The 56,445-nt window shown below is 71.1% G+C and carries 49 protein-coding genes and 1 pseudogene (2 of these 50 only partly in view); 22 read left to right on the top strand and 28 right to left on the bottom strand.

Features of this window, described 5'->3' with window-relative positions; translation table 11 throughout:
- From ACHFIV_RS31535 to ACHFIV_RS31515, 5 genes are all read right to left on the bottom strand, one after another.
- Positions 1-1,308 carry the start of an FtsX-like permease family protein gene (locus tag ACHFIV_RS31535; protein WP_398976071.1) on the bottom strand. Its footprint begins 1,605 nt before the window's first position, so only the first 1,308 of its 2,913 coding nucleotides appear in the window; it begins with the start codon at positions 1,306-1,308; its stop codon lies off the left edge, out of view.
- Positions 1,305-2,069: an ABC transporter ATP-binding protein gene (locus ACHFIV_RS31530; RefSeq protein WP_398976069.1), complete on the bottom strand. Its 765-nt coding sequence runs from the start codon at positions 2,067-2,069 to the stop codon at positions 1,305-1,307. The genes ACHFIV_RS31535 and ACHFIV_RS31530 overlap by 4 nt, the downstream gene beginning before the upstream one ends.
- A gap of 243 nt (positions 2,070-2,312) precedes the next feature.
- Positions 2,313-2,942, bottom strand: a complete 630-nt coding sequence (locus ACHFIV_RS31525; RefSeq protein WP_398976068.1) for a PadR family transcriptional regulator — start codon at positions 2,940-2,942, stop codon at positions 2,313-2,315.
- Positions 2,943-3,085: 143 nt separating this feature from the next.
- Positions 3,086-3,538, bottom strand: a complete 453-nt coding sequence (locus ACHFIV_RS31520) for a hypothetical protein (protein WP_398976066.1) — start codon at positions 3,536-3,538, stop codon at positions 3,086-3,088.
- Between the two features lie 190 nt (positions 3,539-3,728).
- Positions 3,729-5,369, bottom strand: a complete 1,641-nt coding sequence (locus tag ACHFIV_RS31515; protein ID WP_398976064.1) for a protein kinase domain-containing protein — start codon at positions 5,367-5,369, stop codon at positions 3,729-3,731.
- Positions 5,370-5,661: 292 nt separating this feature from the next.
- Here ACHFIV_RS31515 and ACHFIV_RS31510 point away from each other — a divergent pair, with 292 nt between their 5' ends.
- Positions 5,662-7,269 carry a protein kinase domain-containing protein gene (locus ACHFIV_RS31510; RefSeq protein WP_398976062.1) on the top strand — a complete coding sequence of 536 codons (1,608 nt, stop codon included), beginning with the start codon at positions 5,662-5,664 and terminating at the stop codon, positions 7,267-7,269.
- 30 nt (positions 7,270-7,299) lie between these two features.
- On the opposite strand, the gene ACHFIV_RS31505 is transcribed toward ACHFIV_RS31510, so the two are convergent.
- The 3 genes from ACHFIV_RS31505 to ACHFIV_RS31495 all read right to left on the bottom strand — a co-directional run bounded on the left by ACHFIV_RS31505 (position 7,300) and on the right by ACHFIV_RS31495 (position 9,725).
- Positions 7,300-8,298 (bottom strand): phosphotransferase, encoded by a 999-nt coding sequence (locus ACHFIV_RS31505; protein ID WP_398976601.1) that lies wholly within the window; start codon positions 8,296-8,298, stop codon positions 7,300-7,302.
- 82 nt (positions 8,299-8,380) lie between these two features.
- The gene (locus tag ACHFIV_RS31500) at positions 8,381-8,980 is read right to left on the bottom strand and encodes a pyridoxamine 5'-phosphate oxidase family protein (protein ID WP_398976060.1); all 600 of its coding nucleotides are present in this window, start codon (positions 8,978-8,980) and stop codon (positions 8,381-8,383) included.
- 85 nt (positions 8,981-9,065) lie between these two features.
- Positions 9,066-9,725: a response regulator gene (locus tag ACHFIV_RS31495; RefSeq protein WP_398976058.1), complete on the bottom strand. Its 660-nt coding sequence runs from the start codon at positions 9,723-9,725 to the stop codon at positions 9,066-9,068.
- 348 nt (positions 9,726-10,073) lie between these two features.
- Here ACHFIV_RS31495 and pdhA point away from each other — a divergent pair, with 348 nt between their 5' ends.
- The 3 genes from pdhA to ACHFIV_RS31480 are packed head-to-tail and all read left to right on the top strand — an operon-like array spanning position 10,074 to position 13,637.
- Positions 10,074-11,234 (top strand): pyruvate dehydrogenase (acetyl-transferring) E1 component subunit alpha, encoded by a 1,161-nt coding sequence (gene pdhA / locus ACHFIV_RS31490; RefSeq protein WP_398976056.1) that lies wholly within the window; start codon positions 10,074-10,076, stop codon positions 11,232-11,234.
- A 2-nt stretch (positions 11,235-11,236) separates the two neighbouring features.
- Positions 11,237-12,217, top strand: coding sequence for an alpha-ketoacid dehydrogenase subunit beta (locus ACHFIV_RS31485; RefSeq protein WP_398976054.1), 981 nt, complete (start codon positions 11,237-11,239; stop codon positions 12,215-12,217).
- 10 nt (positions 12,218-12,227) lie between these two features.
- Entirely contained in the window at positions 12,228-13,637 is a 1,410-nt protein-coding gene (locus tag ACHFIV_RS31480) for a dihydrolipoamide acetyltransferase family protein (RefSeq protein WP_398976052.1), read from the top strand.
- Between the two features lie 66 nt (positions 13,638-13,703).
- Here the strand turns inward: ACHFIV_RS31480 and ACHFIV_RS31475 are convergent, their stop codons facing one another.
- Positions 13,704-14,603, bottom strand: coding sequence for a D-alanyl-D-alanine carboxypeptidase family protein (locus ACHFIV_RS31475; protein ID WP_398976050.1), 900 nt, complete (start codon positions 14,601-14,603; stop codon positions 13,704-13,706).
- 276 nt (positions 14,604-14,879) lie between these two features.
- Here ACHFIV_RS31475 and ACHFIV_RS31470 point away from each other — a divergent pair, with 276 nt between their 5' ends.
- Both ACHFIV_RS31470 and ACHFIV_RS31465 read left to right on the top strand, forming a co-directional pair.
- The gene (locus ACHFIV_RS31470) at positions 14,880-15,563 is read left to right on the top strand and encodes a GntR family transcriptional regulator (RefSeq protein WP_398976049.1); all 684 of its coding nucleotides are present in this window, start codon (positions 14,880-14,882) and stop codon (positions 15,561-15,563) included.
- Complete coding sequence (locus tag ACHFIV_RS31465; RefSeq protein WP_398976047.1) at positions 15,560-16,867, top strand: nitrate/nitrite transporter; 1,308 nt, start codon at positions 15,560-15,562, stop codon at positions 16,865-16,867. Before ACHFIV_RS31470 ends, ACHFIV_RS31465 begins: the two co-directional genes overlap by 4 nt.
- Positions 16,868-16,926: 59 nt before the next feature.
- Here the strand turns inward: ACHFIV_RS31465 and ACHFIV_RS31460 are convergent, their stop codons facing one another.
- Positions 16,927-17,751: a maleylpyruvate isomerase family mycothiol-dependent enzyme gene (locus ACHFIV_RS31460; RefSeq protein WP_398976046.1), complete on the bottom strand. Its 825-nt coding sequence runs from the start codon at positions 17,749-17,751 to the stop codon at positions 16,927-16,929.
- Positions 17,752-17,949: 198 nt separating this feature from the next.
- On the opposite strand from ACHFIV_RS31460, the gene ACHFIV_RS31455 reads away from it, so the two are divergent.
- Positions 17,950-18,747 carry a carbon-nitrogen family hydrolase gene (locus ACHFIV_RS31455; RefSeq protein WP_398976044.1) on the top strand — a complete coding sequence of 266 codons (798 nt, stop codon included), beginning with the start codon at positions 17,950-17,952 and terminating at the stop codon, positions 18,745-18,747.
- 111 nt (positions 18,748-18,858) lie between these two features.
- On the opposite strand, the gene ACHFIV_RS31450 is transcribed toward ACHFIV_RS31455, so the two are convergent.
- Entirely contained in the window at positions 18,859-19,362 is a 504-nt protein-coding gene (locus ACHFIV_RS31450; protein WP_398976042.1) for an LURP-one-related/scramblase family protein, read from the bottom strand.
- A gap of 64 nt (positions 19,363-19,426) precedes the next feature.
- Between ACHFIV_RS31450 and ACHFIV_RS31445 the strand changes: the two genes are divergently transcribed.
- On the top strand, positions 19,427-21,238 hold the full coding sequence (locus ACHFIV_RS31445; RefSeq protein WP_398976040.1) for an NHL domain-containing thioredoxin family protein: 1,812 nt from the start codon (positions 19,427-19,429) through the stop codon (positions 21,236-21,238).
- Positions 21,239-21,405: 167 nt separating this feature from the next.
- Here the strand turns inward: ACHFIV_RS31445 and ACHFIV_RS31440 are convergent, their stop codons facing one another.
- From ACHFIV_RS31440 to ACHFIV_RS31430, 3 genes are all read right to left on the bottom strand, one after another.
- Positions 21,406-21,627: a DUF6458 family protein gene (locus tag ACHFIV_RS31440; RefSeq protein WP_398976038.1), complete on the bottom strand. Its 222-nt coding sequence runs from the start codon at positions 21,625-21,627 to the stop codon at positions 21,406-21,408.
- A gap of 103 nt (positions 21,628-21,730) precedes the next feature.
- Positions 21,731-23,029 (bottom strand): M18 family aminopeptidase, encoded by a 1,299-nt coding sequence (locus tag ACHFIV_RS31435; protein ID WP_398976036.1) that lies wholly within the window; start codon positions 23,027-23,029, stop codon positions 21,731-21,733.
- Between the two features lie 196 nt (positions 23,030-23,225).
- Positions 23,226-25,052 (bottom strand): acyl-CoA dehydrogenase, encoded by a 1,827-nt coding sequence (locus tag ACHFIV_RS31430; protein ID WP_398976035.1) that lies wholly within the window; start codon positions 25,050-25,052, stop codon positions 23,226-23,228.
- Between the two features lie 171 nt (positions 25,053-25,223).
- On the opposite strand from ACHFIV_RS31430, the gene ACHFIV_RS31425 reads away from it, so the two are divergent.
- From ACHFIV_RS31425 to ACHFIV_RS31415, 3 genes are all read left to right on the top strand, one after another.
- Positions 25,224-25,661, top strand: coding sequence for an SseB family protein (locus tag ACHFIV_RS31425; RefSeq protein ID WP_033296699.1), 438 nt, complete (start codon positions 25,224-25,226; stop codon positions 25,659-25,661).
- A gap of 178 nt (positions 25,662-25,839) precedes the next feature.
- Positions 25,840-26,796, top strand: a complete 957-nt coding sequence (locus ACHFIV_RS31420; RefSeq protein WP_398976032.1) for a pirin family protein — start codon at positions 25,840-25,842, stop codon at positions 26,794-26,796.
- Between the two features lie 127 nt (positions 26,797-26,923).
- Positions 26,924-28,000: an AI-2E family transporter gene (locus ACHFIV_RS31415; protein WP_398976030.1), complete on the top strand. Its 1,077-nt coding sequence runs from the start codon at positions 26,924-26,926 to the stop codon at positions 27,998-28,000.
- Here ACHFIV_RS31415 and ACHFIV_RS31410 read toward each other — a convergent pair.
- Positions 27,995-30,118 carry an ATP-binding SpoIIE family protein phosphatase gene (locus ACHFIV_RS31410; protein ID WP_398976028.1) on the bottom strand — a complete coding sequence of 708 codons (2,124 nt, stop codon included), beginning with the start codon at positions 30,116-30,118 and terminating at the stop codon, positions 27,995-27,997. The two genes, ACHFIV_RS31415 and ACHFIV_RS31410, sit on opposite strands and share 6 nt — an antisense overlap.
- 187 nt (positions 30,119-30,305) lie before the next feature.
- Between ACHFIV_RS31410 and aspS the strand changes: the two genes are divergently transcribed.
- Together aspS and ACHFIV_RS31400 are read left to right on the top strand one after the other, a co-directional pair.
- Positions 30,306-32,123, top strand: coding sequence for an aspartate--tRNA ligase (gene aspS, locus ACHFIV_RS31405; RefSeq protein WP_398976027.1), 1,818 nt, complete (start codon positions 30,306-30,308; stop codon positions 32,121-32,123).
- Between the two features lie 363 nt (positions 32,124-32,486).
- A complete protein-coding gene (locus tag ACHFIV_RS31400; RefSeq protein WP_398976024.1) occupies positions 32,487-33,248 on the top strand; it encodes a hypothetical protein in 762 nt (253 codons plus the stop codon).
- Between the two features lie 77 nt (positions 33,249-33,325).
- Here the strand turns inward: ACHFIV_RS31400 and metG are convergent, their stop codons facing one another.
- Entirely contained in the window at positions 33,326-34,930 is a 1,605-nt protein-coding gene (gene metG / locus ACHFIV_RS31395) for a methionine--tRNA ligase (protein WP_398976023.1), read from the bottom strand.
- A 141-nt stretch (positions 34,931-35,071) separates the two neighbouring features.
- Positions 35,072-36,757: a VWA domain-containing protein gene (locus ACHFIV_RS31390; RefSeq protein WP_398976021.1), complete on the bottom strand. Its 1,686-nt coding sequence runs from the start codon at positions 36,755-36,757 to the stop codon at positions 35,072-35,074.
- Between the two features lie 311 nt (positions 36,758-37,068).
- Here ACHFIV_RS31390 and ACHFIV_RS31385 point away from each other — a divergent pair, with 311 nt between their 5' ends.
- Together ACHFIV_RS31385 and ACHFIV_RS31380 are read left to right on the top strand one after the other, a co-directional pair.
- Positions 37,069-39,117, top strand: a complete 2,049-nt coding sequence (locus ACHFIV_RS31385; RefSeq protein ID WP_398976019.1) for a PhoX family protein — start codon at positions 37,069-37,071, stop codon at positions 39,115-39,117.
- 267 nt (positions 39,118-39,384) lie between these two features.
- Positions 39,385-39,789, top strand: a complete 405-nt coding sequence (locus ACHFIV_RS31380; protein ID WP_398976017.1) for an RNA-binding S4 domain-containing protein — start codon at positions 39,385-39,387, stop codon at positions 39,787-39,789.
- 94 nt (positions 39,790-39,883) lie between these two features.
- Here the strand turns inward: ACHFIV_RS31380 and ACHFIV_RS31375 are convergent, their stop codons facing one another.
- The 3 genes from ACHFIV_RS31375 to ACHFIV_RS31365 form a co-directional block, all read right to left on the bottom strand.
- Positions 39,884-40,129 (bottom strand): DUF2630 family protein, encoded by a 246-nt coding sequence (locus ACHFIV_RS31375; RefSeq protein WP_398976014.1) that lies wholly within the window; start codon positions 40,127-40,129, stop codon positions 39,884-39,886.
- A gap of 23 nt (positions 40,130-40,152) precedes the next feature.
- Positions 40,153-41,094 (bottom strand): NADP-dependent oxidoreductase, encoded by a 942-nt coding sequence (locus ACHFIV_RS31370; RefSeq protein WP_398976013.1) that lies wholly within the window; start codon positions 41,092-41,094, stop codon positions 40,153-40,155.
- Between the two features lie 207 nt (positions 41,095-41,301).
- Positions 41,302-42,177 (bottom strand): hypothetical protein, encoded by an 876-nt coding sequence (locus tag ACHFIV_RS31365; protein ID WP_398976011.1) that lies wholly within the window; start codon positions 42,175-42,177, stop codon positions 41,302-41,304.
- Between the two features lie 129 nt (positions 42,178-42,306).
- On the opposite strand from ACHFIV_RS31365, the gene ACHFIV_RS31360 reads away from it, so the two are divergent.
- The 3 genes from ACHFIV_RS31360 (at position 42,307) to ACHFIV_RS31350 (ending at position 44,710) form a co-directional block, all read left to right on the top strand.
- Positions 42,307-42,717: a hypothetical protein gene (locus tag ACHFIV_RS31360; protein ID WP_398976009.1), complete on the top strand. Its 411-nt coding sequence runs from the start codon at positions 42,307-42,309 to the stop codon at positions 42,715-42,717.
- A 167-nt stretch (positions 42,718-42,884) separates the two neighbouring features.
- The gene (locus ACHFIV_RS31355) at positions 42,885-43,856 is read left to right on the top strand and encodes an ATP-binding cassette domain-containing protein (RefSeq protein WP_398976007.1); all 972 of its coding nucleotides are present in this window, start codon (positions 42,885-42,887) and stop codon (positions 43,854-43,856) included.
- Positions 43,853-44,710 (top strand): ABC transporter permease, encoded by an 858-nt coding sequence (locus tag ACHFIV_RS31350; RefSeq protein ID WP_398976005.1) that lies wholly within the window; start codon positions 43,853-43,855, stop codon positions 44,708-44,710. The genes ACHFIV_RS31355 and ACHFIV_RS31350 overlap by 4 nt, the downstream gene beginning before the upstream one ends.
- Positions 44,711-44,845: 135 nt before the next feature.
- Here ACHFIV_RS31350 and ACHFIV_RS31345 read toward each other — a convergent pair whose 3' ends face one another.
- The 3 genes from ACHFIV_RS31345 to ACHFIV_RS31335 form a co-directional block, all read right to left on the bottom strand.
- Positions 44,846-45,268, bottom strand: coding sequence for a universal stress protein (locus ACHFIV_RS31345; RefSeq protein ID WP_398976003.1), 423 nt, complete (start codon positions 45,266-45,268; stop codon positions 44,846-44,848).
- A 94-nt stretch (positions 45,269-45,362) separates the two neighbouring features.
- Positions 45,363-46,025, bottom strand: coding sequence for an FMN reductase (locus tag ACHFIV_RS31340; protein ID WP_398976001.1), 663 nt, complete (start codon positions 46,023-46,025; stop codon positions 45,363-45,365).
- Positions 46,022-47,125: an LLM class flavin-dependent oxidoreductase gene (locus ACHFIV_RS31335; RefSeq protein WP_398975999.1), complete on the bottom strand. Its 1,104-nt coding sequence runs from the start codon at positions 47,123-47,125 to the stop codon at positions 46,022-46,024. The genes ACHFIV_RS31340 and ACHFIV_RS31335 overlap by 4 nt, the downstream gene beginning before the upstream one ends.
- A 324-nt stretch (positions 47,126-47,449) precedes the next feature.
- Here ACHFIV_RS31335 and trpS point away from each other — a divergent pair, with 324 nt between their 5' ends.
- Positions 47,450-48,511 carry a tryptophan--tRNA ligase gene (gene trpS, locus ACHFIV_RS31330; RefSeq protein WP_398975997.1) on the top strand — a complete coding sequence of 354 codons (1,062 nt, stop codon included), beginning with the start codon at positions 47,450-47,452 and terminating at the stop codon, positions 48,509-48,511.
- 55 nt (positions 48,512-48,566) lie between these two features.
- On the opposite strand, the gene ACHFIV_RS31325 is transcribed toward trpS, so the two are convergent.
- Complete coding sequence (locus tag ACHFIV_RS31325) at positions 48,567-50,576, bottom strand: NAD-binding protein (protein ID WP_398975995.1); 2,010 nt, start codon at positions 50,574-50,576, stop codon at positions 48,567-48,569.
- 183 nt (positions 50,577-50,759) lie between these two features.
- A pseudogene (locus tag ACHFIV_RS31320) lies at positions 50,760-51,158 on the bottom strand (hypothetical protein); the annotation flags it as partial.
- A 292-nt stretch (positions 51,159-51,450) separates the two neighbouring features.
- On the opposite strand from ACHFIV_RS31320, the gene ACHFIV_RS31315 reads away from it, so the two are divergent.
- A complete protein-coding gene (locus tag ACHFIV_RS31315; protein WP_398975994.1) occupies positions 51,451-52,518 on the top strand; it encodes a PucR family transcriptional regulator in 1,068 nt (355 codons plus the stop codon).
- Between the two features lie 133 nt (positions 52,519-52,651).
- On the opposite strand, the gene ACHFIV_RS31310 is transcribed toward ACHFIV_RS31315, so the two are convergent.
- The 3 genes from ACHFIV_RS31310 to ACHFIV_RS31300 form a co-directional block, all read right to left on the bottom strand.
- Complete coding sequence (locus ACHFIV_RS31310) at positions 52,652-53,899, bottom strand: cation:proton antiporter (RefSeq protein ID WP_398975992.1); 1,248 nt, start codon at positions 53,897-53,899, stop codon at positions 52,652-52,654.
- Between the two features lie 2 nt (positions 53,900-53,901).
- Positions 53,902-54,372 (bottom strand): cation:proton antiporter regulatory subunit, encoded by a 471-nt coding sequence (locus ACHFIV_RS31305; protein WP_398975990.1) that lies wholly within the window; start codon positions 54,370-54,372, stop codon positions 53,902-53,904.
- Between the two features lie 216 nt (positions 54,373-54,588).
- Positions 54,589-55,005 carry an ATP-binding protein gene (locus tag ACHFIV_RS31300; protein WP_398975988.1) on the bottom strand — a complete coding sequence of 139 codons (417 nt, stop codon included), beginning with the start codon at positions 55,003-55,005 and terminating at the stop codon, positions 54,589-54,591.
- A gap of 644 nt (positions 55,006-55,649) precedes the next feature.
- Between ACHFIV_RS31300 and ACHFIV_RS31295 the strand changes: the two genes are divergently transcribed.
- Together ACHFIV_RS31295 and ACHFIV_RS31290 are read left to right on the top strand one after the other, a co-directional pair.
- Positions 55,650-55,988: a MerR family transcriptional regulator gene (locus ACHFIV_RS31295; protein WP_398975986.1), complete on the top strand. Its 339-nt coding sequence runs from the start codon at positions 55,650-55,652 to the stop codon at positions 55,986-55,988.
- A gap of 64 nt (positions 55,989-56,052) precedes the next feature.
- Positions 56,053-56,445, top strand: partial view of a DUF6892 domain-containing protein gene (locus ACHFIV_RS31290; RefSeq protein WP_398975984.1) — the 5' portion only. 39 nt of this gene lie beyond the right edge of the window; 393 of the gene's 432 nt are visible here — the first part of the coding sequence; it begins with the start codon at positions 56,053-56,055; its stop codon lies off the right edge, out of view.

Genomic DNA, 56,445 nt, shown 5'->3' with positions numbered 1-56,445 from the left:
CCGGCCGGCCACGATCGCCGGGGCCAGGGCAGCGAGGACGCCGGTGATCAGGCCGGTCGCGGCGATCGCCAGCAGTTCCCAGGGCCGGATCTCGAAGGCGCCGAAGCGGCTCCCGGTCCAGCCCTCGATCAGTGGACGGAACAGGACGGTGAGTCCCAGGCCCGCCACCACACCGGCCACGGCGCCCGCCGAGCCGAGTACGGCCCCGCCTGCCAGGACCACCGCCCTGACCTGACTGCGGTCGCCGCCACAGGCGCCGACGAGGCCGAGTTGCCGGCGTGAGCGGCGCGCGCCGACCGCGAACGCGGGGCCCGCCAGCAGAACGATCTCCAGGACCGCCATGGAGACGACCGTGACGACGGCGGTGCTGAGCTCCGACGAGCCGCCACCGAAGGTCATGCCGTCGTGTGCCAGGTAGGGGACCTCCGAGTCCGGTGGCGGGTCCAGGGCGACCTGACGCGACAGGACCAGGACGCCTTGCCGGTTGGCGGCGAGCACATCCGTCCACCGGATGCCCGTCCCGGCCGGGCCGTCGACCAGCCATGTGCGGTCATCCGCGTGGGGCGGCGTGATCCTCTCGTCGCGCTCGGCCGCCGCCTTCCAGGGAGCGATCACCGTGCCGGGGTCGGCGTACAGCGCCTTCTTGCCGAGATCGGCGGGCAGCTCGACACTGCCGGTGATCGTGTACGTCAGGTCCGGACCACGCAGTGTCGTACGCGACCCGATGTGCAGTCCGGTCGATTCCAGGAAGCGCTCCGTGGCGACGACCTCGTTCCTCCCGGCCGGGTAGGCGCCGTCGATCAGGTCGACCTTGCCGCGGACCGCCGGGTCGGCGGTCCGCAGCTCGACGATCTCGGTGGCGGTGATGCCGTGCCGGGTGGTGACCATGGCGGGCACGGGCTGCTCGGTGAGGTAGCGAGAGCCCTGGGGTACGACTGCTCCTATGTCGACGGGGTCCGGCGCGTCGTTCCCCGACGAGCCCGACGAGCCCGACGAGCCCGACGAGCCCGAGGACTCCGACGACTCCGATGAATCCGGCGGTATCCCCCAGAGCGTGCTGTCGGGCAGCTGCTCGACGGGGACCGCCCCGATGCCGGCCGAGCTGAACACGGCGTCCGCCGACCCCATGCCGGCCGTGAGCTTCTCAGCGGTGGTGGGCGTCGAACTGCGGTACGTGACGTCCGCCGCGGTCACGCCGAGGACGGGCAGGGCGATCATCGCGACGACGAGCGCACTGCGTCCCCTGGCCCGCAGGGCGTCCCGCCTGGCGATCCGGAGGGCGGCTCTCCACCCCGTCAGCACGCTCACTTGGCACCCTCGGTGGTCAGCAGCGAGTCGGCGCCTGACGACAGCGTCTGGTCGACGACGGACCCGTCCCGGAGAAAGACGACCCGGTCGGCCCAGGCCGCGTAACGGGGCTCGTGCGTCACCATGACCCCTGCCGCGCCCTGGTCGCAGCGGTTGCGCAGCAGGGCGAGGACGGCCTCTCCGGTCTCGGAGTCGAGTGCTCCGGTCGGCTCGTCAGCGAGCACGAGCCGACGGTCACCCACGAGCGCCCGTGCGATGGCGACCCGCTGCTGCTGTCCGCCGGACATCTCGTCCGGGAAGCGGTCGGCGATCTCGGAGAGGCGCATCTCCTCCAGTGCGGCGAGGGCCTCCTTGCGGGCCTTGCGTACGGCGACGCCGTCCAGCTCGCGGGGGAGGGCGATGTTCTCCACGGCGGTCAGCGCCGGGATCAGGTTGTAGTCCTGGAACACATAGCCGACGCTGCGCCGGCGCAGGGCGGCGATGCCCCTCCGGCCGAGTGCGGAGATGTCCTGGCCCTCGACGAAGACCTGGCCGCCGGTCGCCGTGTCGAGGCCCCCGGCGAGGCTGAGGAGGGTGGACTTGCCGGATCCTGAGGGCCCCATCACGGCGACGAGTTCTCCCGCGTGCACGGAAAGGCTGATGCCGCGCAGGGCGTGCACCTCGGCGATGCCGGAACCATGGGTACGGGTGAGCCCCCGCAGTTCGAGGACGGGTGTGTCCCCGGGCGGGCCGGCGGGTGTGGAGGAGGCGGACGAGGACATGGGTGGTTGTTCCCCCTGGGGAGACGGGACGGCAAGTGGGAGAGAGATTCGGCGAGCAGGAAACGGAGACAGGCACGGGTGTGGCACGACGCGCGCACGTCGCCGGCAGGACACAGCGACGGACGAGGCACGACGTACGCGCTTCGGCGAGCGGGAAGCGGCGGCCGGAGCTCATCGCCGGCCGGCTGGTCGCCGTCGGCAGGAGCCGTGGCGGTGGTCGGACCGGTGGAGGTGCGCCCGGTGTCAGCGCCTGATCCGGGGCCGGGCGCCCGTCGCGTGCGCGGCCCCCGAGCGCTTGGCCGTACCGGAGGCGGAGCCGGAAGCAGGTTCCGTGGCCGCCGCCGCCGCGAGACGGACGAGGCGGGACTCGCAGTGGTCCAGCCAGCGGGCCTCCGCTTCGGCCTGGAAGATCAGCTGCTCCACCACGAGCAGCCAGGCGACCTCGTCACGGTCGGCGGGTACCTCGGCGAGCGCTCGGGCCTTCAGCCGGGTGTAGTCCTGCATGGCCTTCAAGGTGTGGCTGCGCTGTGACTGGATGACCGCACGGATGTCGACACCGGGCGCTCCCACCGCCATCGCGAGCTTGATCGCCAGTTCGTCGCGGGGCGGGTTGCTGCGGTCGACGGGGGTCTCGAACCAGCTGCTCAGTTCGGCCCGTCCGTCCTCGGTGATGGAGTAGAGCGTGTGCCCCGCATCGTCCTCACCGTCCTGGGTGACCATGCCGTCGCGCTCCAGACGACTGAGCGTCGTATAGACCTGCCCGACGTTCAGCGGCCAGGTGGACCCCGTGCGGGACTCGAATTCGGTACGGAGCTGGGAGCCGTACCGAGGCCCCCGCTCCAGGAGGGCCAGCAGCCCGTGACGGATCGACATACTGAGTATGTATACCCAGTATGCAGACGAGTGCAAGCCCTCCGGCGGCTCGGACGGTGCCTGAGGGGCGGTCCGTGGAAGGCGGAGCGAGAGGCAGGGCCGGTCGGCCGCAGTCACGCCGCAGGCCGGTTCGGGCGGCCGGCTCAGTCGGCGCGGCGCATGCGGATCGCGAAGAACGCCAGCCCCAGTCCGACCAGCGCGATTCCGCTGCCCAGGGACACGTCCCGCACCTCCCGCGCCGCGGGGTCGTCCCACGCCTGCCGTTGCCGCGCTGCCTCGCCGGGCTCGGGGAACGCCTCGGGCGGCGGTGTGAAAGCGGGCACCACGGCGGGGTCCGGGGCCACGGCGGGATCCGGGTCCGGCGGGACCTCGTCCGCCGCGGCCTCGGAGTCCGCCACCTCCAGGGGAGAAAGCGGCCGTCCGGGCCGCGCCCGTCCCTCCCCGGCCTGCCGTCCGGCCAGGGACGACTCCTCGGCCGAGGGACTCACCGCAGGTGAGGGAGTGGTCGAGGGGCGCGCCGGCCCCAGGTGCCCGGGCCGCGCGGACGCCACGGCACGGTCCTCCCCGTGTGCCCAGGCGGCGGGTCCGATCGCCACGCATACCGCTGTCATCAGACAGGCGACGCACCGTGACGACCGTGAAGCCGGGAGTCCTGATGGCATGAGATCAGCGTCACACGCTCTGGTACGTCCGGCATCCCGAAGAATGCCGGCACACCCGCAGCCCGGCCGCGCGCGGGTTCAGCCCCTGCGACAGGCGGGCGGCGGACCGCTGAGGGGCAGCCGGTCAGGCGGGGTCGCCCGTCGCGATGCGCAGCTCGAAGTGGGCGCCCCGCTCCGCCACGGCCGCGCCCGAGGTCGGGAACTGGTCGATGACCTGGTCCTCGGCGTAGGTGTTGCCCTCCACCTCGATGACCTTGACCGTCCAGCCGGCCGCGGCGGCGCAGGACTTCGCGGAGATGATGTCCTTGTAGACGAAGTTCGGTGCCTGCACCTTCGCCGGGTCGTCCGTGTCCTCGGTGGCGTCGGTGCAGTCCTCCTCGTCCATGGTGCGGTTCCGCTCCGGAGGCTTGTGCTCACCCGCCACCGTGGACTCGCCGGTGGTGGGGTCGCCGCCCTTACCGTTCTCCGAGTCGCCGTTCATGCTGAGAAAGGTGATCAGGCCACCGATCGCGACCAGGGCGACGACGATCGAGCCGACGACGACCGGCATGTTGCGCTTGGCGGGACCGCTGCCGCCGGAGCCCGTCGGCGTGTGCGGCGACATCGTGTAGGGCGGCGGCGTCTGCTGCCCCGGGTGCGCCGTGGTCCCGTAGGGCTGAGCCGCCTGCGGGTAGCCGTAGCCAGGCGTGGGGGCGGGCGTCGGTGCGCCGTAGGGCCCGGGCAGGTGCTGCTGGTGGAGGTGCGGCTGGTACGGCGTCTGCACGCCCTGCGGTGCGGGCGTGGCCTGGTCGACGGGCGGGAAGACCGCCGAGCCGACGCCCGAGCCGCTGTTCGCCGGGGCGCCGCCGCCGACGATGACCGGTGCGCCCGCCGGGCCGCTCGCGTTGAGTACGCGCGCGATCTCGTCCTGCATCGCCGCGGCGCTCGGGAAGCGCTCGTTCGGGTTCTTTTTCAGAGCGCGGGCGACGAGGGCGTCCATCGCGGGCGTGACCGACCGGTTGATGCTCGACGGGGCGACCGGCTCCTCCTGCACATGCGCGTAGGCGATGGCGAGCGGCGAGTCCGCGTCGAACGGGATGCGGCCCGTGAGCAGCTGGAAGAGCATGATGCCGACCGAGTACAGGTCGGAGCGAGCGTCGACGCCGCGGCCGAGTGCCTGCTCGGGGGAGAGGTACTGCGGAGTGCCCACGACCATGCCGGTCTGGGTCATGGAGGTGACGCCCGACTGCATGGCGCGGGCGATGCCGAAGTCCATCACCTTGACGACGCCGCGCTTGGTCATCATCACGTTGCCGGGCTTGATGTCGCGGTGGACCAGGCCCATCTCGTGGCTGGTCTCCAGGGCGGCGAGCACGTCGGCCGTCACCTTGAGGGCCTTGTCGGCCGGCATCGCGCCGTACTGCTGGATGTCCGCCTGGAGCACGGAGCCGAGCGGCTGCCCCTCGACGTACTCCATGACGATGTACGGCATCAGCGCGCCGCCGAGCTCGTCCTCGCCCGTGTCGAACACCGAGACGATGTTGGTGTGCTGCAGCTTCGCGACCGCCTGCGCCTCGCGCCGGAACCGCTCGCGGAACGACTGCTCGCGCCCGAGCTCCGTGTGCAGCGTCTTGATCGCGACCTGGCGGTCCAGGGCGGAGTCGTACGCGAGGTAGACGGAAGCCATGCCGCCCTCGCCGAGCAGGTCGCGCAGCTGGTAGCGGCCTCCGGCCACGGAACCGCCCGCGTAGCGCCCCTGTGCGCCGTGTGCGCCGTCGTGGCTCATGACTTGCTCCCCCTCGGCGCCCGGCGGACGCGATCATCCCTATTACGGGCCAAGTCTGCCCGAGGGGTACGACACGTCAAGCCGGGTGCCCGTTCCGTGACCCTACGCACAAGAAGCGTCTCGGAAGCGTTACAGGAAGCGCATGGAATTTGCGCGGACGGCGCGCGAGCCGATTGGATGGCCCGTCACTCCGGAACCGGTGTGTCGGACAGAGGCTGTAGCGTGGCGTGGCAATGCAGCAAGGCACCGTGAGAACCCGCGGACGCGCGGACAGAAACGACGGCGAGGACTGATGGCACCCGAATCCGAAGCAAACGGCGGCGGAGTTTCGGATGGCACCGACTCCTGGGGTGTCGGCGGTGTGGTCGGGGACGGCCGTTACCGCATGACCCACCGGCTCGGCCGCGGCGGCATGGCCGAGGTCTACGCCGCGGAGGACGTCCGCCTGGGACGCACGGTGGCGGTGAAGCTGCTCCGTTCCGATCTGGCCGAGGATCCGGTCTCCAAGGCCCGCTTCACGCGTGAGGCGCAGTCGGTCGCGGGGCTCAACCACCACGCGATCGTCGCCGTGTACGACTCCGGCGAGGACATCGTGGGCGGGTCGACCGTGCCGTACATCGTCATGGAGCTCGTCGAGGGCAACACCATCCGTGACCTGCTGCTCGAGGCCGAGGCTCCGCCGCCCGAGCAGGCGCTGATCATCGTCTCGGGCGTCCTGGAAGCCCTGGCGTACTCCCACCAGCACGGCATCGTGCACCGTGACATCAAGCCGGCGAACGTGATCATCACGCACTCCGGCGCGGTCAAGGTCATGGACTTCGGCATCGCCCGCGCGCTGCACGGCGCCCAGTCGACGATGACCCAGACCGGCATGGTCATGGGCACGCCCCAGTACCTCTCCCCCGAGCAGGCGCTCGGCAAGGCGGTCGACCACCGCTCCGACCTGTACGCCACCGGCTGCCTGCTCTACGAACTGCTCGCACTGCGCCCCCCGTTCACGGGTGAGACGCCGCTCTCCGTCGTCTACCAGCACGTCCAGGACATGCCGGTCCCGCCGTCCCAGGTCGCCGGGGCCGTCCCGCCGGAGCTGGACGGGCTCGTCATGCGTTCCCTGGCGAAGGACCCGGACGACCGGTTCCAGAGTGCCGAGGAGATGCGCGGCCTCGTCCAGTACAGCCTGCAGATGCTGCAGGTCCAGGGCGGGCACACGGGTACGTGGAACACCGGTCCGGTCAACACGCACGACGGTGGTCACACGGCGGCGATGAACATCGGCGGTGGCACGGCCGCGATGGGGCACCCCATGCACGGGGAGACCTCGCAGGGCCCCATCCTCCCGCCCATGAACCCGGACGACGGGGCGTACGCGGGCGGGCACGGCAACGGCGGCGGTCGCGGCAAGATGTGGCTGTTCGTCCTGCTCGCGATCATCGCGATCGGAGCGGGCGTCGCGTTCGCCATGCAGGCGGCGAACGGCGGCGGCGGCGAGAAGAAGACGCCGACCACGCCCTCCACCTCGGCCACCCCCTCCCCGACACCCTCCTCACCGGAGCCGACGGACGAGAAGACGCAGGAGACCGAGGAGCCGGACACCTCCACGGGCGGCCAGAACTGGCCCACCAAGGAGCCCACGTGGGAGCCGACGAACGACCCGACGGAGCCGACCGAGGAGCCGTCGGAGACGCCCTCGTCGCCGGACCCGGGTACGAGCGACGGCAGCACGACGACGGACGGCGGGACCGGTGACGACGGGGGGACCGGTGACGACGGCGGGACCGGTGACGACGGCGGGACCGGTGACGACTCGGGAGGGACGACGGAGGGAACGACGACGGGCACCGCGGCCGGTACCGCGGCGGGAGCCGCCGCCGGATCCACCGGGACCACCACCGGCGAGTGACCGCCGGCACCACCGGGGCTCATGAGGCGCTCACCCCGTGAAGGCCTCACCGACCGCCTCGTACTCGCGCGTCCACCACACCGCCAGGGCCGACACCGCAGGGAACTGCGGGTCGGCCCTGCGGTCGTTCAGGCGGTAGCGCCAGCTCAGTATCCAGAAGTCGTTGAGTCGCTCCCACCACACCCGGTGCACCGCGGCCGCCAGCTCGGCCGCCCCGGCGCCCGCCGACCTCCGGTAGGCGCGGGCGTACGCCCGCACCTTCTCCAGCGCCAGCTTCCCGTCGGGGCGTACGAAGAAGATCGCAGCCGCCCGCACGGCCTCCTCCGCGCGCGGCTGCACACCGAGCCGGTCCCAGTCCACGATGGCCACGGGGTCGGCGCCCCGGTAGAGCAGGTTCAGCGGGTGGAAGTCGCCGTGCACCCAGCCTCTGGCGGAGCCCTCGGGGGTGGGCGGACGCCGGTGCGCGTGCTGCTCCAGCAGGGCACGGCGTTCGACGAGACGGTGCACGGCGAGCTCGTCGAACGCGTCCCGGGGGCCCAGGTGCCGTGCGGCCGCCAGCAGGTCGTCGATCAGCGCGAACGTGTCGGCGGGATCGGGGCTCTGCCCCCGTACCGGAGGCGGCGGATCCGCCTCCATCACCTTCTCCAGACCCATGTGCACGGCTCCGAGGAGCGCTCCGAGCCTGCGCGACTGGGCGGTCGTCAGCTGGGCACCGTCCCGGTGGAGACCGTCGACCCACCGGTGGAGGGCGTAGCGCTGCCCGTCGATCACCGTGACCGTGTCACCCTGTGTGTCCGCGAGCGGCGGGGCCACCGGCACGCCGAGGGAGTGCAGCTGCTGGGTGGCCCGGTGCTGCCTGACGATCGTGGCGTGATCGCCGCTGGCGTCGTCGAGATGGTGCTTGTCGAGGTGATGCTTGAGGAAGTACGAACCGCGCGTCGTGGACACGCGGTAACCGTGGTTGAGCAGGCCCTTGCTGAGGGGTTCACAGGCGAGGGGCCGACCGGCGTCAGGGTAGCGGCGCAGCACCGCGTCGACCGGAGGGACAGGCGGAGGGGTCACATATGAGCGCGGCACGTGCCACATGTTAGGTGACGCTACGTGTCCGGCTTTACGGACTTGCGTCGAAGGTCAGAGTGTGCATGTAGGCGAGGTGCGGATCGAGCCGGAGATACACGGGGTCGAAGTGTTCGCCGTTCACCTCGTCCGGACCGGTTCCGAAGCGTTCGCGCTGCTCAGGGACCGGTTGCACGATCTGGACGGGGCCCGTGAACTGCACCGACCAGCAGTCCCCCGCATCGCCCGGCCGGGAGGAGCCGAAGTTGTCCGCCCCGTAGGCGACGACGCTTCCGTCGCAGGCCTCGTGGAAGCCGAACCCTTTGTGCATCCGCAGGAGGACCCCGCCCTCGACCACCAGGTGCCGGGCGACCGCCAGGAAGGGCAGGGCCCGCATGCTCATGGCCAGCCGGCCGTAGCGGACGCTGCCGAGCAGCTCGACGGCGCGCAGCCTGTCCGCCGCCGAGGAGCGCGGGGGCTCGCCGGAACCGGCAGGGCCGAAGGTGCCGCAGGCGGTCACCACTCCGGCGGCGTCCGTGGGACGGGAAGGGGTCAGTGCTCCGGCGTCCGTGCGGAGGGGAGCGGCCGGGGCTCCGGCGTCCGAGCGGCTGGGAGCGGCCACGACTCCGGTGTCCGGGGGGCGGGGGGAAAGCATGGCTCCCACTCTCCGGTACGGGTAGGGGCCGTGTAAGGGTCCGCCGCCCCCGGCGGTCCGGGACCAAAGACCCTGCCCCGGCGACTCAGCGCTTCTCGGCCTGGAGCCGCGCGACGTACGCCGCCGCCTGGGAACGCCGCTCCATGCCCAGCTTGGAGAGCAGGCTGGAGACGTAGTTCTTGATGGTCTTCTCGGCGAGGTGCAGCCGTTCGCCGATCACCCGGTTCGTCAGTCCTTCGCCGATCAGGTCGAGGATCCTGCGCTCCTGTTCGGTCAGCCCGGCCAGGCGGTCGTCGCTCCTGCCGTCCTTGCCCTCGCGCAGCCGTTCCAGGACGCGTGCGGTGGCCGCCGGGTCGAGCAGCGACTTGCCGGCCGCCACGTCCCGGACGGCGCTGAGCAGCTCGTTGCCCCGGATGGCCTTCAGTACGTATCCGGAGGCCCCCGCCATGATCGCGTCGAAGAGGGCCTCGTCGTCGGCGTACGACGTCAGCATGAGGCATTTGACGGTCTCGTCCCTGGAGCGCACCTCGCGGCAGACCTCGACCCCGCTGCCGTCCGGCAGCCGCACGTCCAGAACGGCGACATCGGGCCGGGTCGCCGGGATCCGCGCGAGCGCGTCCGCCGCCGTGCCGGCCTCGCCGACGACCTCGATGTCCTCCTCGGCGGTCAGGAGCTCATGAACTCCGCGCCGGACGACTTCGTGATCATCGAGCAGGAATACCGTGATTTTTCCTTCTTCGCGCACATTCGCAGTCTCACACACTCCCTTGCCCTCCGCCCTTCCCTGGGGCTGCCCGCCGGGATAACGTGCCGTTTGTTCCGGCCGCCTGCCAGGCTCTTACCAGTGCTGTGACCAGCGGGAGTTCGCGATTTTCGCGATTTACTTGGAAATCCAAGCAAAATCGCAGGTCACAAGGTGTTTCGCAGTTATGCGATGCACTGGGTAACGTGCTTATGACAGGACGCTCGCCGGGGCACCTGTCACGCCTGTTCCCGGCCGAGCGGCACCCACCCCGTGCACGGGTCCGGACACAGGCGAGCCGCACTGGCTTCCCGGCCATCCCGGGGGCCGGACCGACGGAGGAGCACGCACGTGACCGTGGAGAGCACTGCCGCGCGCAAACCGCGCCGCAGCAGCAAGCGGACAAGCGCCGCGAAGACGCCCGCGAAGACACCGGAGGGTTCCGGCCCCCAGCTGGTACAGCTGCTGACGCCCGAAGGCGAGCGCGTCGAGCACCCGGACTTCGAGATCGACCTGAGCGCGGACGAGCTCCGTGGCCTGTACCGGGACATGGTCCTGACCCGCCGCTTCGACGCCGAGGCAACCGCGCTGCAGCGCCAGGGCGAGCTGGGCCTGTGGGCCTCGCTGCTCGGTCAGGAGGCCGCACAGATCGGCTCCGGCCGTGCGCTGCGCGACGACGACTACGTCTTCCCGACCTACCGGGAGCACGGTGTCGCCTGGTGCCGTGGGGTCGACCCGACCAACCTGCTCGGGATGTTCCGTGGGGTGAACCACGGCGGCTGGGACCCGAGTACCAACAACTTCCACCTGTACACGATCGTCATCGGCTCACAGACGCTGCACGCGACGGGCTACGCCATGGGTGTCGCCAAGGACGGCGCGGACTCGGCCGTGGTCGCGTACTTCGGTGACGGCGCCTCCAGCCAGGGCGATGTCGCGGAGGCGTTCACCTTCTCCGCCGTCTACAACGCCCCCGTGGTGTTCTTCTGCCAGAACAACCAGTGGGCGATCTCCGAGCCGACCGAGAAGCAGATGCGCGTGCCGCTCTACCAGCGCGCCCAGGGCTTCGGCTTCCCCGGTGTCCGGGTCGACGGCAACGACGTGCTGGCGTGCCTGGCCGTCACCAGGTCGGCGCTGGAGCGGGCCCGGCGGGGCGAGGGACCGACCCTCGTCGAGGCCTTCACCTACCGGATGGGTGCCCACACCACGTCCGACGACCCGACCAAGTACCGGGCGGACGAGGAGCGGGCGGCCTGGGAGGCGAAGGACCCGATCCTGCGGCTGCGCAGCTATCTGGAGAAGCAGGACCTCGCCGACGCCGCGTACTTCACCGCGCTGGAGGAGGAGAGCGAGGCCCTCGGCAAGCGGGTGCGCGAAGCGGTGCGGGCCATGCCCGACCCGGACCGGCTGGCGATCTTCGACCACGTGTACGCCGACGGCAGTCCGCTCGTCGACGAGGAACGCGCCCAGTTCGCCGCCTACCAGGCATCGTTCGCCGAGGAGGGCAACTAGCCATGGCCGCTGAGAAGATGTCCCTCGCGAAGGCGCTCAACGAGTCGCTGCGCAAGGCTCTCGAAACGGACCCCAAGGTCCTCATCATGGGTGAGGACGTCGGCAAGCTCGGCGGGGTCTTCCGCATCACGGACGGGCTCCAGAAGGACTTCGGTGAGGACCGGGTCATCGACACGCCGCTCGCCGAGTCCGGCATCGTCGGTACGGCGATCGGCCTGGCCCTGCGCGGATACCGCCCGATCGTCGAGATCCAGTTCGACGGCTTCGTCTTCCCCGCGTACGACCAGATCGTCACGCAGCTCGCGAAGATGCACGCCCGCGCCCTCGGCAAGATCAAGATGCCGGTCGTCATCCGCATCCCGTACGGCGGCGGAATCGGTGCCGTCGAGCACCACAGCGAGTCGCCCGAAGCGCTGTTCGCGCACGTGGCGGGCCTGAAGGTGGTGTCACCGTCCAACGCGAGTGACGCCTACTGGATGATGCAGCAGGCCGTGCAGAGCGATGACCCGGTCATCTTCTTCGAGCCGAAGCGGCGTTACTGGGACAAGGGGGAGCTCGACGTCGAGTCCATCCCCGGCCCGCTCCACAAGGCCGCCGTGGCCCGTGAGGGCAGCGACCTCACGCTCGTCGCGTACGGCCCGATGGTGAAGGTCTGCATGGAGGCCGCCGCCGCGGCGCAGGAGGAGGGCAAGTCGGTCGAGGTCCTGGACCTCCGGTCGATGTCCCCGATCGACTTCGACTCCGTCCAGGCCTCGGTCGAGAAGACCGGCCGTCTCGTGGTGGTCCACGAGGCACCGGTGTTCTACGGTTCGGGGGCCGAGATCGCCGCCCGGATCACCGAGCGCTGTTTCTACCATCTCGAAGCACCGGTGCTGCGGGTCGGCGGCTATCACGCCCCCTACCCGCCGGCCAGGCTCGAGGACGAGTACCTGCCGGGTCTCGACCGGGTGCTCGACGCCGTCGACCGCTCGCTTGCGTACTGAGGAGAGGGCCGTGACGACGATGACCGAAACGTCTGCTCGTTTCCGCGAGTTCAAGATGCCCGATGTGGGCGAGGGACTGACCGAGGCGGAGATCCTCAAGTGGTTCGTCCAGCCCGGTGACACCGTCACCGACGGCCAGGTGGTGTGCGAGGTCGAGACGGCCAAGGCCGCCGTGGAGCTGCCGGTCCCGTTCGACGGGGTGGTGCACGAGCTGCGCTTCCCCGAGGGCACGACCGTGGACGTGGGCGAGGTGATCATCTCGGTCGACGTGGCGCCCGGCAGCGGCGACGCCCCGGCCGCGCCGGCCTCCGCCGCGGAAGCGGTGCAGCAGCCTGTGGCGGAGGCCGAGCCGGACGCGCCCAAGGGCCGTCAGCCGGTGCTCGTCGGTTACGGCGTGGCCGAGAGCTCCACGAAGCGCCGTGCCCGTAAGGGTGCCGAGGTCCCGGGTCCGGCCGCCGCCGCGATCCAGGCCGAGATCAACGGCCACGGCGCGAAGGTCCCGGAGAGCCGGCCGCTCGCCAAGCCGCCGGTGCGCAAGCTGGCCAAGGACCTGGGCATCGACCTGGCGACGGTCACACCGACCGGCGAAGGTGGCGTCATCACCCGTGAGGACGTCCACGCGGCTGCGGTGCCGGCTCCTGCCGAGGCTCTCGCGCCGGCCGGGGCGGCTGCCGGGGGCTCCGCTCCCGCACCGGCGGAGACACCGGTGGCCCGGACGGGCCGGGAGACCCGCATCCCGGTCAAGGGGGTGCGCAAGGCGATCGCGCAGGCGATGGTCGGCAGTGCCTTCACCGCTCCCCACGTCACCGAGTTCGTGACCGTCGACGTGACGCGCACGATGAAGCTCGTGGCGGAGCTCAAGGAGGACAAGGACATGGCGGGGGTCCGGGTCAATCCGCTCCTGATCATCGCCAAGGCCCTCCTGGTCGCGATCAGGCGCAACCCCGAGGTCAACGCGGCCTGGGACGAGGCCGGCCAGGAGATCGTGCAGAAGCACTACGTCAACCTGGGCATCGCCGCCGCCACACCGCGCGGCCTGATCGTGCCGAACATCAAGGACGCGCACGAGATGACCCTGCCCCGGCTCGGTGAGGCACTGGGCGAGCTGGTGTCCACGGCGCGCGAGGGCAGGACGTCCCCGGCGGCCATGGCGGGCGGCACGGTGACCATCACCAACGTCGGTGTCTTCGGCGTCGACACGGGTACGCCGATCCTGAACCCGGGAGAGTCCGCGATCCTCGCGGTCGGGGCGATCAAGCTCCAGCCCTGGGTCCACAAGGGCAAGGTCAAGCCCCGGCAGGTGACCACCCTCGCGCTCTCCTTCGACCACCGGCTGGTCGACGGGGAGCTGGGTTCCAAGGTGCTCGCGGACGTCGCGGCGATCCTGGAGCAGCCGAAGCGGCTGATCACCTGGGCCTAGGCCACCACGCAGAGGGGCCCGCCGACAGGCGGGCCCCTTCGCGTAGGTGCGGGCCGTACTACCGGACTACTTCTTGAACCCGTAGTCCAGGAGCTTCTTCGCGTCGGCCGTCCGGGTGGTCGCGGACGTCGAGGTGAGGACGGTGCCGATGACCGTCTTGCCGTTGCGGGTGGCGGCGAAGACCAGGCAGTACTTGGCCGTGGGCCCCGAGCCGGTCTTCACACCGGTCATGCCGCTGTAGCTGCCCAGCATGGCGTTGGTGTTGGACCACGACATGTAGCGGTAGCCACCGGACTTGGTGGTGACCTTCTGCTTCGTCGACTTCGTCTTCACGATCGCGCGGAACGTGGAGTTCTTCATCGCGCTGCCGGCGATCTTCGTCAGGTCGCGCGGCGTGGAGTAGTTTGAGCCGCCGCCGATGCCGTCGAACGAGTCGAAGTGGGTGTTCTTGAGCCCGAGACTCTTCGCGGATGCGTTCATCTTGCCGATGAAGGACTTGACCCGCGCGGCGCGCGTGGAGCCGGTGCCGAACTTGTCGGCGAGGGCGTACGCGGCGTCGCAGCCCGACGGGAGCATCAGGCCGTACAGGAGCTGGCGGACCGTGACCTTGTCGCCGACGATCAGCCGGGCCGACGAGGCGGTCTTCGAGACGATGTAGTCGCTGTAGGCCTTCTGGACCGTGACCTTGGAATCAAGGTTCAGGTTCTTCTGCGACAGCACCACCTTGGCGGTCATGATCTTCGTCGTGGAGCCGGTGGAGCGTCGGGTGTCCGCGGCTTTGCCGTAGAGCGTCTTCGCGGTGCCGCCGTTCATCACGAAGCCGCCCTTGGCGGTGATCGTGGGCGTGGGCGGTGCCGCGGCCACAGCCGTGGAGGCGAACGCGCTGCCCGCGACGACGGCTGCCGTGGTGAGGCCCACCGTGGCGGCCACGGTCGTGCGGTTCGTGCCCCTGAGACGGATATTCAAGTCAAACGCTCCAAATACACCTGAAATATGGCTACATGAGGGTGGTGCTCGGTGGTGAGACTCGTGAGACGGCCGGATGGATGTACCCACGAAAGGGTGACGCCGTTTCCGGGCAGACGGATCATATGACCCACCGCTTGGGCGACTCGCGGACGGGGTTCCCGGGGCGCGCGGGTGCGACCGCCCAGCGGACCGGATCGTGAAGCGGGCGCTGGGCCGGGGTCCGCATCGCGGACGAGGAGGCGAACGCACCCATCTTGTATCTATGCTGTGTGCATGCCTGCCGCACCTCTCACCGCACCCGTTGCCCGCACGGGGGACCCCAAGCCGCCACCCGCAGCGGAGCGCGTCTACACCCACGTCAAGGAAGCGGTCCTCGACCGCCGCTACGAGGGCGGCACCCTGCTCACCGAGGGCGACCTGGCCGAGGCCGTCGGCGTATCCCGCACCCCCGTCCGGGAGGCGCTGCTCCGCCTGGAGGTCGAAGGGCTGATCAAGCTCTACCCGAAGAAGGGGGCGCTGGTGCTCGCGGTCTCCGCCCAGGAGATCTCCGACGTCGTCGAGACCCGGCTGCTCGTGGAGGAGTTCGCCGCACGCAAGGCGGTGCCCGCGCCGGCACGGCTGATCGCCCGGCTCGAACAGCTCCTGGAGGAGCAGCGGCAGCTGGCCGACGCCGGCGACCTGGCCGCCGTCTCCGTCAAGGACCGGTGCTTCCACGCCGAGATCGTGAAGAACGCGGGCAACGAGATCCTCTCCCGTCTCTACGACCAGCTTCGCGACCGGCAGTTGCGGATGGGTGTCGCTGTGATGGAGGCGCACCCGGGCCGGATCGCCGCGAACATCACCGAGCACGGAGAGCTGCTGGACGCGATCAGGGCGGGCGACGCCGAGGGCGCCGCACAGGTCGTGCGGCGGCATGTCGGCCGGGTCAAGGTGCTGGTCCGGGGTGATGACCGATGACGTCCGCCGCCCCCGCACTCGCGTTGCCCGGGGACCCGCCCGGCGGCCGGCGTGCCGCGTGGGTCTGGGGCATCGGCGTCGCCGTCTACTTCGTCGCCATCATCTTCCGTACGAGCCTGGGTGTCGCCGGACTCGACGCCGCCGACCGGTTCCACGTCAACGCCTCGGCCCTGTCGACCTTCTCCATCCTTCAGCTGCTCGTCTACGCCGGCATGCAGATACCCGTCGGCCTCCTGGTCGACCGGCTCGGCACCAAGAAGGTCCTCACCATCGGGGTGGTGCTCTTCACGCTGGGACAGCTGGGCTTCGCACTCGCCCCCTCGTACGGCATGGCGCTCGCCTCCCGCGCGCTGCTCGGCTGCGGGGACGCGATGACGTTCATCAGTGTGCTGCGGCTCGGCGCCCGGTGGTTCCCGGCGCGGCGCGGACCGCTGATCGGGCAGGTGGCCGCGCTCTTCGGGATGGCGGGCAACCTCGTCTCCACCCTCTTCATCGCCCGCGCGCTGCACGGCTTCGGCTGGACCACGACCTTCGTCGGCAGCTCGCTGGCGGGCGTCGCGGTGCTGGTCCTGCTTCTGCTCTTCCTCAAGGACCACCCCGAGGGTCATGAGCCACCGCCGGCCGAGCACGCCGGAGCGGCGTACGTGCGGAAGCAGATCGCCGCATCCTGGCGCGAGCCTGGCACCCGCCTCGGCATGTGGGTGCACTTCACCACGCAGTTCCCCGCCATGGTCTTCCTGCTGTTGTGGGGCATGCCGTTCCTCGTCGAGGCGCAGGGTCTGAGCAGGGGCACCGCCGGTGAGCTGCTCACCCTGGTGGTGCTCACCAACATGGCCGTGGGGCTCGTCTACGGGCAGGTCATCGCCCGCCACCACGCGGCGCGCGCGCCGCTGGCCCTGGGCACGGTCGCGATGACGGCCCTGCTCTGGGCGGCCACGATCTTCTACCCCGGTGACCACGCGCCGATGTGGTTGCTGATCACGCTGTGCGTGGTCCTCGGTGCCTGCGGGCCGGCCTCGATGATCGGCTTCGACTTCGGCCGGCCGGCCAATCCGCCGGAACGCCAGGGCACCGCGTCGGGCATCGTCAACATGGGCGGTTTCGTCGCCTCGATGACGACGCTCTTCGCGGTGGGCGTCCTGCTGGACGCGACCGGGGACAACTACCGCGTCGCGTTCGCCTCGGTCTTCGTCCTGGAGGCGCTCGGCGTCGTGCAGATCCTGCGTCTGCACGCCAGTGCCACGCACAGGGAGCGTGACCACCACGTCGTCAGCCGGGTGGAAGCCGTACACGTCCCCGCCTGACGGCGCCCGCCGGCGCGCCCGTCCCGGCCGTCCTGGACGGGCGGCCGCCGGTCGCCGCGCTACGGGGTGAGGGCGAAGTGGCGCAGGATCTCGGCACCCAGGGCCTGGTCGCCCTCGACCTTGACCAGGTCCTCCACGGCATGCGCCCGCACCCGGCCGCATGCCAGCCGGTAGTACGTCTCCCAGTCCATCGCCAGGGTCACCGCGGGGCCCAGCGAAGGAGATCCGTCGACCGAACCCCTGCCCTCGCTGTCGACCCTGACGGTGCGCAGGAACTCCAGCGGGCCGTGCACGTCGAGGACCACGGCCGAATCGGCCGGAGCGCCCGCGTCCTTGGCGACCACCTTCGCCAGCCCGGCCAGCAGTGTGTCCCGCACGACCAGGGCGCCGGGGGAGTCCAGGTTGCCCGGCTGCCCCAGCGTCGTACGCAGATCCTGCTCGTGCACCCACACGTCGAACGCCCGCATGCGCAGCGCCAGCTCCAGCGTCTGCTCGGCGCCGAGGGGCGCCCGCACCATGGTCTCGGGGGCGCGCGACTCGTTGCGCAGCTGACGCATGCGCCGGATGAGGGTGTACTCCAGCTCCGACGTCATCTCAGGTGCCGTGTGGTGGCGCCGTACGTCGACCTGCATCTCCATGTAGCGCTGGTGGTCGTTCTGCACGTGGTACAGGTCGCGCGGCAGCGTGTGGATGGGACGGGGATCGCCGAGCTGCTCGCACTCCATACCGATGACGTGCGAGACGATGTCCCGCACCGACCAGCCCGGGCAGGGCGTCCGCCGGTTCCACTCCCCTTCGGGGAGCGGCTTGACCAGCTCGGCTATCGACTCGACGGAGTGGGTCCAGGCATCGGCATAGGTCTGGAGGCTGGGATGGACGGTCACGGGACCCCTCGTGCGGTTCTGCGGTGCATGGGCTGGAGAGCAGGGGAGTGCCGACGGGGGCCGGCACCGACGGTGCTGTCTGCGGGCTGCGTGGGAGGTTCGCTCGCTAAGTTACGCTGCGAGCAGGCACCCCGGCAGTGCTTTCGTGTGACGATCGTAGGCCCGTGTTGACGGCTTCCATGCCAGGACGGTGGTAGTGTGCACGCCTCTCTCATCCAGATCGCAATAAACCCGGATGAATCGGTCAATTCCCGTAGAGAGCGCGCGGCTTCACTGGTCGTGGCCCAACGGGGTGCGGACCTTGTCGTCCTCCCTGAGCTCTGGCCGGTGGGTGCCTTCGCCTATACCGCGTTCGCCGACGAGGCCGAGCCGTTGCTCGGGCCCACGCACGACATCATGGCGAAAGCGGCGGCCGAGGCGGGGGTCTGGCTGCACGCCGGGTCCTTCGTCGAGCGCGCCGAGGACGGCACCCTTTACAACACCTCGCTGGTCTTCTCCCCCGAGGGTGAGCGGGCGGCCTCCTATCGCAAGATCCACCGCTTCGGCTTCGACAAGGGCGAGGCGGTCATGATGGGGGCAGGCGAGGAACTTGTGACGGTGGCTCTGCCGGAGACCGTCCTCGGCCTCGCCACCTGCTACGACCTGCGCTTCCCCGAGCAGTTCCGCGGGCTCGTCGACGCGGGCGCCGACACCATGGTCGTCTCGGCCGGCTGGCCGGAGCGCCGCCGCTCCCACTGGACTCTGCTCGCGCAGGCGCGCGCCGTCGAGAACCAGGCATTCGTCCTGGCGGTCGGGTCGGCGGGTACCCACGCGGGGGTCGCGCAGGCAGGGCACAGCATCGTCGTCGACCCGTGGGGCGAGGTGCTCGCCCAGGCCGGTGCGGCCGAGGAGGTCCTCACCGTGGAGTTCGACCCGGCGAGGGCGACGACCACCCGTGAGCAGTTCCCGGCCCTCAAGGACCGCCGTCTGGGTCTCGCCGCGAGGCGCCTGGCCTGAGCCCTTCCGGCGCACCCGGCGGATGAGCCGGGGCAGGAAGTCCGACGGTCCGGTTTCACGTGAAACCGGACCGTGGGCCCCGCGGGGCCCGGTCCGGCCGCCGCTGCCCCGTCAGCCCTCGGTGTGCTTGTCGTGTTCCTTGTCCGCCAGGACGATCACGCACACCGCCACCGCGAGGAGCAGAGGCGCGTCGGCGTCCTCCCGAACGATGTCGACGCCGTAGGTGTCGCGGACGGTGAGCCACCGCCGGGAGATCTGGGCGAGCAGCTCGCCGTCGTAGTCGATGGCGAACTCGCGGTCCAGGATCTTGCCGCTCACGTCGAGCTCGGTGCCGTCGACCAGGGTCACCCGGTAGTGGTTGCGCAGGAGTGAGAGACGCTTTCGCTTGACCGTGGCGAGCTGCTCGCCGTCCCGCTCGATGAGCATCGTGTCGCGCAGGCTGATCAGCTTCTGCCGGATCTCCACCAGTACCCGGCCGCTCGTGTCCTTCAGCTCGAAGGTGTCGCGGAGCCGCATGGCCTTGCCGTCGACGAGGAAGAGCTTCCGCCCGTCGACATCCGCGATCCAGTAGTCGTCGCCGACGCCGAACATCCGCTCCCGCACGAGAAGTCTCATGGATCACAGGATCCCCGACGCACCGCCGGAATGCGTGCAGGCCGGCGTGCTGTTGACTGTTGTCATGACTGCACGTGCACGTGTCCGCGCCCCCGAACTGATCGGCAAGGGCGGTTGGCTCAACACAGGAGACCGGGAGTACAGCCTCGCTGATCTGCGAGGACGCATCGTCATCCTGGATTTCTGGACCTTCTGCTGTGTCAACTGTCTGCACGTGCTCGATGAGCTGCGTGAGCTGGAGGAGAAGCACCGCGACACCGTGGTGATCATCGGTGTCCACTCCCCGAAGTTCGTGCATGAGGCGGAGCACCAGGCCGTGGTCGACGCGGTCGAGCGCTACGGGGTGCACCACCCCGTCCTCGACGACCCCGAGCTCGCCACCTGGAAGCAGTACGCCGTCCGGGCCTGGCCCACGCTCGTCGTCGTGGACCCGGAAGGCTATGTCGTGGCCCAGCACGCGGGCGAGGGGCACGCCCACGCCATCGCCAAGCTGGTCGAGGAGCTGGAGGCCGAGCACGCCGAGAAGGGCACCCTGCGTCGTGGCGACGGCCCGTACGTCGCTCCTGAGCCGGTGGCGACACACCTGCGGTTCCCCGGTAAGGCGCTCGCCCTGGCCGACGGCGGCTTCCTGGTCTCGGACACCACCCGCCACCGCCTGGTCGAGCTGGAAGCCGACGGTGAGACCGTGCGGGGCCACTTCGGTGCCGGTGAGCGCGGGTTCGCCGACGGCGGCCGTGACCAGGCCCGGTTCAGCGAACCGCAGGGTCTCGCCGTGCTGCCCGACGGCCGCATCGCCGTCGCCGACACCGTCAACCACGCGATCCGGGCGCTCGACCTCGGCACGGGCGTGACGACCACGCTCGCCGGTACCGGACGCCAGTGGTGGCAGGGCTCCGCCACCAGCGGCCCGGCCAGGGAGGTGGACCTGTCGTCGCCGTGGGACATCGCCTGGTTCGGCGACCGGCTGTGGATCGCCATGGCCGGGGTGCACCAGCTGTGGACCTACGACCCCGAGCGGGGCACGGTGCGGGTCGCCGCAGGGACGACCAACGAGGGCCTGGTCGACGGACCCGGAACGGAGGCGTGGTTCGCGCAGCCGTCCGGTCTGGCCGCGGCCGGCGACCGTCTCTGGGTCGCCGACTCCGAGACCTCGGCGCTGCGTTACGTGGACCTGGAAGGCGCCGTCCACACGGCCGTCGGTACCGGTCTCTTCGACTTCGGCCACCGTGACGGCCCCGCAGACCAGGCACTCCTCCAGCACCCGCTGGGTGTCACGGCACTCCCGGACGGCTCCGTCGCCGTGAGCGACACCTACAACCACGCGCTCCGGCGGTACGACCCGGAGAGCGGCGAGGTCACCACACTGGCCACGGACCTGCGCGAGCCGAGCGACGCGGTTCTGGTGGACGGCGATCTCGTCGTCGTCGAGTCCGCACGCCACCGGCTGACCCGGCTGAGGCTCCCCGAAGAGGCGGTGCGGGTCACGGACCGGGCCCACCGCACCCAGCGGGCGGCCACCGAGGTCTCCGCCGGCACGCTGCGCCTCGACGTGGTGTTCCAGGCGCCCGCCGGGCAGAAGCTGGACACCCGCTACGGGCCCTCCACCCGGCTGCTGGTCTCGTCGACCCCGCCGGAACTGCTGGCCGAGGGGTCTGGCCCGGGCACGGACCTGAGCCGTGATCTTGTGCTTGCCGACGGGGTCACCGAGGGCGTGCTGCACGTGTCCGCGATGGCGGCGTCCTGCGACGACGACCCGGCGAACGAGTACCCCGCGTGCCATGTGCACCAGCAGGACTGGGGTGTCCCCGTGAGCGTCACCGCCGCGGGGGCGTCCCGGCTCCCGCTGGTGCTCGCCGGCATGGACGAGCAGGGCTGACGGCCCGGCATCCGTGCTTCCCTCGTGTGATCCGGACGTCGACATCCCCGTCCGTGCCGCCGTCCGGCCACAGCCTCACCGGCGTGCGGACGGGAGCGCCGAGGACACCGACGAGGTGAGCCGCGGCCGGACCGGGGGCGCGGTACGCCGTCCGGCCGGGCACCAGGTCACGGGTAGCGGCGCTCGTCCTCCGACACGACCGTGGTGGTGGGCGGCACGACCATGCGACGGCGGCGCGCGATGCTCACGTAGACGAACACTCCGATGAGGCCGACGAGCATCATGATCCAGCCGACCAGGTCGACGTTGACGGTATCCATCTCCCAGTCGGTGGCGAACGCCAGAATCGCTCCGGCACCGATCAGGAGAATGCATCCTCCGAGCCCCATGATTTCCGCCTCCTCGACGGCCCGGTGATTCCGGGCCGGTGTACGACTCGCGTACCCGGCCCGGCAGCAACCATGTGCGCGGAGGATCCGGTGACAGCGGCGATCAGCCGGCGAGGAAGGCCGCGAGTGCGTTGGCCAGGAGATACGGGTCGTCCGCGCCGCACAGCTCGCGCGCGCTGTGCATCGACAGGATCGCCACGCCGATGTCGACGGTGCGGATCCCGTGCCGGGCCGCGGTGATCGGGCCGATCGTCGTGCCGCACGGCATCGAGTTGTTGGAGACGAAGGTCTGCCACGGCACGCCCGCCTTCTCGCAGGCCGCAGCGAACACCGCCCGGCCGCCGCCGTCGGTGGCGTAGCGCATGTTGACGTTGACCTTGAGGATCGGGCCGCCGTTCGCCACCGGGTGGTGGGTCGGGTCGTGCCGCTCGGCGTAGTTCGGGTGGACGGCGTGACCGGTGTCCGAGGAGAGGCAGACGGTCCCGGCGAAGGCCCGGGCGCGGTCCTCGTACGAACCGCCGCGGGCGAAGACCGAACGCTCCAGGACCGTGCCGAGCAGCGGGCCGTCCGCTCCGGTGTCGGACTGGGAGCCGTTCTCCTCGTGGTCGAAGGCGGCCAGCACGGGGATGTAAGGAATCCGGTCGTCCGGCTGGGTGGACACGGCGGCCAGCGCGGCCGTCGCGGCGTGCACCGAGAGCAGGTTGTCCATGCGCGGTCCGGCGAGCAGCTCATGGTCCCGGCCGAGGTAGGCGGGTGGCTCGACCGGGTGAGGCATGAGGTCCCAGCCGGTGACCTCGGCTGGATCGACCCCCGCCGCGTCGGCGACGAAGCGGATGAGATCCCCCTCCTCGACGTCACCGAGTCCCCAGATCGGCTGCATGTGCTTCTGACGGTCCAGCTTGAGGCCGTCGGGATTGGCGGACCGGTCGAGGTGCACCGCCAGCTGGGGGACCCGCAGGAGCGGCCGGTCGATGTCGACCAGCCGGTGCGTGCCGTCGCGCAGCGTGAGGCGGCCGGCGAGACCGAGGTCCCGGTCGAGCCAGGTGTTGAGGAGCGTCCCGCCGTAGATCTCGACGGCGATCTGGCGCCAGCCGTACGCGCCCGTGTCGGGAAGCGGTTTGACCCGCAGGTTCGGGGAGTCGGTGTGGGCCCCCACGATCCGGAACGGGGTGTGGGCGCCGGCACCCTGCGGCACGTACCAGGCGATGATCGCGCCGCCCCGCAGGACGTACTTCCCGCCCTCGGAGCCGTCCCACGCATCCGTCTCCTCGACCTGCCGGAATCCGGCCTTCTCCAGCCGTGCCGCGGCTGCTGCCACCGCGTGGTACGGCGAGGGGGAGGCCATCAGGAAGGCCATCAGATCGTCGGTGTGCCCGCGGTCGAAGCGGAGGGGAGAGCTCATGTTCCTCACTGTAACGACGGCCGCCCCGAAGGGTTCACGGCGGACGGCCGTCGCCCGGGTCATCGTCCGGAAAGCAGTGCCGTGCCCGTCGGGAACCCAGAATTCCGCGGACGGTTCCTCGCCGCTTCGCGCGGAGACGGCCCGCCCCCTCAGGGGGCGGGCCGTCTCCGTCCGGTCGCGAGGAGCGGGAGGAAGGCTAGAACGCGGCCTCGTCCAGCTCCATCAGCGAGTTGTCGACGGCCTCGGCCAGCGCACGCTCACCGGAGACGCCGGGCAGGACGTTCGCGGCGAAGAACTTCGCCGCGGCGATCTTGCCCTGGTAGAAGGCGGCGTCCTTGGCGGAGGCGTTGCGCAGCTTCTCGGAGGCCACGACCGCGCCCTTGAGCAGCAGGTAGCCCACGACGACGTCGCCGGAGGCCATCAGGAGGCGGGTGGTGTTGAGGCCCACCTTGTAGATGTTCTTGACGTCCTCGCCGGTCGCGGTGAGGTCCGTGATCATCGTGCCGACGATCGCCTCCAGGTCCACCGCGGCCTTGGCGAGGTGGTCCAGCGCGCCGGACAGCTCCTCGTCGCCCTGGGCGCTCGCGAGGAACTTCTTGATCTCCTCGGAGAGGGCGTTCAGCGAGGCGCCCTGGTCGCGGACGATCTTCCGGAAGAAGAAGTCCTGGCCCTGGATCGCCGTCGTGCCCTCGTACAGGGTGTCGATCTTGGCGTCACGGATGTACTGCTCGACCGGGTACTCCTGGAGGTAGCCGGAGCCGCCGAAGGTCTGGAGCGACTGCGCGAGCTGCTCGTAGGACTTCTCGGAGCCGTAGCCCTTCACGATCGGGAGCAGCAGGTCGTTCAGGCCGTTGAGCGCCTTGGCGTCCTCGCCTGCGGCCTCCTTCACCTGGATCGCGTCCTGGACGGAGGCGGTGTACAGCACGAGGGAGCGCATGCCCTCGGCGTACGCCTTCTGGGTCATGAGGGAGCGGCGTACGTCGGGGTGGTGCGTGATGGTGACCTTGGGGGCCGTCTTGTCCATGAACTGCGACAGGTCGGTGCCCTGGACGCGCTCCTTGGCGTACTCCAGCGCGTTGAGGTAGCCCGTGGAGAGGGCCGCGATGGCCTTCGTGCCGACCATCATGCGGGCGAACTCGATGATGCGGAACATCTGGCGGATGCCGTCGTGCTTGTCGCCGATCAGCCAGCCCTTGGCGGGGTGCTGGTCGCCGAAGGTCATCTCGCAGGTGTTGGACGCCTTGAGGCCCATCTTGTGCTCGACGTTCGTCGCGTACACGCCGTTGCGCTCACCAAGCTCGCCGGTGGTCCAGTCGAAGTGGAACTTCGGGACCAGGAAGAGGGAGAGCCCCTTGGTGCCCGGGCCGGCGCCCTCCGGACGTGCCAGCACGTAGTGGAGGATGTTCTCGGACATGTCGTGCTCGCCCGAGGTGATGAAGCGCTTCACACCCTCGATGTGCCAGGAGCCGTCCTCCTGCTCGACGGCCTTCGTGCGGCCGGCGCCGACGTCCGAACCGGCGTCCGGCTCGGTCAGCACCATCGTCGAGCCCCACTGCTTCTCGACGGCGATCTCGGCGACCTTCTTCTGCGCCTCGTTGCCCTCGTCGAAGAGGATGCCGGCGAACGCGGGGCCGGAGGAGTACATCCAGACCGCCGGGTTGGAACCGAGCAGCAGCTCCGCGTAACCCCAGATCAGGGAGCGCGGGGAGGTCGTGCCGCCGATCTCCTCGGGGAGGCCCAGGCGCCAGTACTCGGAGTCCATGAACGCCTGGTAGGACTTCTTGAAGGAGCCCGGGACGGGTGCGGTGTTGGTCGCGGGGTCGAAGACCGGCGGGTTGCGGTCGGCGTCGGCGTACGAATCGGCGAGCTCGTTCTCCGCGAGGCGGGTGACCTCGTCGAGGATGCTCTTCGCGGTGTCGACGTCCATCTCCGCGAACGGACCGGTGCCGTACAGCTTGTCGCGCCCGAGGACCTCGAAGAGGTTGAACTCGATGTCGCGGAGATTCGACTTGTAGTGCCCCATGGGAAGGCTCCGTAATCAATAGCAGTGGCGCGCAGCGCCCCGTGGAGGAGTGAGGATCGGGCGACGGACGGCCTGGCGTGGGTATATCACCTGACCCCTACGATGATGCTACCCGTCAGTAATAAGACGCAACCCCCCGAGGCACAGATGTGTCCGATTACTCTTTGCGGCATGTATGGCTACGACCAGAACCCGGGCGCACAGCAGCAGATGGGCGGCTACGGCGAGCAGCCGTTGTACCCCGAGCCCTCGCCGCCGTCCCTGGCGGACGCGGTACGGGCCTTCACGACCGGTTCGCTGTCCGCGGAGGACTTCCAGCAGATCTTCGCCACGGCGAAGGTCTACTGCCCGCGTGGCGACAACCCCGGCTTCCTGGCCCTCCACAACACCCAGCAGCCGGTGATCCCCATGTTCACCACGCTCAAGGAGCTCCGGAGCTACGCGGGCAAGGAGTCCAAGTACTTCGTCATCACCGGCGCTGAGGTGATCGACCTGCTGCCGACCGGCTACGGCTTCGTCCTCGACATGGAGGGTGATCACCGCATGGTCTTCGACGCCAAGGCCGTGGAGCAGATGGTGGACTTCGCGATGCGCCGCATGTACGGCTGAGAGCGGTACCTCCGGAGGCGGCCGAGCGGCGTCCGCATCTCCCTGAGGCAGTCCGAGGGCCCGCACCTTCCCGGTGCGGGCCCTCGGTGCTGTGCGGGGGCGGGGGAATGAACGTCGCCTTGCAGGATGTTCACTGTTCAACTAAATTGGGATCAGAAGACTCCCGGAGGTGGCTCCCATGCCCGCAGTGACCGTCGAAAACCCGCTGACCCTGCCGAAGGTGGCGGCCCAGGCCGAGGCCGTGGCCCGTCCCGTGCTGACCGTCACGACCGCGCCCAGCGGTTTCGAGGGCGAGGGGTTCCCGGTGCGGCGCGCCTTCGCCGGGATCAACTACCGGCACCTCGACCCGTTCATCATGATGGACCAGATGGGTGAGGTGGAGTACGCCGCAGGCGAGCCGAAGGGGACTCCCTGGCACCCGCACCGGGGCTTCGAGACCGTCACGTACATCATCGACGGGAGCTTCATCCACAAGGACAGCCACGGCGGCGGCGGTTCCATCGAGAACGGCGACACCCAGTGGATGACCGCCGGCAGCGGCCTCCTGCACATCGAGACGCCGCCGGAGGCCCTCGTCATGTCCGGCGGCCTCTTCCACGGCTTGCAGCTGTGGGTGAACCTGCCCAAGGCGGACAAGATGATGGCGCCCCGCTACCAGGACATCCGTGGCGGCCAGGTCCAGCTCCTCGCCTCCCCGGACGGCGGTGCGCTGCTCCGCGTCATCGCCGGTGACCTGGACGGTCACGAGGGCCCGGGCATCACGCACACCCCGATCACCATGGTCCACGCGACCATCCGGCCGGGTGCGGAGGTGACGCTGCCCTGGCGCGAGGAGTTCAACGGCCTCGCGTACGTCCTCGCGGGGCGCGGGAGCGTCGGCGCGGAGCGCCGCCCCGTGCACACCGGGCAGACCGCGGTCTTCGGCAAGGGGTCGTCGCTGACCGTCCGCGCCGACGAGACGCAGGACGGCAACACGCCGGACCTGGAGGTCGTGCTGCTCGGCGGGCGCCCGATCCGTGAGCCCATGGCGCACTACGGGCCGTTCGTCATGAACACCCAGGAAGAACTGAAGCAGGCCTTCGAGGACTTCCAGGCGGGCCGCCTCGGCAAGGTCCCGGCGGTGCACGGCATGTGATCCGTCCGCCGGCCCGGGCGGCTCCCGGGGCCGGCCGGGCGGCGCCACCGGAACGTACGGGTCACGGCTCTCACCCATACGCCGGTGCGGAAGGGACACCACCCCCGGCCCGTGATCGGGTGGGAGGGTGTCCCTCCGCAAGCCCCTCCTGCCCGACGCGGCACGGCGGACGGCCGCCTGGTGCGGCGTCCTGCTCCTGGTCGCCGGTGTGGCGGCAGTGGCCGTCTGGCTGGTCGTGGCGCTCAAGACGGCGGTCACCCCCGTCCTGCTGGCCCTGCTCGGTACGGCTCTGCTCGGCCCCGTCCACCGGTGGCTGACAGCCCACAGGGTGAACAGGTCCGTGGCGGCCGGACTCACGTGCGCCGCGCTCGTCGCGGTGGCCGGCGGTGCCGGCTACATCGTCGTCACCGCACTCGTCGACTCCGGCGACCAGATCGTCGCCTCCTTGAAGGACGCCGCGCAGTGGGTCATCGACCACCTCGACATCGCGGGAGTCGCCGACGTGGACGACCTGGCGGAGAACGCCAGGAACCTCGTGGAGAAGTTCGGTGCCGGCGCGGCGGGCGGACTGCTCACCGGCATCAGCCTCATCGGATCGCTCGTGACCACGGCCGTCCTGGCCCTGCTGCTGACGTTCTTCTTCCTGCGTGACTCCGACCGTGCCGTCCGCCTCGCCCACACCGTCGCGCCGCGGGGGACGGGCGACCTCGTGGAGGCCATGGGACGCAGGGCCTTCGAAGCCGTCGAGGGGTTCATGCGGGGCACCACCTTCATCGCCCTCATCGACGCGCTGTGCATCACGGTGGGCCTCCTGATCCTGCGGGTGCCCGGGGCCGTGGGCCTGGGGGCGCTGGTCTTCGTGGGCGCCTACATCCCGTATCTCGGCGCCTTCATCTCCGGCACCGTCGCCGTGCTGGTGGCGCTGGCCGACCGGGGCGTCGTCATCGCGTTGTGGGCGGTGGGCGTGGTGCTGGCCGTCCAGGTGCTGGAGGGGCACGTGCTCCAGCCCGTCATCCAGAGCCGAACGGTCCAGATGCATCCGGCCATGATCATGATCGCCCTGACGGCGGGCGCCGGTGTCGCGGGGCTGCTGGGCATGCTGCTGGCGGTTCCCCTGTGCGCCGCCGCGTTCGGAGTGATCGGCGAGCTGCGCACGGGACACGGGGCCCGGGGCGAGAGGCGTGCGGTGCCCGACGCGTCATGAACCGGCGACGGCGCGCAGTTCAGCGGGCTCCGCAGACTCGTACAGCTCGAACCAGATCGACTTCCCCTCACCCCGCGGATCCACTCCCCACGCGTCGGCGAGCATCTCCATCAGGACCAGCCCGCGGCCGCTGGACGCCATCTCCCCCGGCCGCCGCTTGTGCGGCAGCTCGTCGCTGGTGTCGGCCACCTCGACGCGCAGCCGCCGCTCGCCCCGTTCACCCGTGACCTCCGCCAGGAGCAGCGCGTCCCCGTCGGTGTGGACGAGCACGTTCGTGGACATCTCGGAGACCATGAGCTCCGCCGAGTCGACCTGCTCGGCGTCCGCCCAGTCGTGCAGCAGCTCCCGCACCTGCTGCCGGGCGGCGGCGATCCGCTCGGGCTCCGCCTGGGCGATGGTCATCGCCGAGCGGCGGCCCGGGGTCCGGCGCGTCCGCGCCGCCTCGCGGCGCAGTACCAGGACCGCGATGTCGTCCTCACGCCGGTCCACCAGCGGCCCGGTCGTGTAGTGCGATCCCGGACCGTGTACGGCCTGCACGAGGGCGTCCGCGAGCTCCTCCAGGTCCTCGACGGGCTTCTCCAGGACCGGTCTGAGCCTGGTCCATCCGGTGGCCATGTCGTGTCCGCCGGTCTCGATGAGGCCGTCCGTGCACAGCATGATGGTCTCGCCCGGCCCCAGGACGACCCGCGTCGTCGGGTAGTCGGCGTCCTTCTCGACGCCCAGGGGCATCCCCCCGGCGGTCTGCCGGATCACCGCGGTGCCGTCGACGCTGATCACCACCGGGTCCGGGTGGCCCGCCCGGGCGATGTCCAGGGTGCCCGACTCGGGGTCGGCCTCCGCGTAGAGACAGGTCGCGAAGCGCGTCACGTCGGCCTGGTCCTCACCGTCGGTGAGGTCGTAGGTCTCCGTCAGCCCGGCCAGGAAGCGGGAGGCGCGCGAGAGGACGGCGTCGGGGCGGTGCCCTTCGGCGGCGTACGCGCGCAGGGCGATCCTGAGCTGGCCCATCAGACCGGCCGCCCGGACGTCGTGGCCCTGTACGTCACCGATGACGAGGGCGATACGGCCGTTGGGGAGCGGGATCACGTCGTACCAGTCGCCGCCGACCTGGAGCCCGCCCCCCGTGGGGATGTAGCGCGCCGCGACCGTGAGGCCGGGGACGCCGGGGCCGAGGGACGGCCTCATCGCCTTCTGGAGGCCCAGGGACAGCTCGCGCTCGGTCTCGGCCTCCCCGGCCCGGGTCAGTGCCTGAGCCAGCATCCTGGCCACCGTCGACAGAACGGAACGCTCGTCCGGCGAGAAGGCCACGTTGTGCCGGAACCCGGCCATCCAGGCGCCCATGGTGTGGCCGGACGAGATCAGCGGCAGGAACGCCCAGGACTGGCGTCCGAACTCCTGCGCGAGGGGCCAGGTGGCCGGGAAGCGGCGCCGGTACTCCTCACGCGACGGGAGGTAGATCGCCTGGCCGGTCCGCACGACCTCGGCGGCCGGGTAGTCCGTCTGCAGGGGCATGTCGGTGAAGGGCTTCTCGTCGCCGACGTTGTGGCCGTGGTGCCCGATGACCGTCAGCCGCTCGCCCGCCACCCCGAAGACGGCGAGTCCGTCCGGCGAGAAGCCGGGCATGGAGAGCGAGCCGGCGACCCGCAGCACCTCCTCGGTCGACCTGGCCTCGGCCAGCGCCCGGCCCGCGTCCAGCAGGAACGCCTCGCGCGAGCGCCGCCAGTCGCCCGTCAGCGGGGTCTGCGCGGCGGTGGCCTCGGGAGGCGGGGCGACCTCCTGGAGGATGCCCATCAGCACGTACGTGTGGCGCCCGGGCGTGTCCAGCGGGACGGGCTTGGACCGGGTGCGCACGGTGCGTACGACCGAACCGCTCTCGTCCACGATGCGCATCCTGGCCTCGGCCACCGTGCCCTCGGCGATCGCGAAGTTCACGATGCCGTCGATCTCGTTCCAGTCGGCCGGGTGGAAGCGGGGGCGCACCTCCTCGCCGGGGCGGGTCATGGGCTCGGGGGGCAGGCCCACCAGCCGCGCCGCCTCGGCGTCGAGCGTGACCGTGCCCGACGAGCTGTCCCAGCTCCACAGACCGGTCCCGATCGCAGCCAGGATCTCCTCGGTGCGCATTGCCCCACTTTAGGAAGATGTTCTCCGGGGTCGCCACCGAGGGACGGCCGCCCGGCAGCCGGGCGGCCGGACGCGCCGGGCGCGTCCCGGACGGCCGCGCGGCGGCAATGCCAATGAGGCGGTACGGCCACGGGCGGTAGCCTGGGGTGTCAATCCGCCCCGAACCGCGAAGACTGGATGAACGACGATGCATCGGTACAGGTCCCACACCTGCGGCGAGCTCCGCGCCTCTGACGTCGGCACCGACGTCCGGCTGAGCGGCTGGCTGCACAATCGCCGAGACCTGGGTGGCATCCTCTTCATCGATCTGCGCGACCACTACGGTCTGGTACAGCTCGTCGCCCGCCCGGGTACCCCCGGCAACGAGGCCCTGTCGAAGCTGACCAAGGAGACCGTCGTCAGGATCGACGGCAAGGTCTCCGCGCGCGGAGCCGACAACGTCAACCCGGAGCTGCCGACCGGCGAGATCGAGATCGAGGTCACCGAGGTCGAGGTGCTCGGCGAGGCCGCCCCGCTGCCGTTCACGATCAACACCGAGGACGGTGTCAACGAGGAGCGCCGCCTGGAGTACCGCTTCCTCGACCTGCGCCGCGAACGCATGCACCGCAACATCATGCTGCGCTCGTCCGTGATCGCCTCCATCCGCTCCAAGATGGTGGCCCTCGGCTTCAACGAGATGGCGACCCCGATCCTCGCCGCGACCTCCCCCGAGGGCGCCCGCGACTTCGTCGTCCCGTCCCGCCTGAACCCGGGCAAGTTCTACGCACTTCCGCAGGCGCCGCAGCAGTTCAAGCAGCTGCTGATGATCTCCGGCTTCGACCGCTACTTCCAGATCGCGCCCTGCTTCCGCGACGAGGACGCACGCGCCGACCGGTCGCCCGGCGAGTTCTACCAGCTCGACGTCGAGATGTCGTTCGTCGAGCAGGAGGACGTCTTCCAGCCGATCGAGAAGCTGATGACCGAGCTCTTCACCGAGTTCGGCAACGGCCGCGAGGTCACCTCGCCCTTCCCGCGCATCCCGTTCCGCGAGTCGATGCTGAAGTACGGCAACGACAAGCCGGACCTCCGGGCCAAGCTGGAGCTCGTCGACATCTCCGACGTGTTCGCCGACTCCGGGTTCAAGGCGTTCGCGGGCAAGCACGTCCGTGCCCTGCCGGTGCCGGACACCGCGGGCCAGTCCCGGAAGTTCTTCGACGGCCTCGGTGAGTACGCCGTCGAGCACGGGGCCAAGGGCCTTGCCTGGGTCCGTGTCGGGGAGGACGGCACGCTGGCCGGCCCGATCGCGAAGTTCCTCACCGAGGCGGACGTCAAGACCCTCACCGAGCGGCTGGCCCTCGTCCCCGGCCACGCGGTCTTCTTCGGCGCGGGTGAGTTCGACGAGGTCTCCAAGATCATGTCTGCCGTCCGCGTCGAGGCCGCGAAGCGCGCCGGCCACTTCGAGGACGGTGTCTTCCGCTTCTGCTGGATCGTCGACTTCCCGATGTACGAGAAGGACGAGGAGACCGGGAAGATCGACTTCTCGCACAACCCCTTCTCCATGCCCCAGGGCGGCATGAAGGACCTGGAGGAGAAGGACCCGCTCGACATCCTGGCGTGGCAGTACGACATCGTCTGCAACGGCATCGAGCTCTCCTCCGGCGCCATCCGGAACCACGAGCCCGAGGTCATGCTCAAGGCCTTCGCGATCGCCGGTTACGAGGCGGAGACCGTCGAGCGCGAGTTCGCGGGCATGCTGCGCGCGTTCCGGCTCGGCGCCCCGCCGCACGGCGGCATCGCCCCGGGTGTCGACCGCATCGTCATGCTGCTGGCCGACGAGCCCAACATCCGCGAGACGATCGCCTTCCCGCTCAACGGCAACGCCCAGGACCTGATGATGGGCGCCCCGAGTGAGCTGGACGAGACCCGTCTGCGTGAGCTGAACATCCAGCTCCGCAAGCCTGTCGCGGCGGCGAAGGAGAAGGCCGAGGCCAAGGACTCGGTGGCGAGGGACACCGGCGCGAAGTAAGCGTCAGCCCTCCGCTTCGGTTCCACGTGAAACAGTCCCCGGCCGACGGCCGGGGACTGTTTTTTCGGTGTGCCGGTGGTCAGGGCACAGGACGGACGTCGCCGGGCAGCGGGTGCCTCTCGCCGGGGGCGCGGGCGTGGCCGCCCTGGAATCGGAACCGGCGTCCTCGCCACCGCCCTCGGCCGGCGAGGAGGGGGCTCCGCCTCCGCTACGACGACAGGGCGGGTCGGCGTGAGGACGCCGGCACCTCGGGTACACGAACCGGGTACATCCGGATGGCCCCGGTTCCGGTTGGGGTCCGTCGGCCCCGGCAAGGACTGGCAGGGGAAGTGCCCGTCCGCCCCCACCGAGGAGTCCCGCACCGTGTCCGTCCCGCGTCGCCCCTACGTCATGCTCGTCATCCTGTTCCTGCTGGTCATCGGCTGTTCTGCCGGGGCGGTGCGGACCACCGACCCCGCTGCGCCCCGCGGTGCTGCGGGTTCCGCGGGATCGGCCTCGCAAGCCCGCTCCGTCGAGCCCCTCCGCGACCCGGCGGAGATTCCGGCGCTGGGTCCGCAGACCCGGGCGAATATCCCCGCCACGGCCCGGCAAGCCGTCGTGGTGACGGGGCAGGGGCCCGATTCCAACCGCTCCTCGGTCGTGCTCTACAACCTCGACGACCCCGCTCTCGGCTGGAGACCCGGGGCGGGCCCGTGGCCCGCCCACAACGGCATGAAGGGCTGGACCGACCACCATCTCGCCGGCGACCTCCGCTCTCCCACGGGGGTCTTCGGCCTCACCGACGCGGGAGGCAGGCTGCCGGACCCGGGCGCGCTGCTCCCCTACGACGAGCAGTCCCGCTTCGCGGTGAGCGGCGAGGGCTTCCTCGGGGAACCGCTCGAAGGTTCCTTCGACTACGTCGTCGCCATCAACTACAACCGCACCCCGGGTACCAGCCCGCTGGACCGCACCCGGCCCCTCGGTGAGGACAGGGGTGGCGGCATCTGGATCCACGTGGACCACGGCGGGCCCACGCAGGGCTGCGTCTCGCTGACGGAGGACCGGATGCGGGAACTGCTGCTCACCCTGGATCCCGCGAAGTACCCGGTGATCGTGATGGGGGACGCCGCGTCGCTGGCCCGGTGACGCGAGGTCCGGCACAGGGAGGAGCCCGGGCCCCCGGTGCGACCGGGGACCCGGGCTCCTCGCCGTGCAGGCAGCGCTTACGCGGGCTTCTCCTCCAGGCGCGGGAACAGCACCGCTCCCTTGGTCACCGTGACGCCGGCGGGCAGTCCGCCCCACCGGCCCGCGTCCTGCACCCGCTGGTCGGCCAGGGCACCCAGGGACGCCTCCGCGCCCAGGGACTCCCACAGCTTCTGCGAGGTGTCGGGCATCACGGCGTTCAGCAGGACCGCGACGCCGCGCAGCGACTCGGCGGCCGTGTACAGGATGGTCGCGAGGCGGGCCTGGCCCTCCTCCGACGTGTCCTTGGCGACCTTCCAGGGCTCCTGCTCGGTGATGTAGCCGTTGACCTGCTTCACGAAGTCGAAGATCGCCAGGATGCCGCCCTGGAAGTCCAGGTCCTCACCGATCTTCTGGTCGGCGGAGGCGACGGCCCGGGCCAGGCCCTCCTGGACCGCTCGCTCGGCGTCCCCTGCCGCCGTGGCCTCCGGGAGCGCGCCACCGAAGTACTTGCCGACCATGGCCGCGACGCGCGAGGCGAGATTGCCGTAGTCGTTGGCGAGCTCGGAGGTGTAGCGGGCGCTGAAGTCCTCCCAGGAGAACGAGCCGTCGCTGCCGTACGCGATGGCCCGCAGGAAGTACCAGCGGTAGGCGTCGACGCCGAAGTGCGAGGTCAGGTCCTGCGGCTTGATGCCGGTCAGGTTTGACTTCGACATCTTCTCGCCGCCGACCATCAGCCAGCCGTTGGCGACGACCTTGCCGGGCAGCGGAAGACCCTGGGCCATCAGCATGGCCGGCCAGATGACCGAGTGGAAGCGCAGGATGTCCTTGCCGATCAGGTGGACGTTCGCCGGGAAGGTGCCGTCGAACTTCTCCTGGTTGGCGCCGTAGCCGACCGCCGTGGCGTAGTTGAGCAGGGCGTCGATCCACACGTAGATGACGTGCTTCGGATCCCACGGGACCGGGACGCCCCAGTCGAAGGTGGAGCGCGAGATCGACAGGTCCTGGAGACCCTGCTTGACGAAGTTCACGATCTCGTTGCGGGCGGACTCCGGCTGGATGAAGCCCGGGTTGGCCGCGTAGAACTCCATGAGCTTCGGGCCGTACTCGCTCAGCTTGAAGAAGTAGTTCTCCTCCTTGAGGAGTTCCACCGGCTTCTTGTGGATCGGGCACAGTTTCGTGCCGTCCTCGCCCTCGATCAGGTCCCCGGGGAGCTTGTACTCCTCACAGCCCACGCAGTACGGGCCCTCGTACCCGCCCTTGTAGATCTGGTCCTTGTCGAACAGGTCCTGCACGAACTCCTGCACACGGTCCGTGTGCCGCTTCTCCGTCGTGCGGATGAAGTCGTCGTTCGCGATGTTCAGATGCTCCCAGAGGGGCTTCCACGCCTCCTCGACGAGCTTGTCGCACCAGGCCTGAGGTGTGACGTCGTTCGCCTCGGCCGTGCGCATGATCTTCTGACCGTGCTCGTCCGTGCCGGTGAGGTACCACACCTTCTCGCCGCGCTGGCGGTGCCAGCGGGTGAGCACGTCGCCTGCGACGGTCGTGTAGGCGTGGCCCAGGTGAGGAGCGTCGTTGACGTAGTAGATGGGGGTCGAGACGTAGTACGCCGTCGCCCCCTGCTTCTCGGATCCAGTGGCCGCCATGGTCGAAATCCTAACGGCCTGTGGGAGAACCACTCGCATCGATGACGGCGGCTCCCACCGAGGACGGCTGCCGGTCCCTCGCGCGGGCCCACGGCGGTCCGGTCACGGCGGGCCCGCCGTGACCGGACGGCTGCCGGTGGATCAGTCCTCCGTGACGACTCCGCGGTCGGCGGCCCACGCGGGCAGTCCGGCGAGCACCTCCCGGTAGAACGTCGCGTCGGGCACCTCGCGGGGGGTGGGACCCGCGTGGAAGAAGCCGGCGTTGCCGACGTCCAGCCTGCGAAGGAAGTCGAAGCCCTTCGCGTCCTCGTCGCCGAACGCGACGAACTGGAAGAACAGCGGCAGCCGTGCCGCGTCCGCCAGCGCCTGCTTGGCGGCGACCTTGGCATCCGGGGCGCCGTCCGTCTGGAAGATCACGAGCGCGGGACCGGTGGCCCCGGACTTCTCGTAGTGCGTGACGATCTCCTCGACGGCACGGTGGTAGTTCGTACGGCCCAGACGGCCGAGGCCCGCGTGCAGCTCGTCGATCCGGCCCTCGTGGGCGGTGAGGTCGATCGCCCCGGTGCCGTCGACGTCGGTCGAGAAGAAGACGACGGGCACGGTGGCGTTCGCGTCCAGGTGGGCGGCCAGCGCCAGGGTGCGGTCGCCCAGGTGCTGCGCGCTGCCGTCCTTGTAGAACGGCCGCATGGACCCGGACCGGTCGAGCACCAGGTACACGGTGGCGCGCAGTCCGGTCAGCCCGTGGGCCTTGAGGCCGGCTTGCGCGGCCTTGTAGGAGGCGACGAGCCCGGGCGCCGCGGTCTTGACGCGGGCGAGGGCGACAGCGGGCTTGCCCGTGGCGGCGGCAGCCTTGGCTCCGGGGGCGGCGGCCTTCGGCTCGGCGGTGGGTGCCGGCTCGGCCTTCGGCTCGGCGGTGGGTGCCGGCTCGGCCTTCGGCTCGGCGGTGGTGGCGGGCTTCTGGGGCGTCGCCTCGGGCTCGGCCTCCACGGCGGGCTCGCTCTGCGGCTCGGCGGCAGCCTCCGGCGTCTTGGCCTCGTCGGCGACCTCCACCGTCTTCGCCGCGTCGGTAGCCTCCGGTGCCTTCGCCTCATCGGCGAGGGCCTCGGTGGCAGGTACCGGCTTCTCGACCACCGGGGGCGCCGTGACGGGCGCGGCCGCTTCGGCCGCCGCCTCGGGCGCAGCGTCGGCTTCGGGGGCCGCCTCGGGGGCCACCTCAGGCTCGGGCCCCGGCTTCACCTCGGCTTCGTCGGCTTCTGTGGCCTTCGGCTCCGCGACGTCGGCTTCTGTGGCCTTCGGCTCCGCGACGTCGGCTTCCGCGGCCTTCGGCTCCGCGACGTCCGCTTCCGCGGCCTTCGGCTCCGCGGTGGGCGTCGTCGCCGGTTCGGCCACGGCCTGCGGTTCCGGCTCCGGGTCCATGTCGATGGTGATCGGTGCCGCGACCGCTGGAGTGGCCTCTGCGGCGGTCGCCGCAGCCGCGTTCTTCTCCGCCTTCGAGGCATCCGCAGCCGGCTTCGCCTCCGGGTCCGACCCCTGGGCCGGAACTCTCGGTGCGGGCGCGGTGGTCGCCGGAGTGGCGGCCGCCTTGTCGAAGGCCGCCGCCACCAGGTCCGACGCCTGTCCGCTGTCGTTCTCGGCACCGGCGGACCGGTCCGATGAGGAGGCCGGGGCCGGTACCGAGGCCTTCGCGGGCTCGGCCGCCGAAGTGGTGGTGTCCGGCTCCGGCTCCGTGGGCTGGGTGCGCTCGGCCTGGGGCGGGACGGTGGCCGTGGTCGGCTCGTCCTGCTCCGTGCGGCCGAACACCTTGCGCAGCAAGCTCCGAATGCCCATGGGCGAGGCCTTTCGCATGAGTTGGGTGCGATAAATGTCCGTACTGCGGGAATTGATCCCTGGCCAGGGCGGATACGTAAGGTTAGCGGCCGGATCCGGCCGTTCGGCGGCGCGGCCCGCCCCTGTGTCAACCGAGCTCCAACCGAGTCGTCACCGAGTCCTGGACGAGGGCCGGATGAGTACCTGACGAGCCGGGAACGCAGCGGTGCCCCGGACTTCACCCTCTGTTCACCGGCAGTCCCACGTGCGGCGTGGATACGCACCTAGGTTCACGCATGACACACAGACGGAGGGACGAAAACGTGCGCACAATGCTGCCGCTACTCGGTTCGCACCCGGGCGGGCGCTCTGCGCTGACCTGCCGCTATCGCTGCGGTGACGCCTGCTTCCAGGAGATCCCGAACACGAGCGACAACGAGTACGCCGGCGACATCATCGCCGGTGCCCTGTCACGCCGGTCGATGCTGCGCGCCGCCGCCGTGGTGACCGTGGCCGCCGCCGGAACGGCCGCTCTCGGCGGCCCGGCGGCGACGAGCGCCGAGGCGGCGCCGCTCGCGGGCCGTCCCGGCGGCAAGCCGAAGCCCACCCTCACGGGTGCGCGGGGCCTGCGCTTCGCGGCCGTCGCACCCAACAAGGACGACAAGGTCACGATCCCCGAGGGCTACGGGCAGAACGTGGTCATCCGCTGGGGCGAACCGATCCTGCGGGGTGCTCCCGCCTTCGACCCGGACAAGCAGTCCGCGAAGGCGCAGGCGGGCCAGTTCGGTTACAACAACGACTTCCTCTCCCTGCTCCCGCTCCGTGGTGAGCGCGGCCGGCAGGTGCTGGTCGCCAACCACGAGTACACGGACGAGATCCTGATGTTCCGTGGTTACGATCCGGCCAGCCCGACCCGTGAGCAGGTCGAGATCGCCTGGGCGGCGCACGGACTCTCCGTGGTCGTCGTCCAGGAGGAGAACCGCACCGGCAAGCTCGTGCCGGTCAACCGCCATCCGCTGAACCGCCGCCTCACCGCGACCAGCGAGTTCCGGATGACGGGCCCGGCCGCGGGCAGCCCTCTGCTGCGTACCTCCGCCGACCGGACCGGCAGCAGGGTCCTGGGGACGCTCAACAACTGCGCGGGCGGCACCACCCCGTGGGGCACCACGCTGCACGGCGAGGAGAACTTCAACCAGTACTTCGCCAACGGCTCCCGCGACACCGACAAGCGCTACGGCATCGGTACGGCCGCGACCGAGCGCAAGTGGGAGCGGTTCGACAAGCGCTTCGACCTGGCGCAGGAGCCCAACGAGGCGCACCGCTTCGGCTGGGTCGTCGAGCTCGACCCGTACGACCCCGACTCCACGCCCCGCAAGCGGACCGCCCTCGGCCGCTTCAAGCACGAGGCGGCCCAGCCCCGGCTGACCTCCGACGGCCGCCCGGTCGTCTACATGGGGGACGACGAGCGGTTCGACTACCTCTACAAGTTCGTCTCCAGCAAGCGGATGAAGAAGGGGAACTCGCGGGCGGCGCGTGAGCACAACCTGACCCTGCTGGACGAGGGCACGCTGTACGTCGCCAAGCTGACCGGTGACTCTCCCGCCGACGGGTTCGACGGCACGGGAAAGCTGCCCTCGGACGGTGAGTTCGACGGCAGCGGTGTCTGGATCCCCCTCGCCACCGGCGACACCTCGCACGTGCCCGGCATGAGTGCCGACGAGGTGTACGTCTTCACGCGCCTGGCCGGTGACAAGGTCGGCGCGACGAAGATGGACCGCCCCGAGGACGTCGAGCCCTCGCCGCGCACCGGCCGGGTCTACGTCGCGCTGACCAACAACACCGACCGCGGCAAGGCGGGCAAGCCCGGCGCGGACGAGGCCAACCCGCGCAACGCGAACAAGCACGGCCAGGTCCTGGAGTTCGCGGAGAACTGGGACGACCCCGCGGCCGACGGCTTCGCCTGGCGGCTCTTCCTCGTCGCGGGCGACCCGGAGGACCCCGCGACCTACTTCGCCGGGTTCCCGAAGGACAAGGTCAGCCCCATCTCCTGCCCGGACAACGTGGCCTTCGACGCCCACGGCAATCTGTGGATCTCCACCGACGGTGCCCAGCTCGGCTCGCACGACGGACTGTTCGGCGTCGCGACGCAGGGCGAACGCAGGGGTGAGCTCAAGCAGTTCCTGACCGTGCCCGCCGGTGCGGAGACCTGCGGGCCGGTCATCCAGGACCGCCGCGTCCTCGTCGCCGTGCAGCACCCGGGTGAGATCGACGGCGCCTCCGTCGAGAAGCCGGCGAGTGCCTGGCCGGACGGTCCGGGCAGGATCGTCCGCCCGTCGGTCGTCGCCGTCTGGCGCAAGGACGGCAGCGACATCGGCGTGTGAGCCATGGGCAGCCCGGCTCGCGTACGGGCACGAGGGACGGAACCGTGGCGCGGCCCGACCGGCCGGTCCGCCGATGACCAGGCGCGCCGGCCGGACGGGCTGCCCGGTACGTCCCGCCCGACCGGGCCGGTGACGCCCGTACGGTCATCGGCCCGGTACGGCGGACCCGGCGACGGGGGTATCGGCCACGGGGCGCCGGTACGGGCGTCGTCAGCGGGTCCGGCTCCTGAGCCCACCGGGACGCCTCATCGGATTAGAGTCGTAGGCATGGTTTCCGGTGAGGCACCGCAGGCGGAGGGAAGCGTCCGGGTCGACGCCTGGATCTGGGCGGTCCGGCTGACGAAGACCCGGTCGCAGGCCGCTGCCGCCTGCCGTGCGGGGCACGTGCGCGTCAACGGCGAGCGCGCCAAGCCCGCCCAGGCGCTGCGTGCGGGCGACGAGGTGCGGCTGAGGCACGCGGGCCGGGACCGGGTCGTGGTCGTGTCCAGGATCGTGAGGAAGCGGGTGGGCCCGCCGGTGGCGGCGGAGTGCTTCGTCGACAACAGCCCGCCCCCGCCGCCGCGCGAAGTCGCGCTCCAGGTACCCGTGCGCGACCGGGGCGCGGGCCGCCCGACCAAGCGGGACCGCCGTGAGATGGAGCGTCTCCAGGGAAGAGGCCCGGACGGGGCGTGAGTCCGGCCCCGCCGCCCGCCCGGAGACGTCTCGGGCCGGGCCCGACACCACCGGCACTCCCGGGGCGGGCCCACCCGGCCGTGCGTTCCGGCTCTCAGCTCTCGTAACCCTCCACCTCCTCGGCGGGGCGTACCCGCGCCGCCGAGGGGTCCTCGCCGTACTCGCTGAGTGCGCGACGCTGCCGAAGCAGGTCCCAGCACTGGTCCAGCCGGACCTCCAGCTCGCGCAGCCGTGACCGCTCCTCGGCGGAGAGGCCCATCTCCTCGGTGGAGCGGGCGCGCAGGGCGCGCTCCTCGGCGATCAGCCCGTCGATGTTCTCGAAGATGTCCTGGTCTCCCATGAGCCCTCCAGGTCCGGTGTTCCTCAGATGGCGAAGACGGTCTTGCCGCGCGCCCCGCCCGCGCGGTTCTGGAGGAGCGCCTGAGGCGCCTTCTCCAGCGGGAGCTCCATGTCGAGGGGCACGGCCAGCTCTCCGCGCGCCACGGCGGAGGCCAGCTCCTCCAGCGGTGCTGCTGCCGGGGCGAGCCGGAAGTCGGCCCAGGCGACGCCCGGCGGCGCCGCGACGCCCCGGGTCGTGACCACGATCCCGCCGTCGCGCACCAGGGCCGCATAGGCGGCGAACGACGCGGCGTCCGTGGAGACGAGGTCGACGAGCGCGTCGACACCGTCCGGGTGGAACTCACGGACCTCGGCCTCCAGCGCTCCGGAACGTGTGGTCGTGTCGACGGTGAGGGAGGCGCCGAGCGCCCTCATCCGCCGCCCCTCGTCGCCCCGCACACCGGCGACGACCCGGGTACCGCGAGCAGCCGCCAGCTGGGTCAGGAAGCTGCCGACCCCTCCCGTCGCCCCGATGACGAGCAGGCTCAGCCCGCTGCGCACGGCCGTACTCGACAGGATCTGCGTGGCGGTCGTGCCTGCCGACGGGAGCGCCGCCGCGAGGCGGAGCGGCACGTCGCGTGGGACCAGGGCGATCGGTGAATCCTGCGGGACGCAGAGGTATTCGCTGTACGCACCGCAGCGCCCGGGGGGCCGCGCCGCCACCCGGCCGAAGACCGGGTCGCCGACCCGGAAGGCGTTGTCGCCGCTGCCGATCATGTCCACCCGGCCGGCGAAGTCGGTGCCCAGGACGAACGGGAAGACAGCGGGTACGTCCGCCTCCGAGTCGCCGTCCGCGGTCTGCCAGTCGAGCGGGTTGAGCGCCGCGTACTCCACCTTCACCCGCACCTCACCGGCCTCGGGGCCGGGCTTCGGCACCTCGACGAGACAGGGCTCGGTGCGGAACGCGTTGACGGCGACGGCTCGCATGCGGCAGACCTTTCACTCGCCCCCGGTCCCACGAGTCCCACTGTCGCCCGGCCCCCGCCCCCACGCATGTCGGGCCGGGTACGCCCGGTCACCGGACCGTGAGCGGCGCCGGCCGGCGGGCCCCGCTGTCCCGCCGCGCGCACGACCGAAAGGGCACGCCGGGGCCTGCCGGCCGCTCACCCGCTACCGAAGGCCGGGCCCGGGCCCTCACCCCCGACGGGCTGCCACGACCCGACGGGCTGCCACGATCCGTCCCACGATGCCGCCGACGACGAGGACCGCCCCGACGAGGAGCACGACCCACACCGTCGTCCGCAGGGAGGCGGTCAGCGCGTCGTAGACCGCGCCGGCGCCGCCACGGTCGGTCCCCGGCACCTGGTCGAGCACCCGGGCCCGGCCGACGGCGACGGCGATCCGCAGGAGGACCGCACCGAGCACCAGACCGCCGCCGGCCACGGCCGCGGTCGACAGGCCGGTCCGCAGGCCGCCGCGTGCGAGCGCGAGGCCCAGGGCCAGGACGAGCAGAACCACCGTTCCCACGGCCGGCCGGACACCGCGGGACCGCAGCCACTGGAACGAGGACCGCAGGCCGTCGGCGCGGTCGGCCGACAGCACGGTGATCGAGGTCTCCCGGACCGGGATCCGGTCGGCGAAGGGCACCCCCTCGGCGACCAGTCCCTTCTTCACCTGCTCGATCACCGGCGCCAGGTCGATGGTCACCGCCTGCCCGTCGTCCCCGTGCAGCGAGGCGGTCACGGCCTCGTGCGCCGTCCGGTTCGCGCTGTCCCAGGCCCGCTGGAACGCCTCGGTCGAGGTGAACGACAGGGCGGTTCCGTGCAGGAACTGCTCGACCGTCTCCTGGAGCGGCCCGACGTCGATGTTCTTCATCACCTCGTCCGTGACCAGCGTGGCCACGGTGCCCTGCACGTCGGCGTCGGAGGCGAGCGGGGAGACGGCGGCGATATACCGGTCGGTGTCGTCGAGTTCCAGGTCGACCCACGCGGAGAGGGCGCTCACCGGGACCAGGACGGCGAGCAGCACGAGCAGTACCGCCTGGAGAGCCGCTGAGAGAGAGGTCCGCACAGGCTCCAGCCAATCCGGTGCGGCGGCCCGTCGCCCCGGACGGTAGGCCGTTCGAGTTGCCGGGCGGAGCGGCCGGGTGTGCGCTGGAGGAACACGGGGACGGGGGCCGGACGGAAGGAGCTGTACGCCATGGCCACACACGCGACGACGCCGACGCGCCCCGGGACGCGGGACCGCGCCCGGGGACACCACGGGCCCAGCGCGCTCGCCTGGGCCGTGCCGTCGGCGCTCGGTGTGATCGTCGGTTTCTGGGCCTTCTTCATCAACCGGGACGGCGGCGCCACCACCGGCGGACAGATCTGGCTCGGCATCGCCTCCGGGGTGGCTTTCGCCGTGCTCTGCCACGCGCTCGTGCGGGTGCGGTGGGCCTTGCCGCGGGAGCTGCGGGCGGCGGCCTTCGGGGCGCTGACAGGGGCCACGGTCGGTTTCCTCTCCAGCCTGAACGGCAACAGCGTGCTGGAGTCGAGTGCGATCGGCCTGGCACTCGCCGCGGGGATGTCCTGCGTGATGTTCTACCTCTACTACACGCGTGAGGACTGACCCGGTCGTCCTTACGGACCGGGAGGCGCGGCAACCGGACCCGGTCCGGTCGCCGCGCCCGGCCGTTCCGTCCGATCCGCTCCGCCGCCGGGGAGCACCGTGCCATCGTGGACGCATCGGCCCCGGGGAGGCGCCGCCGACCCGGCACCGTCGACAAGGAAGGGCACATGAGCACTCAACTGGCCATCGAGACCACGGGGCTGGTGAAGGTCTTCGGGGACAACCGTGCGGTGGACGGCGTGGATCTCGCCGTTCCCGCGGGCACCGTCTACGGGGTCCTGGGGCCCAACGGAGCCGGGAAGACCACCACCGTGAGGATGCTGGCGACACTGCTGCGACCGGACGCCGGGCGGGCACAGGTCTTCGGCCACGACGTGGTGAAGGACGCCGACACGGTCCGCAGCCGTGTCAGCCTCACCGGGCAGTACGCCTCGGTCGACGAGGACCTGACCGGTACGGAGAACCTCGTACTGCTGGCCCGGCTCCTCGGGCACTCCAAGCCCGCCGCGAGGGCCAGGGCCGCGCAGCTCCTCGAGGCCTTCGGGCTGAGCGAGGCGGCGGGCAAGCAGGTGAAGAACTACTCCGGGGGCATGCGGCGCAGGATCGACATCGCCGCGTCCATCCTGAACACGCCGGACCTCCTCTTCCTCGACGAACCGACCACCGGGCTCGACCCGCGCAGCCGTAACCAGGTGTGGGACATCGTGCGGGCCGTCGTCGCCCAGGGCACGACGGTCATGCTGACCACCCAGTACCTCGACGAGGCCGACCACCTGGCCTCCCGGATCGCCGTGATCGACCACGGCAAGGTGATCGCGGAGGGGACGAAAGGCGAGCTCAAGGCGTCCGTCGGCGCCGGCTCCGTCCACCTCCGCCTGCGCGATCCCGGGCAGCGGCCCGAGGCCGAGCGGGTGCTGGCACTCGTGCTGGACGCCACGGTGCAGCTGGACCACGACCCGGTGGCCCTGACCGCACGCGTCGGGGGCCACGGCACCGAGAAGGGGGCGGCCGAGCAGGCCTCCCGGGCGCTGGCGGAGCTGGCCAGGTGCGGAATCCACGTGGACAACTTCGCGCTGGGCCAGCCCAGCCTGGACGAGGTCTTCCTCGCACTCACGGACAAGAAGGGGGTGGCGGCGTGAGCACGGCGCCCACCAGGACCGAGAGCACCGACGCGGAGCTCGTGGCGCCGGACGCGGAGACGCTGTCCTCCCTGCTGGTCGGCCAGGAACGTCCTCGCAGGCCCAGCGCGCTGTCGGCGTCGCTGACCTTCGGGTGGCGGGCCATGCTGAAGATCAAGCACGTCCCTGAGCAGCTGTTCGACGTGACGGTCTTCCCGATCATGATGGTGCTGATGTTCACGTACCTCTTCGGCGGGGCGCTGGCCGGCTCCACCGAGGGGTACATCCAGTTCCTGCTGCCCGGAATCCTCGTCATGAGCGTCGTGATGATCACGATGTACACGGGCCTCGCGGTCAACACCGACATCGCGAAGGGCGTGTTCGACCGATTCCGCACACTGCCGATCTGGCGGCCCGCGCCGATGGTCGGCTACCTGCTGGGCGATGTCGTGCGCTACCTGCTGGCCTCGGCCGTGATGCTCGTGGTGGGCCTCGTCATCGGCTACCGGCCGGACGGCGGTGTGCTGGGCGTCCTCGCGGGGGTCGCGCTGCTGCTGGTGTTCTCGTTCGCGTTCTCGTGGATCTGGACGATGTTCGGCCTGATGCTGCGCACCGAGAAGTCGGTGATGGGCGTCAGCATGATGGTGATCTTCCCGCTGACGTTCCTGAGCAACGTCTTCGTCGACCCCGGCACCATGCCCGGATGGCTGCAGGCGTTCGTGAACAACAGCCCGGTGACGCACCTCGCCGCCGCGGTGCGGGAGCTGATGGCGGGTAACTGGCCCGCGACGGACATCGCCTGGTCGCTGGGCTGGTCCGCGCTCCTCGTGGTGGTCTTCGGCGCGGTGACGATGAGGCTCTACAACCGCAAGTGACGGCACGACCGCACGTGACGGCGGGGCCCACGGAGGAGCCGGCCGGGTGGCCGGCCGTGTCGCACGGCTGACACACCACGGGCGGGCCGAGGGCCCGGCCGTGGTGTGCGGCCGGGGCGGGAGGGCGCCGGCCGCTCAGTCGCGGACGACGGTGACCGGGCAGGTGGCGTGCTGGGTGACATGGAGGCTGACCGAGCCGAGCAGCGTCGCCTTGAAGCCGCTGTAGCCGCGCGCACCGACGACCAGCAGGTTCGCCCCCTTGGAGCGGTCCAGCAGCGACTGGGCGGGGTTGCCGATCACGACGATCTTCTCGACCGCCGCGGCCCCCTCGACGCCGAGGGCCTCCTCCAGTGCCTCGGTGAGCGCCACGGTCGCCACGGCCTGCGGGTCGAAGTCCTCCGGCATGCCCGGCATCATGGACGCCCAGCTGGTAGCGGGGTACTCCCAGCTGTTCACCGCCTCGACCGTGTCGCCGGTCAGCCCTGCCTGGCGTACGGCCCAGCGCAGTGCTTTGAGTGACGCGTCCGATCCGTCGACGCCCACGACGATCCTGCCCATGTCTGCCTCCAGTGTGTCCGAACATCTACGGCATACAGGGGCTAACTGTAGTCAACCAGGACATCGGGGGCTGGGGGTGGCCCCCGATGCCGGGTCAACCGGTCCGCAGTGCCGCGAGCTGCTGGGCGAACGGGACGACCGCGTCCTCACCGTCTTCGAGGGTGAGGGCCCGGGTGGCGCCGGAGACGGTCCGTCCCCCGGTGACGGCGGAGGCGAGTTCGCCTCCCGCGCGCCGGATGCGGGAGGGCAGTCCTTCGGTGTACTCGTCCCCCTGCGAGCCCCAGTCCTCCGACGCGGCGTAGACGGCGGTCGGCAGGACGACGGCCCGCAGGTAGGCGAAGAGCGGGCGCATCGCGTGCTCCAGGACCAGCGAGTGCCGGGGCGTTCCGCCGGTCGCCGCGATGACGACGGGCTTGCCCGTCAGCGCGGTGTTGTCGACCAGGTCGAAGAACGACTTGAACAGACCGCTGTACGAGGCGGTGAAGACGGGCGTCACGGCGATCAGCCCGTCCGCCCCGGACACCGCGTCGAGTGCCTGCCTCAGGCCGGCCGGAGCGAAGCCGGTGACCAGGTGGTTGGCGATGTCGACGGCCAGGTCGCGCAGTTCGACGACCTGGACCTCGACGGGACGGTCCTGCCCGGCCGCCAGCCTCTCGCGGGCGGCCTCGGCGAGCCGGTCGGCCAGCAGCCGGGTGGACGAGGGGCTGCTGAGTCCGGCCGCGACCGCGACGATCCTCAGGGGGGCGGTGGCGGTCATCGGAGCTCCTTCGGGTCTGCCGCGGCGGCGGCGCGGGCGGCGGCGACCGCGGGGTGGACGGGGGCGTCCGGGACTCCGGCGGGGCGCAGGCGGGCGAACTCCTTGCGCAGGACGGGCACGACCTCCTCGCCCAGGATGTCGAGCTGTTCCAGGACCGTCTTCAGCGGCAGTCCCGCGTGGTCCATCAGGAACAGCTGGCGCTGGTAGTCGCCGACGTCCTCGCGGAAGGACAGGGTCCGCTCGATGACCTCCTGCGGGGAGCCGACGGTCAGCGGCGTCTGCTGGGTGAAGTCCTCCAGGGAGGGCCCGTGCCCGTAGACCGGCGCGTTGTCGAAGTACGGGCGGAACTCCCGGACCGCGTCCTGCGAGTTCTTCCGCATGAAGACCTGCCCGCCGAGGCCCACGACGGCTTGTTCGGCGGTGCCGTGGCCGTAGTGGGCATAGCGGCGCCGGTAGAGGTCGACCATCTTCCTCGTGTGCTCCATGGGCCAGAAGATGTTGTTGTGGAAGAACCCGTCACCGTAGTAGGCGGCCTGCTCCGCGATCTCCGGGGAGCGGATCGAGCCGTGCCAGACGAACGGCGGGACGCCGTCCAGTGGGCGCGGGGTGGCGGTGAAGGACTGCAGCGGGGTGCGGAACTTCCCCTCCCAGTCGACGACGTCCTCGCGCCACAGCTTGTGCAGCAGGGCGTAGTTCTCGATCGCGAGCGGGATGCCCTGACGGATGTCCTTGCCGAACCAGGGGTAGACCGGGCCGGTGTTGCCGCGGCCCATCATCAGGTCGACGCGGCCGTCGGCCAGGTGCTGGAGCGTGGCGTAGTCCTCGGCGATCTTCACCGGGTCATTGGTGGTGATCAGCGTGGTGGAGGTCGAGAGGATCAGGTTCTCGGTGCGGGCGGCGATGTAGCCGAGCGTGGTCGTCGGTGAGGACGGGACGAACGGCGGGTTGTGGTGCTCGCCGGTCGCGAAGACGTCCAGACCCACTTCCTCGGCCTTGAGCGCGATCGCGAGGGTCGCCTTGATCCGCTCGTTCTCGCTCGGTGCCGTACCGGTCGTGGGGTCGGTGGTGACATCCCCGACGGTGAAGATCCCGAACTGCATGGCGCCCGCCTCCAGAAAGTGTTGAGCGACTTGGTTGAACGTTGAACTATGTGAACACACCCTACAACGGGGCACCACCCCTTCCTATTCCGGCCCTCCCCGGGCCGGCCGTCAGGAGAAACGTCCGCGTTCCGGGGTGCCGGCTGGCGCTAGACTCGGCCCATGACCTCCGTACCGTGCCGGAACTGGTGGCGCTCCTCCTAGGAGCGGCCACCCGCATCTGCGCGGAACGAGGGCCGTTCGACATCGGACGGCCCTTCACTTCGCCCCGGCACCCTGCGACGGGCCGTCCTCCACGCGTACACCGCCAGCGAGGAGAGCCCCGTGACCCTGACCGCAGACGGCCTGGCCATCAGCCCCGCCGTACGCCGCAGCGCCGAACTGGAGCAGCAGCTCACCGCGGAACCCGGCCGCTTCCGCGTCCTCACCGGGGACAGACCCACCGGTGCCCTGCACCTCGGGCACTACTTCGGCACCCTCCACAACCGGGTGCGGCTCCAGGACCTCGGCGTGGACGTCTTCGTGCTCGTCGCCGACTACCAGGTCCTCACCGACCGGGACGTCGCCGAGCGGCTCACCGAGCACGTCGAGGGGCTCCTCCTGGACTACCTCGCCATCGGGATCGACCCCGCCCGTACGACGGTCTTCAACCACAGCGCTGTCCCCGCCCTCAACCAGCTGCTGCTGCCGTTCCTGTCCCTCGTCTCCGTCGCCGAGCTCGGCCGCAACCCCACCGTGAAGGACGAGATCGCGCACTCCAGGCAGGCCGCCGTCAGCGGTCTCATGTACACCTACCCGGTGCACCAGGCCGCCGACATCCTGTTCTGCAAGGGCAACCTCGTGCCCGTCGGCCAGGACCAGCTGCCCCACCTGGAGATCACCCGCACCGTCGCCCGCCGCTTCAACGAGCGGTACGCAGACGTGTTCCCCGAGCCCGACGCGCTGCTCTCCGCCGCGCCGCTGCTGCTCGGCACCGACGCCACCAAGATGAGCAAGAGCCGTGGCAACGCCATCGCCCTGAGTGCCGACGCCGACCGGACCGCCCGGCTGATCAGGGGCGCCACCACCGACGCCGACCGGCACATCACCTACGACCCGGCCCGGCGGCCCGGGGTGTCGAGCCTGGTACTGCTGGCGGCGCTCTGCCTCGACCGCGACCCGCACGAGGTCGCGGAGGAGATCGGGAACGCCGGCGCAGCCGGGCTCAAGCGCACCGTGACGGAGGCCGTCAACGCGCGCATGGCCCCCATCCGTGCCAGGCGGGCGGAGTACGCGCAGGACATGGCCTACGTGAGGGCCGTGCTGCGGGAAGGGAACGAGCGGGCGAACGCCGTGGCCGAGGCGACCCTGGGGGAGGTGCGGGAAGCGATGGGAATGTTCCGCTGACCCCGTCACCCGCCGCTCCGTTCCCAGCCCCGGCCCCGCAGGGGAGAGCCACGGCTCAGGGGCGGGCCACGGGGCGCCGCCCGCGCAGCAGCTCGGCCAGCCCGCGCCGGGTCGCGGCGATCACCACCCGGTCCTCACGCCGCAGCACGTAACCCGGGTGCAGATCCCAGACCAGGCCGGCGGGCCGGTCCGGCGCCCCCTGACCCGTCGGGGCGCGGGGGTCGTACGGCGGCACGGCGGCGAGGTCCGGGACGCGGTCGGCGGGCGGGGTGGCGTCCAGGGCCAGGACCCGCCAGGCGCCCGCCCGGAAGGCCTGCTCGACGGTCCGGCCCTCCAGCTGGGGGTGGCCCGCCACCTCGAGGGCCGCGAAGAGCATCACCTTGCGCTCCACCGGGACCGCGCCCAGGATCTGCCGGCCCATCATGGCCACCGCGAAGGACGGCGCGGCCAGATGGGACACGGAGCGGGAGCGGGTCAGGGCCCCCGGGTGAGCCGTACGCAGGGTGCGGTAGACGGCGGTGGCGAACTCGTCGTCGTACAGGCGCAGTGCCACGCGGAGGTCCGGCTTCACCGAGCGGGCGTAGAGCGTGGCCTCGAGGTTCGTGGTGTCGACGCTGGTCAGGGCCAGCAGGGCGTGGGCCCGGCGGATCTTCGCCGCCTCCAGTACGCCCTCCTGGGTCACGTCACCCAGGACCGTCGGGACGTGCAGGCTGCGGGCCAGTGGGATGCCGCGCGCCTCGGGGTCCTCCTCGACCACCACCACGGGGATGTCGAGCTCGCGGAGCCGCACCAGGACCCTCGTGCCTATCTTGCCCAGCCCCAGCAGGACCACATGGCCGGACAGACCACGCGGGGGGCGGCGCAGCGACGACGCGGTGCGCAGCGAGCCGAACGCCTCCAGGACGGCGGCGACCAGCAGGGGCAGCAGCAGGAGACCCGCCATGCCGGAGAGGAGCTGGATGACCTGGCGGGACGCGGGGTCGGAGCCCTCGACCGCCGGGTCGCCCATCGCCAGCAGGTCGAGCAGGGTCAGGTAGGCGGCGTGCAGCGGGCTGTCACCCGTGGTGATCACCGAGGCGACGGCCAGGCCGACGACGGCGGCGGCGACCCCCAGTGCCGACCAGCGCAGCCTCCGCGAGAAGACCTGGCCCAGTGGCGCGCCCCTGCCTCCCATGCGGGCGGGTGCCCGGTCCTGCCCCGCCTGACGGATGGCTTCCAGGACGATCGTGCCCCGGCCCGTGGCGGCGTTCACCGTCGCCAGGTCGGGAAGCAGCTGCGGCCCCTCCGCGCCACTGCTGTCGGAACCCTCGGCCCCGGCCGGGTCCTGACTGGTGGAGGAGAGCAGCGCGAGGGTGCACAGCCCGGGATCGGCCAGTTCACCCGGCCGGGGAGGGGTGCGTTCGACGGCCCGCAGGAGCAGGCCCTCGGCCTGGATGACCTTGCTGCTGCCGGTCAGCGCGGTGGCCGCCAGGGCGGGTGCGGCGGTGTCGGCGTCGGACAGGACGGTGGTGGCGGCGTCCAGCGCGGCCGGGTCGAGACCGGGCATGGAGACGGCCGCCGCCTGGTCGAGCAGCGCCTCCAGGTGCTGGCCGAGCTTGCGGTTGTAGAGGCGGATGACGAGGCGCAGGCGCGGATTGAGCCTCCGGGCCGTCAGAGCGGCGCGGATGTTGAGCTCGTCGTCGTCGTAGACGAGCGCGAGCGCGGCGGCCCGGTCGACGCCCGCCTCCTCCAGCACGTCGTCGGAGGGCTCGTGCGCCTCCATGATGCGGACGGCCTCGACTCCGGCGTTCGTGTCGCCGTCACCGCCGCTGCCCGCCCCGTTGCGGCTCATCGCCGCGGACATGCGCCCGAACAGGGCGCCCGCCCGGGCGCGCTGGGTCAGCGGCAGCTCCGGCCTGCTGGTGTCACGGCCCGGCGGGACCAGCAGAGTGACCCGCTCCCCGTACACGTACCGCAGTTCCACGGCGAGCCTGCGGGCGAGGGTGTCGTCACCGCAGACCACCATGTGGCCGCTGTCCGGGGGGCGTTGGGGCTGACGAGGAAGTGTGGACACGGAACCCAGCATGCCTTGGTCCCTCCGGTTCGGTCGGGCGTGTCGGTGATCATCGCGTGACGGGGGCGTGGACACCCGTCCCGGTGTCCGCGGCGCCGCGCACCGCGTTCCGCGAGGCCGTGCTCACCGGGAGGACGACGGCCCGGGCGGCGAGGAGGGCGGACGCGGGGCGCGTCCCGCGTCCCACGGCGCGCGGATCCGGTCCGGGAGGTCCTGCCGGGGCGGGGGCGGATCAGCGGTGAAGAACCGCCGGAGGCGGCGTGCGAGCAGACGGACCGCCCACCAGGCGGTCAGGAGCGCCCCCGCCAGTACGACGAGGTGGAACACGGCCCGCAGGGTGCCGGTGGTTCCGCCCCGGAGCACGAGGAACGATCCGGTCAGGCCGATGAGCCAGGCGATGAGGACGAACAGCGACACCGAGACGGAGACGGGCAACCCGCCGAATCCGACCGCCTCGCTGTCGAGGTCGGTGTCGAAGGAGTCGTGCGCGGCGGCTCCGGCCAGCACCAGGAGCCAGAAACAGACGACGACCACCAGTGCGGCACCGAAGACGACGGCCGGGAAGGTGACTGCCGCGGAAACGATGTCGGTCATCCGGTCCACCCCCTGCGACGCCGTTCGGTCCCGGGGGACGGCCGGCGCCGGGTGGGCGGGGACGCCGGCGCCGCGACACCGCGAACGGCGCGCAGCAGCCGGCTCCTTCCCCCGTGATCCCCCGTAACCCCCGTACTTCCCCCGTGTGTTGCTGAACGAATCGTGTCATCCGGGCGGCCCGGGCGCACTGCCGTAACCCGGCAGGCTTCGCGGGTCCCGCCTGCCGGGCACCGGCATCCGTCCTCGGGCGTTGGGAGGATGACAGTGCTGTTGATGTGTGAAGGAGTGCGCGGTGGCGGAGCCCGAGATCCCCGGTAGGTTCCTGGAGGGTTACGCCCACATCCTGGCGGAGGTGGCGGAGACCGGCCGCCGGCTCACCCGGGACGAACTGGAGACGCGGCGCGCCCTCGGCCGGGAGGCCGCGGAGGCGGGACATCAGCTGAGGGCCCTGGTGAACCGGCATCTCTCGGCCACCCGCACCGCGTGGCCGCACGCCGTGGCGGGCGCGTCCGCAGCCGACGCCGTGCTGGGCGCCGTCGAACAGGCCGTCGACGCCTTCGCGGAGGGCTTCGAGCGGGCGCAGCGCCTCACCGTGCGGCGCGAGGAAGCGGCGCGGCGCGAGTTCATCGACGACCTGCTGTACGGGCGCAGTGACATGGGCAGGCTCGCGGAGCGTGCCAGCCGGTTCGGGCTGCGGCTCTCCCGCGCCCACGCCGTCGCGGTGGCGGCGGGCCCCGAGGCGTACACCGAGTCGGACGCCGTGCCCCGCAGCGTGGAGTCGGCGATGCTCGCGCGCTTCAGCGGCCGCAAGATCCTGCTCACGACGAAGGACGGACGCCTCGTCTGCATAGCCCCCGGCAGCCAGCCGGACGTCCTGCGGTACTTCGCCAAGCAGGCGCACGCCGCCACGGACGGCCACCAGGTCGCGGTCGGCCGCCCGCACCGGGGGCCCGGAGGAGTGGTCCACTCGTACGACGAGGCGCTCGAGGCGCTCGATCTGGCCTCTCGGATGGAGCTGGACGACCCGGTGCTGTACGCCGCCGACCTGCTGGTCTACCCGGTGCTGACCCGGGACCGGCAGGCGATGGCCGATCTGGTGCGCAGCGAGCTCGGTCCGCTCAGGGAGGCGCGGGGCGGTGCGGAGCCACTGCTGAGGACGCTGTCCGTGTACTTCGACGCGGGCTGTGTCGCCGCGGAGACCGCCCGCAGACTGTCGCTGAGCGTGCGTGCTCTCACCTACCGGCTGGAGCGGATACATCAGCTGACCGGGTCCGACCCGTCCGACCCGATGCACCGCTACGCGCTCCAGACGGCGGTGATCGGCGCCCGGCTGCTGGACTGGCCGGCGAAGGAGCTCTGACCCGCCGCCGGCCCCCTTCCCCGGCCGGTCCGGCTCCGGGGGCGGGTGCCGGCCTCGCGAGGCGGCGGGGTGGAGCGGAGTGTGCCCTCGTGGTCTCCGCGCGGCTGTTCCGCTCCACCCCGCCGGCGCCCCGTCAGTCGGAGTCGCGCCCGGCGTGCTCCGGCGTCAGGTCGTCGTGCGAGGGCATCGGCTGACCGGCCGCGACGGCCGGCTTCCTCCGCCTGCCGGCGAGCGCCGCCTGGAGCCTCGACGCGACCGGTTCCGTCCACCGCGCGGTGAGCGGCCCGGCGATCACCAGGATCAGCACGTACGCGGTCGCGATGGGCCCGATCCGCGGTTCCGTCGCCACGGCCAGACCGGCGATGACGATCGAGAACTCCCCGCGCGCGACCAGGGTGCCACCCGCCCGCCAACGGCCGCGCGGGCCGATCCCGGCCCGCCGGGAGGCGTACCAGCCGGTGCCGATCTTCGTGAAGACAGTGACGATCGCCAGCAGTGCCGCGGGCAGCAGGACGGGCGGGATCTCCGCCGGATCGGTGGACAGTCCGAAGAACACGAAGAACACGGCTGCGAACAGGTCGCGCAGCGGCGTCAGCAGCTTGCGCGCGCCCTCGGCGACCTCGCCGGAGAGGGCGATGCCCACGAGGAAGGCGCCGACGGCGGCGGACACCTGGAGCTGCTGCGCCACCCCGGCCACCAGGACGGTGAGCCCGAGGACGACGAGCAGCAGCATCTCCGGGTTGTCGGACGACACCGCCCGGCTGATGAGCCGGCCGTGGCGCAGCGCCAGGTAGAGGACGAACCCGACGGTGCCGAGGGCGATCAGCAGCGCCATGCTGCCGCCCGCCAGGCCCACACCGGCGAGCATCGCGGTGAGCAGCGGCAGATAGACGGCCATGGCGAGGTCCTCGATGACGAGGACACCGAGGATGACGGGCGTCTCGCGGTTGCCGAGCCTCCCCATGTCGGTCATCACCTTGGCGATGACACCCGAGGACGAGATCCATGTGACCCCGGCCAGGGCGACCGCCCCCACGGGACCCCAGCCCAGCATCAGACCGGCTGCCGCGCCGGGCGTCGCGTTGAGCACGAAGTCGACGACCCCGGACGGGTACTGCGTCTTGAGGCTGGTGACGAGCTCCGAGGCGCTGTACTCCAGCCCGAGCAGGAGCAGGAGGAGGATGACGCCGATCTCCGCCCCGATGGCGGTGAACTCCTCGCTGGCGCCGAGCGGCAGCAGACCGCCCTCGCCGAACGCGAGCCCGGCCAGCAGGTAGAGCGGGATCGGCGAGAGGCCTATCCGCCCGGCGAACCTCCCGATGATGCCGAGCCCCAGGATGACGGAGCCCAGCTCCACCAGCAGTGCAGTCGTGTCATGCACGGTCAGCCCTCCGCAATGATCTCGGAGAGCGTGTCGACGCCCTCGCGTGTGCCTACGACGACGAGCGTGTCCCCGATGGCCAGCCGGAAGTCAGGACCCGGCGAGGGGTGCGCGCTGTGCGTGCGCAGCACGGCCACGATCGAGGCCCCCGTCCGCGTCCGTGCCCTGGTGTCCCCGAGCAGCCGCCCGCCGTACGGGGAACGGGTTCCGAGCGGGATGTGCTCGGTGACCAGATCGATCCCCTCGGTGCGCACGGCGTCGATCGGCGCCGCGTCGATGAGGTGCGCGAGCCCGGTGGCCTCGCTGGTGGTCAGGGGTACGGAGAGCACGCATGAATCCGGGTCGTCCTTCTCGTAGAACCCCAGGAACCGCCGGCCGTCGTGATGCACGACCACGGAGATGTGCTGCCCCGACTCGGTCGTGTAGTCGTACTGGACGCCGACTCCGGGCAGCGACGTGCGGTGGGTTCCCATGGCTTCCTCCGAGGGACACGCGGCGGCAGGGCGACGCTTTTGATCAGCTTTTTATTCGCCCATTACCTTATCCGGCCGTGGAATCCCCCGAATGGGTGCTTCAGGGGCACCCGGGCCGGTGCGGCAGCACACGGCGGGAGCCGCGGCACACGTCGGCACCCGGCCGCCATGGGCGCGACCGGGTGCGGGAGCGGTGCTCTTCGCTGCCTCTGCGGATCACCGGGCGAGCTGGGCGCGGACGGTCTTCCCGGAGCCCGGCCCGGGTGTGATGGTCAGGGCCTGGGTGAGACGACGGACCATGTGCCATCCGAAGCCCCCTGTGCCGCCGTCGAGGTCGGGGGTCCGCCCGCGAGGGGGCGCGGGGCTGGGGTCGCTGACGGCGGCGGTCACGGTGCCGGGGGCCGAGGAGAGCCGGAGGGTGAACCGGCCGCCGCCGTGGCGCAGCGCGTTGGTGACGAGCTCGGAGACCACCAGCACCAGGGTGTCGGCCAGGTCGGGGTCCGGTGCGGGGGAGAGACGGTCGGTGAAGGTGCGGGCCGCCCTGCGGGCCCAGTGGATGCTGTCCGTGCTGTCGCCCCGCACCACGGTCCGTGCGGGGGCCGTCGCGGTCTCGGGCATCGTCGTGTCGGTCATGCGCGTACCCCACCTGTGATCGGTTGTTCCGCTTTTCCCTGGACAGACCGGATGCCCGCTCCGGCGGCTTTTACTACCCCCGGCCGTGACCGGCCGGAGATATGGGCCGACAGGGGGTGCAGAAGTACGGCGCTCAGCCGATCAGGAAATCTGTCATGGCGAGGGTAGACATCCGCGCTCTGCCGGACTAACGTCTTCCTCGTAGCCAAGGGATCGAAAAGGCCCGGCAGGGACGCACTGCCGGGCAGCAGACGAATTCCGCAGGACGGTGCGGCGGTGGAGTTCCGGAGCCAGGGTTGTTGCAGACGGTGACGGGACTGACGGCCGGACCGGGTGGCCCGCAGTGATGAGGGGCCGCCACAGCAGTACCGGCACGTTGATCCAGAGGGAAGAACGGAGGATGTGAACACCATCAGGATCGCCCGGGCGGATCTGTACTGACCCGGGTACCGCAGGACATCGACAGGCAGGTGGTCTCCGGTCACGCATTCGCGATCCCCGCATCCCCGACCGCGCGTCGGGCGGCAGTGCGGACACAGAGAGCCGGCGTAGTACTCGAGCCGGCAGATGGTGTAGCAGTTTCCTTCGGGGCCTTGGTGCCATATGGCACCAAGGCCCCTCCAGCGCGTTCCGAGAGAGGTTAAATGCCCGCAGATGCTTCCTTCCGCCGTCTGGACGACGACGACTTCCCCGCCTTCACGATGGGCCGGGCCGCAGAGATGCTCGGCACCACACCGGCGTTCCTGCGCGCTCTGGGTGACGAGCGCCTGATCACTCCGCTGCGCTCCGAGGGCGGGCACCGGCGGTACTCCCGCTACCAGCTGAAGATCGCCGCACGGGCCCGCGAACTCGTCGACGAGGGGATGGCCGTGGGCGCCGCCTGCCGCATCGTCATCCTCGAGGACCAGCTCGAGGAGGCCCGGCGCATCAACGACGAACTGCGCGGGTCGCCGTCCGGCTCGCCCTCGAAGGCGGATGCCTGAACGGTGCGCCGGACGCGGCCACGGGCCGGGCCGCCCTGTCGGTGCGACGTGATTGCATGCCGCCATGGCTGAGTTCAAGGACTTCAACTTCAAGCTGATGGTCGTCGAGGCGCTCATGTACGGCGACGAGACGCTGACGCCCGCGTTCAGCATCGATGAGCGGTTCCGTGCCCGGGGAGTCGACGACCTGTACTCCCATGTGTACGAGAACGGCTGGGAGCACACCGTGCTGGAGGAGTCACGCGCGTACTTCGAGGCGCTGGAGATCAGCGACGAGCTGTTGGCGACGGTCGACGAGCTGGTCCTCGACGGCGGCAACCAGGTGTTCTACGAGTGCTCTCCCGTCTGGGACGGCGAGGACGACCTCTTCGACGTCCGTTCGCTGGACGATCTGCCTCTGCTGCCGAACCTGAAGAGGGTGCTGGGCGCCGACATGGTCGCCGTGCCGGGCAAGGAG

This window comes from Streptomyces sp. ALB3, from assembly GCF_044385685.1.
Lineage (GTDB): Bacteria > Actinomycetota > Actinomycetes > Streptomycetales > Streptomycetaceae > Streptomyces.
Note: the sequence above shows the minus strand (reverse complement) of the source record. Positions and strands in the feature narration are given on the sequence as shown.

Bases quoted from the DNA above. Each gene is read 5' to 3' on its own strand.
- ACHFIV_RS31445 (WP_398976040.1), top strand. From the start codon at position 19,427: ATGACTGCACGTGCACGTGTCCGCGCCCCCGAACTGATCGGCAAGGGC.
- ACHFIV_RS31425 (WP_033296699.1), top strand. From the start codon at position 25,224: ATGTATGGCTACGACCAGAACCCGGGCGCACAGCAGCAGATGGGCGGC.
- metG (WP_398976023.1), bottom strand. From the start codon at position 34,930: ATGGCGGCCACTGGATCCGAGAAGCAGGGGGCGACGGCGTACTACGTC.
- ACHFIV_RS31510 (WP_398976062.1), top strand. From the start codon at position 5,662: ATGGCACCCGAATCCGAAGCAAACGGCGGCGGAGTTTCGGATGGCACC.
- ACHFIV_RS31325 (WP_398975995.1), bottom strand. From the start codon at position 50,576: ATGCTGGGTTCCGTGTCCACACTTCCTCGTCAGCCCCAACGCCCCCCG.
- aspS (WP_398976027.1), top strand. From the start codon at position 30,306: ATGCATCGGTACAGGTCCCACACCTGCGGCGAGCTCCGCGCCTCTGAC.
- ACHFIV_RS31485 (WP_398976054.1), top strand. From the start codon at position 11,237: ATGGCCGCTGAGAAGATGTCCCTCGCGAAGGCGCTCAACGAGTCGCTG.
- ACHFIV_RS31470 (WP_398976049.1), top strand. From the start codon at position 14,880: ATGCCTGCCGCACCTCTCACCGCACCCGTTGCCCGCACGGGGGACCCC.
- ACHFIV_RS31375 (WP_398976014.1), bottom strand. From the start codon at position 40,129: ATGGGAGACCAGGACATCTTCGAGAACATCGACGGGCTGATCGCCGAG.
- ACHFIV_RS31515 (WP_398976064.1), bottom strand. From the start codon at position 5,369: ATGAGCCACGACGGCGCACACGGCGCACAGGGGCGCTACGCGGGCGGT.
- ACHFIV_RS31305 (WP_398975990.1), bottom strand. From the start codon at position 54,372: ATGGGAACCCACCGCACGTCGCTGCCCGGAGTCGGCGTCCAGTACGAC.
- ACHFIV_RS31335 (WP_398975999.1), bottom strand. From the start codon at position 47,125: ATGCAGTTCGGGATCTTCACCGTCGGGGATGTCACCACCGACCCCACG.
- ACHFIV_RS31380 (WP_398976017.1), top strand. From the start codon at position 39,385: ATGGTTTCCGGTGAGGCACCGCAGGCGGAGGGAAGCGTCCGGGTCGAC.
- ACHFIV_RS31385 (WP_398976019.1), top strand. From the start codon at position 37,069: ATGCTGCCGCTACTCGGTTCGCACCCGGGCGGGCGCTCTGCGCTGACC.
- ACHFIV_RS31420 (WP_398976032.1), top strand. From the start codon at position 25,840: ATGCCCGCAGTGACCGTCGAAAACCCGCTGACCCTGCCGAAGGTGGCG.
- ACHFIV_RS31410 (WP_398976028.1), bottom strand. From the start codon at position 30,118: ATGCGCACCGAGGAGATCCTGGCTGCGATCGGGACCGGTCTGTGGAGC.
- ACHFIV_RS31360 (WP_398976009.1), top strand. From the start codon at position 42,307: ATGGCCACACACGCGACGACGCCGACGCGCCCCGGGACGCGGGACCGC.
- ACHFIV_RS31430 (WP_398976035.1), bottom strand. From the start codon at position 25,052: ATGGGGCACTACAAGTCGAATCTCCGCGACATCGAGTTCAACCTCTTC.
- ACHFIV_RS31340 (WP_398976001.1), bottom strand. From the start codon at position 46,025: ATGACCGCCACCGCCCCCCTGAGGATCGTCGCGGTCGCGGCCGGACTC.
- ACHFIV_RS31525 (WP_398976068.1), bottom strand. From the start codon at position 2,942: ATGTCGATCCGTCACGGGCTGCTGGCCCTCCTGGAGCGGGGGCCTCGG.
- ACHFIV_RS31300 (WP_398975988.1), bottom strand. From the start codon at position 55,005: ATGACCGACACGACGATGCCCGAGACCGCGACGGCCCCCGCACGGACC.
- ACHFIV_RS31370 (WP_398976013.1), bottom strand. From the start codon at position 41,094: ATGCGAGCCGTCGCCGTCAACGCGTTCCGCACCGAGCCCTGTCTCGTC.
- ACHFIV_RS31355 (WP_398976007.1), top strand. From the start codon at position 42,885: ATGAGCACTCAACTGGCCATCGAGACCACGGGGCTGGTGAAGGTCTTC.
- ACHFIV_RS31500 (WP_398976060.1), bottom strand. From the start codon at position 8,980: ATGCTTTCCCCCCGCCCCCCGGACACCGGAGTCGTGGCCGCTCCCAGC.
- ACHFIV_RS31440 (WP_398976038.1), bottom strand. From the start codon at position 21,627: ATGGGGCTCGGAGGATGCATTCTCCTGATCGGTGCCGGAGCGATTCTG.
- ACHFIV_RS31345 (WP_398976003.1), bottom strand. From the start codon at position 45,268: ATGGGCAGGATCGTCGTGGGCGTCGACGGATCGGACGCGTCACTCAAA.
- ACHFIV_RS31530 (WP_398976069.1), bottom strand. From the start codon at position 2,069: ATGTCCTCGTCCGCCTCCTCCACACCCGCCGGCCCGCCCGGGGACACA.
- ACHFIV_RS31465 (WP_398976047.1), top strand. From the start codon at position 15,560: ATGACGTCCGCCGCCCCCGCACTCGCGTTGCCCGGGGACCCGCCCGGC.
- ACHFIV_RS31450 (WP_398976042.1), bottom strand. From the start codon at position 19,362: ATGAGACTTCTCGTGCGGGAGCGGATGTTCGGCGTCGGCGACGACTAC.
- ACHFIV_RS31390 (WP_398976021.1), bottom strand. From the start codon at position 36,757: ATGGGCATTCGGAGCTTGCTGCGCAAGGTGTTCGGCCGCACGGAGCAG.
- ACHFIV_RS31295 (WP_398975986.1), top strand. From the start codon at position 55,650: ATGCCCGCAGATGCTTCCTTCCGCCGTCTGGACGACGACGACTTCCCC.
- ACHFIV_RS31435 (WP_398976036.1), bottom strand. From the start codon at position 23,029: ATGAGCTCTCCCCTCCGCTTCGACCGCGGGCACACCGACGATCTGATG.